55 protein-coding genes and 3 pseudogenes (1 of these 58 running past the window's edge) are annotated in these 57164 nt (G+C 69.1%); 45 read left to right on the forward strand and 13 right to left on the reverse strand.

Annotated elements, in window-relative coordinates; translation table 11 throughout:
- From ACWD01_RS29005 to ACWD01_RS29015, 3 genes are all read left to right on the forward strand, one after another.
- A partial coding sequence (locus tag ACWD01_RS29005) for a DNRLRE domain-containing protein (protein WP_451165795.1) occupies positions 1-6405 on the forward strand: 6405 nt, incomplete at its 5' end.
- Entirely contained in the window at positions 6405-6908 is a 504-nt protein-coding gene (locus tag ACWD01_RS29010) for a hypothetical protein (RefSeq protein WP_451165797.1), read from the forward strand. The genes ACWD01_RS29005 and ACWD01_RS29010, both read left to right, overlap by 1 nt.
- Before the next feature lie 22 nt (positions 6909-6930).
- Entirely contained in the window at positions 6931-7752 is an 822-nt protein-coding gene (locus ACWD01_RS29015) for a hypothetical protein (RefSeq protein ID WP_451165799.1), read from the forward strand.
- Between the two features lie 51 nt (positions 7753-7803).
- Here ACWD01_RS29015 and ACWD01_RS29020 read toward each other — a convergent pair whose 3' ends face one another.
- Entirely contained in the window at positions 7804-8922 is a 1119-nt protein-coding gene (locus ACWD01_RS29020; RefSeq protein ID WP_451165800.1) for an ISAs1 family transposase, read from the reverse strand.
- 206 nt (positions 8923-9128) lie between these two features.
- Between ACWD01_RS29020 and ACWD01_RS29025 the strand changes: the two genes are divergently transcribed.
- The 12 genes and pseudogenes from ACWD01_RS29025 (at position 9129) to ACWD01_RS29080 (ending at position 18436) form a co-directional block, all read left to right on the forward strand.
- Positions 9129-10286 carry a polymorphic toxin-type HINT domain-containing protein gene (locus tag ACWD01_RS29025; protein WP_451165802.1) on the forward strand — a complete coding sequence of 386 codons (1158 nt, stop codon included), beginning with the start codon at positions 9129-9131 and terminating at the stop codon, positions 10284-10286.
- A complete protein-coding gene (locus tag ACWD01_RS29030) occupies positions 10283-10711 on the forward strand; it encodes an Imm1 family immunity protein (RefSeq protein ID WP_451165804.1) in 429 nt (142 codons plus the stop codon). The genes ACWD01_RS29025 and ACWD01_RS29030 overlap by 4 nt, the downstream gene beginning before the upstream one ends.
- 145 nt (positions 10712-10856) lie before the next feature.
- Complete coding sequence (locus ACWD01_RS29035; RefSeq protein WP_451165913.1) at positions 10857-11192, forward strand: nitronate monooxygenase; 336 nt, start codon at positions 10857-10859, stop codon at positions 11190-11192.
- Positions 11075-11932: pseudogene (locus ACWD01_RS29040) on the forward strand (RHS repeat-associated core domain-containing protein); the annotation flags it as partial. The gene ACWD01_RS29035 and the pseudogene ACWD01_RS29040, both read left to right, overlap by 118 nt.
- Positions 11933-12706: 774 nt before the next feature.
- The gene (locus ACWD01_RS29045; protein ID WP_451165915.1) at positions 12707-13138 is read left to right on the forward strand and encodes a sigma factor; all 432 of its coding nucleotides are present in this window, start codon (positions 12707-12709) and stop codon (positions 13136-13138) included.
- 118 nt (positions 13139-13256) lie between these two features.
- A complete protein-coding gene (locus ACWD01_RS29050; protein WP_451165805.1) occupies positions 13257-13835 on the forward strand; it encodes a hypothetical protein in 579 nt (192 codons plus the stop codon).
- A gap of 294 nt (positions 13836-14129) precedes the next feature.
- A complete protein-coding gene (locus ACWD01_RS29055) occupies positions 14130-14630 on the forward strand; it encodes a hypothetical protein (RefSeq protein ID WP_451165806.1) in 501 nt (166 codons plus the stop codon).
- A gap of 525 nt (positions 14631-15155) precedes the next feature.
- Positions 15156-15974 carry a hypothetical protein gene (locus ACWD01_RS29060; RefSeq protein WP_451165808.1) on the forward strand — a complete coding sequence of 273 codons (819 nt, stop codon included), beginning with the start codon at positions 15156-15158 and terminating at the stop codon, positions 15972-15974.
- 38 nt (positions 15975-16012) lie between these two features.
- Positions 16013-16669 carry an SMI1/KNR4 family protein gene (locus tag ACWD01_RS29065; RefSeq protein WP_451165810.1) on the forward strand — a complete coding sequence of 219 codons (657 nt, stop codon included), beginning with the start codon at positions 16013-16015 and terminating at the stop codon, positions 16667-16669.
- A 157-nt stretch (positions 16670-16826) separates the two neighbouring features.
- Complete coding sequence (locus ACWD01_RS29070; protein ID WP_451165812.1) at positions 16827-17324, forward strand: Imm21 family immunity protein; 498 nt, start codon at positions 16827-16829, stop codon at positions 17322-17324.
- Between the two features lie 134 nt (positions 17325-17458).
- The gene (locus ACWD01_RS29075) at positions 17459-17827 is read left to right on the forward strand and encodes a hypothetical protein (RefSeq protein ID WP_451165813.1); all 369 of its coding nucleotides are present in this window, start codon (positions 17459-17461) and stop codon (positions 17825-17827) included.
- Between the two features lie 87 nt (positions 17828-17914).
- Positions 17915-18436 carry an SMI1/KNR4 family protein gene (locus ACWD01_RS29080; protein ID WP_451165815.1) on the forward strand — a complete coding sequence of 174 codons (522 nt, stop codon included), beginning with the start codon at positions 17915-17917 and terminating at the stop codon, positions 18434-18436.
- Positions 18437-18491: 55 nt separating this feature from the next.
- On the opposite strand, the pseudogene ACWD01_RS29085 reads toward ACWD01_RS29080, so the two are convergent.
- Positions 18492-18629, reverse strand: a pseudogene (locus tag ACWD01_RS29085) (IS5/IS1182 family transposase); the annotation flags it as partial.
- Positions 18630-18852: 223 nt separating this feature from the next.
- Positions 18853-19038, reverse strand: a complete 186-nt coding sequence (locus ACWD01_RS29090) for a hypothetical protein (RefSeq protein WP_210992464.1) — start codon at positions 19036-19038, stop codon at positions 18853-18855.
- Between the two features lie 319 nt (positions 19039-19357).
- Between ACWD01_RS29090 and ACWD01_RS29095 the strand changes: the two are divergent.
- The 6 genes and pseudogenes from ACWD01_RS29095 to ACWD01_RS29120 all read left to right on the forward strand — a co-directional run bounded on the left by ACWD01_RS29095 (position 19358) and on the right by ACWD01_RS29120 (position 24091).
- Positions 19358-20120, forward strand: a pseudogene (locus tag ACWD01_RS29095) (IS5 family transposase).
- Between the two features lie 102 nt (positions 20121-20222).
- Positions 20223-21332: a hypothetical protein gene (locus tag ACWD01_RS29100; protein WP_451165817.1), complete on the forward strand. Its 1110-nt coding sequence runs from the start codon at positions 20223-20225 to the stop codon at positions 21330-21332.
- Between the two features lie 69 nt (positions 21333-21401).
- Positions 21402-21917, forward strand: a complete 516-nt coding sequence (locus ACWD01_RS29105) for an SMI1/KNR4 family protein (protein ID WP_451165819.1) — start codon at positions 21402-21404, stop codon at positions 21915-21917.
- Positions 21918-22040: 123 nt separating this feature from the next.
- Positions 22041-22508, forward strand: coding sequence for a hypothetical protein (locus tag ACWD01_RS29110; protein ID WP_451165821.1), 468 nt, complete (start codon positions 22041-22043; stop codon positions 22506-22508).
- A 429-nt stretch (positions 22509-22937) separates the two neighbouring features.
- Positions 22938-23144: an FAD-dependent monooxygenase gene (locus ACWD01_RS29115; RefSeq protein ID WP_451165917.1), complete on the forward strand. Its 207-nt coding sequence runs from the start codon at positions 22938-22940 to the stop codon at positions 23142-23144.
- 74 nt (positions 23145-23218) lie between these two features.
- Positions 23219-24091 (forward strand): NAD(P)H-binding protein, encoded by an 873-nt coding sequence (locus tag ACWD01_RS29120; protein ID WP_451165823.1) that lies wholly within the window; start codon positions 23219-23221, stop codon positions 24089-24091.
- A 168-nt stretch (positions 24092-24259) separates the two neighbouring features.
- Here the strand turns inward: ACWD01_RS29120 and ACWD01_RS29125 are convergent, their stop codons facing one another.
- Entirely contained in the window at positions 24260-24709 is a 450-nt protein-coding gene (locus ACWD01_RS29125; protein WP_451165825.1) for a hypothetical protein, read from the reverse strand.
- 269 nt (positions 24710-24978) lie between these two features.
- Complete coding sequence (locus ACWD01_RS29130) at positions 24979-25329, reverse strand: hypothetical protein (protein WP_451165827.1); 351 nt, start codon at positions 25327-25329, stop codon at positions 24979-24981.
- 95 nt (positions 25330-25424) lie between these two features.
- Here ACWD01_RS29130 and ACWD01_RS29135 point away from each other — a divergent pair, with 95 nt between their 5' ends.
- The gene (locus ACWD01_RS29135; protein ID WP_451165828.1) at positions 25425-26162 is read left to right on the forward strand and encodes a VOC family protein; all 738 of its coding nucleotides are present in this window, start codon (positions 25425-25427) and stop codon (positions 26160-26162) included.
- A gap of 658 nt (positions 26163-26820) precedes the next feature.
- Here the strand turns inward: ACWD01_RS29135 and ACWD01_RS29140 are convergent.
- A complete protein-coding gene (locus ACWD01_RS29140) occupies positions 26821-27114 on the reverse strand; it encodes a DUF397 domain-containing protein (RefSeq protein ID WP_451165829.1) in 294 nt (97 codons plus the stop codon).
- Complete coding sequence (locus ACWD01_RS29145; RefSeq protein WP_451165831.1) at positions 27095-27949, reverse strand: helix-turn-helix domain-containing protein; 855 nt, start codon at positions 27947-27949, stop codon at positions 27095-27097. Before ACWD01_RS29145 ends, ACWD01_RS29140 begins: the two co-directional genes overlap by 20 nt.
- Positions 27950-28155: 206 nt before the next feature.
- Between ACWD01_RS29145 and ACWD01_RS29150 the strand changes: the two genes are divergently transcribed.
- The 5 genes from ACWD01_RS29150 (at position 28156) to ACWD01_RS29170 (ending at position 31701) form a co-directional block, all read left to right on the forward strand.
- Positions 28156-28383, forward strand: a complete 228-nt coding sequence (locus ACWD01_RS29150) for a hypothetical protein (RefSeq protein ID WP_451165918.1) — start codon at positions 28156-28158, stop codon at positions 28381-28383.
- Positions 28380-28838, forward strand: coding sequence for an ATP-binding protein (locus tag ACWD01_RS29155; RefSeq protein ID WP_451165833.1), 459 nt, complete (start codon positions 28380-28382; stop codon positions 28836-28838). The genes ACWD01_RS29150 and ACWD01_RS29155 overlap by 4 nt, the downstream gene beginning before the upstream one ends.
- A gap of 29 nt (positions 28839-28867) precedes the next feature.
- Complete coding sequence (locus ACWD01_RS29160; protein ID WP_451165835.1) at positions 28868-29824, forward strand: hypothetical protein; 957 nt, start codon at positions 28868-28870, stop codon at positions 29822-29824.
- Positions 29825-29924: 100 nt separating this feature from the next.
- The gene (locus tag ACWD01_RS29165; RefSeq protein ID WP_451165837.1) at positions 29925-30809 is read left to right on the forward strand and encodes a hypothetical protein; all 885 of its coding nucleotides are present in this window, start codon (positions 29925-29927) and stop codon (positions 30807-30809) included.
- A 1-nt stretch (position 30810) separates the two neighbouring features.
- Positions 30811-31701 (forward strand): hypothetical protein, encoded by an 891-nt coding sequence (locus ACWD01_RS29170; protein ID WP_451165839.1) that lies wholly within the window; start codon positions 30811-30813, stop codon positions 31699-31701.
- Positions 31702-31798: 97 nt separating this feature from the next.
- Here ACWD01_RS29170 and ACWD01_RS29175 read toward each other — a convergent pair whose 3' ends face one another.
- Positions 31799-31936: a hypothetical protein gene (locus ACWD01_RS29175; RefSeq protein ID WP_451165840.1), complete on the reverse strand. Its 138-nt coding sequence runs from the start codon at positions 31934-31936 to the stop codon at positions 31799-31801.
- A gap of 148 nt (positions 31937-32084) precedes the next feature.
- Between ACWD01_RS29175 and ACWD01_RS29180 the strand changes: the two genes are divergently transcribed.
- Positions 32085-32432 (forward strand): DoxX family protein, encoded by a 348-nt coding sequence (locus tag ACWD01_RS29180; RefSeq protein ID WP_451165842.1) that lies wholly within the window; start codon positions 32085-32087, stop codon positions 32430-32432.
- 34 nt (positions 32433-32466) lie between these two features.
- Here the strand turns inward: ACWD01_RS29180 and ACWD01_RS29185 are convergent, their stop codons facing one another.
- A complete protein-coding gene (locus ACWD01_RS29185) occupies positions 32467-32970 on the reverse strand; it encodes a DUF1877 family protein (RefSeq protein WP_451165843.1) in 504 nt (167 codons plus the stop codon).
- 158 nt (positions 32971-33128) lie between these two features.
- On the opposite strand from ACWD01_RS29185, the gene ACWD01_RS29190 reads away from it, so the two are divergent.
- The 3 genes from ACWD01_RS29190 (at position 33129) to ACWD01_RS29200 (ending at position 36277) form a co-directional block, all read left to right on the forward strand.
- Entirely contained in the window at positions 33129-34085 is a 957-nt protein-coding gene (locus tag ACWD01_RS29190) for a L,D-transpeptidase family protein (protein WP_451165845.1), read from the forward strand.
- A gap of 357 nt (positions 34086-34442) precedes the next feature.
- Entirely contained in the window at positions 34443-35174 is a 732-nt protein-coding gene (locus ACWD01_RS29195; RefSeq protein ID WP_451165846.1) for an RNA polymerase sigma factor, read from the forward strand.
- The gene (locus ACWD01_RS29200) at positions 35174-36277 is read left to right on the forward strand and encodes a hypothetical protein (protein ID WP_451165848.1); all 1104 of its coding nucleotides are present in this window, start codon (positions 35174-35176) and stop codon (positions 36275-36277) included. The genes ACWD01_RS29195 and ACWD01_RS29200 overlap by 1 nt, the downstream gene beginning before the upstream one ends.
- A gap of 199 nt (positions 36278-36476) precedes the next feature.
- Here the strand turns inward: ACWD01_RS29200 and ACWD01_RS29205 are convergent, their stop codons facing one another.
- Positions 36477-37379, reverse strand: a complete 903-nt coding sequence (locus ACWD01_RS29205) for a L,D-transpeptidase family protein (RefSeq protein WP_451165850.1) — start codon at positions 37377-37379, stop codon at positions 36477-36479.
- A 254-nt stretch (positions 37380-37633) separates the two neighbouring features.
- On the opposite strand from ACWD01_RS29205, the gene ACWD01_RS29210 reads away from it, so the two are divergent.
- Complete coding sequence (locus tag ACWD01_RS29210; RefSeq protein ID WP_451165851.1) at positions 37634-39214, forward strand: acyl-CoA mutase large subunit family protein; 1581 nt, start codon at positions 37634-37636, stop codon at positions 39212-39214.
- Between the two features lie 59 nt (positions 39215-39273).
- Entirely contained in the window at positions 39274-39927 is a 654-nt protein-coding gene (gene leuE / locus ACWD01_RS29215) for a leucine efflux protein LeuE (RefSeq protein ID WP_451165853.1), read from the forward strand.
- Between the two features lie 260 nt (positions 39928-40187).
- Here leuE and ACWD01_RS29220 read toward each other — a convergent pair whose 3' ends face one another.
- Positions 40188-41525, reverse strand: coding sequence for a polysialyltransferase family glycosyltransferase (locus ACWD01_RS29220; protein ID WP_451165855.1), 1338 nt, complete (start codon positions 41523-41525; stop codon positions 40188-40190).
- Complete coding sequence (locus ACWD01_RS29225) at positions 41525-42508, reverse strand: glycosyltransferase family 2 protein (RefSeq protein ID WP_451165857.1); 984 nt, start codon at positions 42506-42508, stop codon at positions 41525-41527. The genes ACWD01_RS29220 and ACWD01_RS29225 overlap by 1 nt, the downstream gene beginning before the upstream one ends.
- Positions 42509-42694: 186 nt before the next feature.
- On the opposite strand from ACWD01_RS29225, the gene ACWD01_RS29230 reads away from it, so the two are divergent.
- The 12 genes from ACWD01_RS29230 to ACWD01_RS29285 all read left to right on the forward strand — a co-directional run bounded on the left by ACWD01_RS29230 (position 42695) and on the right by ACWD01_RS29285 (position 57070).
- Positions 42695-44011 carry a DUF6716 putative glycosyltransferase gene (locus ACWD01_RS29230; RefSeq protein WP_451165859.1) on the forward strand — a complete coding sequence of 439 codons (1317 nt, stop codon included), beginning with the start codon at positions 42695-42697 and terminating at the stop codon, positions 44009-44011.
- Between the two features lie 47 nt (positions 44012-44058).
- Positions 44059-45342: a cytidylyltransferase domain-containing protein gene (locus tag ACWD01_RS29235; RefSeq protein WP_451165860.1), complete on the forward strand. Its 1284-nt coding sequence runs from the start codon at positions 44059-44061 to the stop codon at positions 45340-45342.
- A gap of 12 nt (positions 45343-45354) precedes the next feature.
- A complete protein-coding gene (locus ACWD01_RS29240) occupies positions 45355-46278 on the forward strand; it encodes an N-acetylneuraminate synthase family protein (RefSeq protein ID WP_451165862.1) in 924 nt (307 codons plus the stop codon).
- Between the two features lie 383 nt (positions 46279-46661).
- Positions 46662-47696 (forward strand): hypothetical protein, encoded by a 1035-nt coding sequence (locus tag ACWD01_RS29245; protein WP_451165864.1) that lies wholly within the window; start codon positions 46662-46664, stop codon positions 47694-47696.
- Between the two features lie 206 nt (positions 47697-47902).
- Entirely contained in the window at positions 47903-49138 is a 1236-nt protein-coding gene (locus ACWD01_RS29250; protein WP_451165920.1) for an amidohydrolase, read from the forward strand.
- Positions 49139-49711: 573 nt separating this feature from the next.
- Entirely contained in the window at positions 49712-50764 is a 1053-nt protein-coding gene (locus tag ACWD01_RS29255) for a BMP family lipoprotein (RefSeq protein WP_451165865.1), read from the forward strand.
- A 240-nt stretch (positions 50765-51004) separates the two neighbouring features.
- Positions 51005-52534 carry an ABC transporter ATP-binding protein gene (locus tag ACWD01_RS29260; protein WP_451165921.1) on the forward strand — a complete coding sequence of 510 codons (1530 nt, stop codon included), beginning with the start codon at positions 51005-51007 and terminating at the stop codon, positions 52532-52534.
- Positions 52531-53640: an ABC transporter permease gene (locus ACWD01_RS29265; protein ID WP_451165867.1), complete on the forward strand. Its 1110-nt coding sequence runs from the start codon at positions 52531-52533 to the stop codon at positions 53638-53640. The genes ACWD01_RS29260 and ACWD01_RS29265 overlap by 4 nt, the downstream gene beginning before the upstream one ends.
- Positions 53637-54905, forward strand: a complete 1269-nt coding sequence (locus ACWD01_RS29270) for an ABC transporter permease (RefSeq protein WP_451165868.1) — start codon at positions 53637-53639, stop codon at positions 54903-54905. Before ACWD01_RS29265 ends, ACWD01_RS29270 begins: the two co-directional genes overlap by 4 nt.
- Positions 54902-55300: a cytidine deaminase gene (locus tag ACWD01_RS29275; RefSeq protein ID WP_451165870.1), complete on the forward strand. Its 399-nt coding sequence runs from the start codon at positions 54902-54904 to the stop codon at positions 55298-55300. The genes ACWD01_RS29270 and ACWD01_RS29275 overlap by 4 nt, the downstream gene beginning before the upstream one ends.
- A 97-nt stretch (positions 55301-55397) precedes the next feature.
- Positions 55398-56675: a thymidine phosphorylase gene (locus tag ACWD01_RS29280; protein WP_451165871.1), complete on the forward strand. Its 1278-nt coding sequence runs from the start codon at positions 55398-55400 to the stop codon at positions 56673-56675.
- A gap of 110 nt (positions 56676-56785) precedes the next feature.
- On the forward strand, positions 56786-57070 hold the full coding sequence (locus ACWD01_RS29285; RefSeq protein WP_451165873.1) for an STAS domain-containing protein: 285 nt from the start codon (positions 56786-56788) through the stop codon (positions 57068-57070).
- Positions 57071-57079: 9 nt separating this feature from the next.
- Here ACWD01_RS29285 and ACWD01_RS29290 read toward each other — a convergent pair whose 3' ends face one another.
- Positions 57080-57164: the final stretch of a sigma-70 family RNA polymerase sigma factor gene (locus ACWD01_RS29290; RefSeq protein WP_451165875.1), read on the reverse strand. The gene runs 947 nt beyond the window's last position; only the last 85 of its 1032 coding nucleotides appear in the window; its start codon lies beyond the right edge, outside the window; its stop codon occupies positions 57080-57082.

Genomic DNA, 57164 nt, shown 5'->3' on the forward strand with positions numbered 1-57164 from the left:
GCGGACGAGTCGTCCACCGGCCCGCTCGGCGGCCCCCGCTACGAGGCCGGTGACGGCTACTACGGCGGCGAGACCTCGAGCATCCCGCGCCTGACCGTGACCTGGGGCCGCGTCGGCACCGCGCTCGACTCGCCGACCGTGGTGCACTCCACCGGTCCCGAGCTGCACTGGCCGGCGTACAAGAACACCGGCGGCGACGCGGGCGCGGACATCGTCGAGTACCAGCTGCACCGCTCCACGCGCCAGGACTTCACGCCCTCCGCGGCGACCCTGATCGCGCCGATCGACAAGAGCGCCACCGCGTACACCGACACCACCGCGGTCCCGACGCCCGACTCCTCGTCCAGCGAGATCGGGAAGTCGTACTACTACCAGATCGCGGTCAAGACCGAGGACGGCGACCTGCTCGGGTCCCCGACCCGGGTCGTGGGCATCCCCAAGGCCGGCCGGACGACGAAGATCATCCAGGGCAGCCAGGGCGGCGTCACCGACACCACCCTCTCCTCCGCCCAGCCGACCACCAACCAGGACACCATCCAGTCCTGGGGCGTCGGCCAGAAGTGGCTGAGCGTCGGCAACAACTCCGGCACCTACGGCAAGACCCGCGCCGTGCTGAAGTTCCCCACCAGCGACATCCCGGCCACCGCCACGGTGCTCAACAACCGGATGTACATGTGGGGCGCCGAGACCACCACGGACAGCAGCGGAGCGATCTACGAACTCCACCCGCTGACTCGGGACTTCTCCGAAACCCAGGCCACCTGGAACAACGCCACCTCCACCACCGCCTGGACCAGCGCCGGCGGTGACATGTCCGCCACCGTCTCCGACACCGTGGCCAACATGTCCGACGTCGGCCGCCACTGGTGGGACGCCACCAGCCTGATGCAGAGCTGGGTGAAGACCCCGGCCGGCAACAAGGGCGTCGCGGTCAAGCTGAAGGACGAGTCCTCCACCGGACCGCAGGAACGCTCCCTGTTCCTGTCGGCGGAGGCGGCCGACCCGCAGCTGCGCCCGTACATGCAGGTCATCTACGTCGACTCGACCACCCAGTCGACGTACTACGCCCCGACCACCCCGTCCCGGATGACCCCGAACACCACCTACACGGTGGACTTCACGGTCACCAACACCACGTCCTCGGCGTGGGCGGCGGGCGAGCGCGAGCTGTCCTACACCTGGAAGCTCCCCGACGGCACGGACGTGACCACCGGGGGCAACCAGCTGAAGACGGCGATCCCGGCCCTGCTGCCGGGCAAGTCGGCCACGATCCAGGCCAAGGTCGCCACCCCGATCAACTCCGACTCGGGCAACAAGCGGGGCGAGTACGTGCTCGGCTGGGACGTCCGCAAGGTCTCGGACGGCAGCTGGCTGTCGGCGGGTACGGGCGGCATCCCGGCGCTGAAGCAGAACGTGGCGGTCGAGGACCCGACGTCGAACCAGCTCGGACTGGAGAAGTTCTACTCCTACACCGGCAAGAACACCGGCGCCGGCTCCACCGTGATGAACAACCTGGCGGCGGGCAACAGCGTCTGGTCGTACAACGCGTTCACCAACCCGGGCCGGGGCCTGAGCACCTTCGCCCGGTTCGCGTACAACTCGCTGGACACGTCCGACACCGTCGCCGGTCACGGCTGGTCGTTCCAGGCCGCGGGGCCGGTCCGGCTCGGCGCGCCGCTGGACTTCCACCCCAACCCGAACCCGACGGAGATTCGTCTCCCGGACGGTGACGGCACCACGCACGTCTTCAGCAAGCAGCCCGACGGCTCGTGGAAGGCCCCGGCGGGTGTCCACTACAAGGTCACGATGAAGTCGGGCCTGGACTGCAAGCCCTCCAAGGACCCGGTCCCGGACGCCTGGACGCTCACCCGCCCCGACGGGACTCGCTTCCTGTTCGGCTGCGACGGCTACATGACCTCCACGGTCGACAAGAACGGCAACACGCAGACGTTCACCTACGAGGAGCGCAAGTCCAACAACAAGCCGACCAAGTTCCTCAAGTACATCACCGACCCGGCCGCTCGGCAGTCGCTGACCGTCACCTACTTCAACAAGGGTGACGCGTCCTACGACTACATCGACGCAACCGGCGCCAAGGTCACCGGCACCAACCTGACCAACTCCAAGATCTACGACCACGTGAAGTCCATGACGGACATCTCCGGTCGCAAGATCTCGTTCTACTACACCGACAAGGGCCTGCTCGGGCAGTTCACCGACGGTGACGGCTCCGCGCAGCCCAAGGTATTCAAGTTCACCTACGACGCCACGCAGGGCAACAAGAACGTCAAGCTGGTCAAGGCCACCGACCCGCGCGGCAACGCCACCAACATGGCGTACTACGCGCCGCAGGCCGGTGACGATCCGAAGTACCACTGGTGGACCAAGACGATCACCGACCGTCTCAATGGGAACACCGGTTTCGCCTATGCGGTGAACGCGGGCAACACCAAGTTCGTCGACACCACGGTGACGGACGCGGAGGCGCACACCACCAAATACGTGACGGACGACTTCGCCCGCCCTGTCCAGACGACCAATGCCAAGTCCCAGACCATCAAGATGAGCTGGGACGCGGACAACAACGTCACGTACCTGGAGGAGGCCAACGGAGCTAAGAGCGCGTACTGCTACGACCAGAAGACGGGCTACCCGCTGTGGTCGCGTGACGCCGAGAACAACAAGGCAGGGGTCCCGCCGTCCTCGGACTGCGCCCCTGGCACCTACCCGGCCAACGCGCAGAAGTACGAGTACCAGACCCGTCTGGACGGGTACTCCGCCGACCTGTTCACCAAGACCTCTCCCGAGGGTCGCAAGTGGCAGTTCGGCTACGACTCCTTCGGAAACCTCAAGACCGTCACCGACCCCAAGGGCGTCGCTACCGCCACGGTCGACGACTACACCAGCAAGTACGAGTACGACGGCTACGGTCAGCTGACCAAGGCGACCGACGCCAACGGCAACCCGACGACCAACAGCAACTTCGGTCCGACCGGGTACCCGGCGACCATCACCGACGCACTGCAGAAGTCGACGTCGTACCTGTACGACGAGCGCGGCCAGGTCACCCAGGTCACGGACGCGCTGGGCAAGAAGACCACGCAGACGTACGACACGTACGGCCGTCCGCTGGTGAGCAAGGTGCCGAAGGACCAGGCGGCGGGCGTCTACATCACCACCCCGGCACCGGTCTACGACGCCAACGACAACATCACGGAGTCGACGTCACCGACGAACGCGGTGTCTAAGGCGGCGTACGACCCGATGGACCAGGTGACGTCGGCGACCGCGCCGGCGAACAACCTGACCGCAGAGCGCAAGACGGCCTACACCTACGACAAGGTCGGCAACCTCAGGACGACGACCGAGCCGAAGGGCGTGGCGACCACTGCGGACGCCACGGACTACGTCACCACCAACAACTACGACGCGATCTACCAGCTCGTGTCGGTGGTGAACGCCAAGGCCGACAAGGTCTCCTACGAGTACGACAACGGCGGCAATGTCGTCACGGTGATCGACCCGAAGAAGAACGCGACGGCCGACACCACCGACTACACCGGCAAGACGGAGTACGACTTCGACCACCGGCCGGTCAAGCAGATCGACGCGGCCGGCAAGTTCACCACCACGCAGTATGACAAGGACTCGATCGTCGTCGCGACGATCGACCAGGAGGGGAACAAGACCCAGATAGTCCCCGACGAGCGGGGCATGACCTTCGAGGTCAAGGTGCCGTACGACGGCACCACGGTGCGTACCACCCGCTTCCAGTACGACCAGGTGGGCAACACCATCAAGGTCGAGACGCCGCGGGGCACCGCCACCACCGGCACGGACGTGGACTTCGCGGCCCGTACCGAGTACGACAAGCTCAACCGGCCGGTCAAGCAGTTCCAGCCGTACGACCCGGCGGACTCCGAGCACAACAAGGCGGATGTCTACACCGAAACGGTGTACGACGAGGTAGGCCGGGTGAAGAAGACGTCGCTGCCGCCGGCGGGTGATCCGGCGCGCATCGACACCGACTACACCTACTTCGACAACGGCTGGATCAAGTCCTCCACCGACGCGTGGAACATCAAGACGGCCTACGACTACAACAACGTCGGTCAGCAGGAGAAGCGGACGCTGACCGGTGACAACGGCACGTCCACGCGGACCATGGGCTGGTCGCACTACCCCGACGGCTCTCTGAAGGGCCGAACAGACGCCGCCGGAGACCCCTCCGCGGACAGGTCGTACGCCTACGACTACGACCTCAACGGCAACATGCTCAAGATCGGTGAAACGGTCGGCAGCACCACGAGCACGCCGTACACCATGACCTACACCGGTCTGAACCAGGTGGACAAGGTCACGGAGTCGCTCACCGGCCAGACGCCGCAGACCACCTCCTACACCTACGACGCCAGCGGCCAGCTGGACACCGTCAGCCATCCCCAGCAGAACTCGAAGTACGAGTACGACCTGCGCAACCTGCTCAAGAAGGTCACGGCCAGCCAGGTACCGACCGACCCTCAGCCGGACATCACGCAGTTCACGTACACGGATCGCGGTCAGCGCGCCACGCTCACCAAGGGCAACGGCAACACCGTCGATTACACCTACTACGCGAACAGCGCCGTCAAGACCAGCACCGAGAAGAACCTCTCAGGCGCACTGGTCTCGTCGCACGGCTACGAGTACGACGCCAACGGCAGCAAGAGCAAGGACACGGCGTCGCTGCTGAGCGGTGACGGCGACGGGCTCCGGAACTCCGTGACCAACTACACCTACGACCCGGTCGACCGGATCAAGGAGTTGGACAAGACCGGCAACAAGCCGCGGACGGAGCAGTACTGGCACGACGACAACTCCAACGTCACCAAGCAGTTCTTCCTCCAGAAGTCGGATCTGACCGAGTTCTACTACAACAAGAACCGGCTGAGCTCCTCCTCGAACCTGGTCGACTCCTCGGCCATCTACGACTACGACACCTTCGGCCGGATGAAGTCCGTCACCGAAAACGGTGGCGCGGCCGTCGAGACGAACACCTTCGACGGCTTCGACCGGCTCATCGGCACGGTCCGCAAGGCGGGCGACAAGACCAACACGACCGACTACCGCTACGACGCACTCGACCGCACGGTCGAGAAGCGGATCAACAACGCCGTCACCTACGAGTACAACTACCTGGGCCTCGACAGTGAGGTATTGAGCGAGGAGCTCGACGGAACCCTTGCCAGGACCTACCAGTTCGGCCTGGGAGGCGAACGCCTCTCCCAGCTGAACCACTTGAACGGCGAGAGCGGCTACTACGGCTACAACAGCCACGGCGACGTCGAGACGTTCACCTCGTACACCAACACTCCCACGTCCACCTACGCCTACACCGCATATGGCCAGGACGTCAGGGACGAATGGACCGGCCTGGACAGCATTACGGCGCCGGACGACGAGGGGACCAACCCCTACCGCTTCAACGGCAAGCGCTGGAACGCCCAGTCGGAGACGTACGACATGGGCTTCCGGCACTACAGCCCGGAGCACAACCGGTTCATCAGCCGCGACTCGTACGCCGGCGCCGCGGCCGACATGAGCCTGGGTGCCGGGGCCGCCAACAGCAACCGTTACGGCTTCGCCGGCGGCAACCCGGTCAACAACGTCGACCGGGACGGGCACGAGTCCTGCGACGCCGGCTGCCAGGCACGCAGCCAGTACCGCATGGACGGCGCCCCGGTCATCCCCGACCCGGAGAAGCTCGAGTTCAACGTCCAGTACCACGACGGCTCCACGGGCCTCGAGAACTGGGTTGACCCTTGGGACTTCGTCAAGGAACTGTCCGGGTTCGCTGATGTCGAGGGGTGCACGAGCTCCCCGTCGGCGTGGCAGTGCACGATGGCTGCAGCGGCGGTGTTCCCTGGTGCGGGGAAGCTGCTGAAGGGTGCCAAGTACTTTGACGAGCTGGCCGAAGCGACCCCGGTTTTCAAGGGCTTGTACCCGATTTCTGCCAAGCAGATGAAGGCCAACGTCGGATTCCGGTACCAGAAGTACGTCACCGGTACAGACGTGGAGCAGTGGTGGCAGCACAACGGAAGGCTGGTCAAGGTAGACGGTGGTCCGGACCAGTACGGATTCATCACCGAAGCGAAGTTTGCCGGGCCCTCGACTCCTGGAGGATTCAACGGCAGCATCTACAATCCACTGCATGCGAACACGGTCTTCAAGGAAAGCACCGCGATTGATCAGGCGCAGCGCCTCTTGGGGTTGAACAATGCCCTGGGTGGCAAGGGCGTCCGGTATGCAGTTTCGAGCGAAGGTGGTGCCGCCTTCTATCGAGCGGTCTTCCGGGAGTGGTTCCCGGCGGAGTTGGAAACCGGTGCACTTGCGGTCTACCATGTTCCTTTCGGAGGGAGAAGTTGATGCTTGATGTCGATTTGGATCATGCTCTCCAGCTCGTTGAGCTGGCTGCGCGGTTCGAATCTCCGTGGGATGCGGAGCGGGTTTCCTCTGAACTCGTTCAGTCTGGCTGGGAACCTGCCGGCTCGGTATCCCTGCCGTACCCGAAGCGTTTGACGCGGAAGGGCCTCCGTTTGGGCATCGAAGACTATGATGACCTGACGGTGCTCGGCGTCACACTGCAGGAGTGGCCGGTCGATTGGGACTCCCCCGAATACGTCAGCGACGTCACTGGGGACTATGAGGAAAAGAGCCGTGATTGCCGCGAGCTGGCAGACCGGCTTACTTCTCTCATGGGCGCGAAGTTCTCGGTGGAGTCAGAAGGTCTGATCCTCGACAGCGATTACTTCGCATTCGTTTGGGTCGGCTGTTGGAGGGTCGCCGAAATGCACGTGATCCTGGGTCTCGAGCATTTCGATCCCGATGACACCCCCATCAGGGTTTCGCTGTACCTCTGCCGCGACTAGGCCTCTGGCCGCGGTGAAATAGATGCAGGCGGTACTGCCGGGCGTTGGCCCGGCAGTACCGCCTGTTGCATTCCTGAAGCGCAAGGACATCATCGTCGCGACCAATAGCCCGTGCGGAAGTGACGGCCGTCCACCACACAACGATGGGCTATCGGTGACTGAATTGGTGAATCAGCCAGACTGGGCGGATGACGAAACGCTGTCAGCCCAGATCCGCGCCATGACTCGGCAGCAGCGTCACCAGGCCGCGTACCTGGCCCTGCGCAGATTGCAGGCGCCGTTGCTCGACATCGCGATGCCCGTAGAGTGGGGAGTAGATTCCGCATCTCTCACTTCCGTGCTCCGCGAGGGAGCCACGCGACTGGATGGCGAGGTCAATGAGGACCTTGGGCATGCAATCGCAGAGCTCTGTTCCGCACCCTTGTTTGAGTCCGAGATCGAGCCTGAATTCGTCGAGAGCTTCCAGTTGGAGGCCATCAACGGCTGGCTCATGCTCGGGGAATCCTTGGGGGAGATGAGCGAGGTTCAAACCGATAGGGCCATCAGCCTTGCACGAGAGATGGCCGTATACCTCGACTCATACATGGATGACTCTCTCACCGTGGTCGAGGGGGATGAGCTTCGTCAGCGCTACCTTGCTCGCGTCGCAGACAACCTTCGCGTCTATGGGATGGGCTATTTCGGCACGAGGAACCTTGAGATCGAGGGTGCCTGCCATGCGGCCATCATTGCTGTTTCAGCAAGCGAGGATCTGCTCGGTTCTGCGGTTGGTCACCAGCTGGAGGCTACCTGCGACGAATACAGCAGCCAGATCTCGTCAGCCCTGAGGGCGTTCACTCAGTGAGATCCCGCGAATGAAATCAACTGAGGTCCCATCGATCAGATCGATGGGACCTCAGTGCTTTGGCCTCAATCCTTGACCCTGCTGCTCAATTCCGTGCAGCACCAGCACCTGGTGCGGGGCAGGGTCCCGGTGCGGACCTTGGAGTCGTCCTCGCGAAAGGTACCGGTCCCGTACGTGGTGCAGGAGGTTCTCGATGCCCCAGTGGCCTCTGATCCAGGCGGCGAGCTCGGCTGGGGTGGCGTCGAAGACGTCCAGGCTGGTGATCAGGTAGACGCGCTCGATCGTCAGCTTCCCGGTGCCGAGATCGCGGCGCCATCGCACGACTTGGACCGCCTGGCGGGCGCCGGGGTAGTCAATGCGGCGGAACGCGGCGACCTTGAGTCGGCGGATCTCATCACGGTGGTGAGCCCGGTCGCGGGTGTGGTGATCCAGCGGGATCTCGGCCCAGGGTAGCTTCCTGACCTGCGCATACAGGCTGGGGTGGTTCTTCTTGACGATGGCCAGGTAGTGGGCGCCGCGCTCGCGGAGGTAGGCGCCGTGGCCGTGCTGGGTGTGCAGTGCGTCGCCGGTCAGCACGGCGCTCTCCAAATCGATGGTGTTCAACAGGGGCTGAAAGGCGGGTATTTCGTTGCTCTTGGAGGCGATCTGCCGCTGGGCCAGGACTACGCCGTGGTGGTCCATCGCGGCCAGCAGCTGGATCGCGGTCGTGGTCTGGGTGCGCGAGCCTCGTACGGTTTTGCCGTCGACGGCGATAGCTCGCAGGGCCGGCCGTTTCGGGGGTGGTTCGGGTGGCGCCGGTGGTGGGGTTCTGGCCTGCAGGTATGCGCCGATGGCCGCGTCCAGCGCATCGCCGTCGACGCGTTGGAGCAGACGGCGGACGGTGGCGGCGTGTGGCACCGCCCGGAGGCCGGTGAGCGGGTCGGCCGGAAAGCCGAGGAGTCCCAGGACGTGCTGCGGCGCATCTGTGATCCATTCACTGATCGCGATGAGCGAGCGGGCACCGGTCAGGACCGCCGCCGCGGCCGCGCATAGCATCGCGTCCGGCGGATACCGTCGCCCCTTTCGTCCGCGAGGATCGGGCACCAGTACCAGGAAACGACGCAGGTCAGCGGCGTCCTCCGCGGCGGTCCGGGCATTCGGAAGGGCCAGTTGCTCCAGCCCTGCGGGCATGGGCGATGATGTTCGGGCAGGCACGGTCTCGCTCGGTTCTCATGGGTCTCGACAACCACATGATCACCGGCGCCGTGCCTGCTCTGCTCCCCGGGCTCTTCTCATCCCAAGCCGGGACATGACGTCACGTCACACCCGAGACCGACGAACCGGACCGACCGCCTTCACGCAATGACCCTGGCCACGCGGCCCCCGACGTGGCGGGCATGGTCCCGGTCATCGGCGAGGTCGCGGACGTCGCGAACGGTGTCTGGTACGCCGCCGAGGGCAACTACGCGGACGCGGCGCTGTCGATGGCGGCGGCGATCCCTGGCGTGGGCGCGGCAGCCACGGCAGCGAAGTGGGCGAAGAAGGGCGCGAAGGCCGCGGACGCGGTGAAGGGCGGCACCAAGAACGCCCCTAAGGCCAAGCCCAAGACGTCCAAGCCGAAGCCGAAGAAGACCGCGGACCAGCCTGCCCCCAAGAAGCAGGGCGGCAGTTGCAAGGTCAAGCCGAAGAAGAACAGCTTCGTCCCTGGCACCAAGGTGCTGATGGCCGACGGGTCCACGAAGAACATCGAGGACCTGAAGGAGGGCGAGTACGTCCTGGCCTCCGACCCGGAGACCGGGAACCTGCAGGCCCGCCAGATCACCGACACCCGTGACCACAGCGGTGTCAAGCACCTGATCACCCTCACCGTCGACCCCGACGGCAAGGACGGCGACGCCAAGCCCGAGACCATCACCGCCACCGACGAGCACCCGTTCTGGCTGCCCGACTTCGGCAAGTGGGTCAACGCGGATCATCTCGAGCCCGGTATGTGGCTCCAGACGTCTGCGGGCACCTGGGTCCAGATCACCGCGATCGACGAAGCCCACCGGACCCAGCGCGTCCACAACCTGACGGTTGACGGCCAGCACACGTACTTCGTGGTGGTCGGCTCGGCTGCGGTACTCGTCCACAACTTCGATCCCGAGTGTGAGCTGGCGAAGCTCCCTTCTCGGCCGGGTGGCAGCGGGCCGACGCGGGGGCGTAGTTCGCTCAGCGACGAAACCATAGTCAGCGGCCAGAGCAGCGATGCCCTGACCAGGGCGGCGAAGCGTTCCATCAGCGACCGGCTCAGGGAGCTGGGCAAGTGGGGCAACAGCACTTGGGGGGACGCCGACCACGTCGAGATGAAGGTGGTCCACATGATGGGGCAGCGAAATGTTGATCACGCGGAGTTGGTGATCAACAATCAATCGGGGCCCTGCATGAAGGCGGCACCTGCCCTTTCCTGCATGAATACGCTGGACTCGCTGCTGGGCAGCAAGACGCTGCGGGTGCACTGGCGGGACGAAATGACAGGTGAGATGACAAGCAAACTGTTCGGAGGCCTTGTATGACGACCAAGGGGCTCGAGGTGGCATTTCAGCCCGAGCACACCAGGACTCCCGCTCTACTCACCAGTGCAGATGACGTGGATTCATTCATCGATTCCCTGCTGAATGAGCGGCATGACCGGAATTGTGCCGTGGTCTATTCACTCGATCGCCCTCCGCTGCCATCGGGGTACCGAGATCACGAGTTGGCGGTCGGGCTCGACAAGGTTGCCCAGGTGGGCGTCCTGGCCCTCGCGGAGGACGGCAACTTCGCGTCGAAGGGTTCAATGGACCGCGGAGTGGTCGAGTACATGCTCCTCGGTCACTCGAGGGAGTTCATGGCCGGCTCGGAAATTCCCATCGAACTTGTCCGCCAGGCGGTCAAGGAATTTCTGGGCAACGGCGGTCGGATTCCAACCTGCATCGAATGGCAGGAGGAGGAATTCTGAGCGCCCGGTAGCAACAGTCGGGTGACTCCCGGCCCGGCGTAGCGAACGGCAAGAGCCGTCCCGGCGCCTCCGTGCGGGTGGGCCTCAGCGAGGATGTCCTCGACGAGGCCCACCCGTGTTCTGGGTTGTGGTGACCCCGGCGAGGGTGTTCCTCTTGCCGACGGGGCGCCTTTCCCCGGCGCTCCCCGAATCCGGCGGGTTCTGCGGCGACGTCTGCACGATGGCGCTGGTGCCGCAGGTCGTCGACGCCGTCCGGCCGCTGCCGGTCCTCGCCTCCGGCGGCATCGCCGACGGCCGGGGCATCGCCGCGGCACCGGCCCTGGGCGCGGAGGGCGTGAACATCGGCACCCGGTTCCTGGCCGACGCACCGGCACCGGGGCGGGGACGGGTACCTACGTCCACGACGACAACGCCAACGTCATCAGCCAGACGGTCAAGGGCACCAGCACCACGTACGACTACGACCGCAACCGGCTGCTGACCGCGACCACGTCGGGCGTCACCGCCAGCCACAACTACGATTCGTTCGGCCGCCAGGAGTCGGTGACCAGCGGCGGTCAGGTCATCTCGCGGAGCGTGTACGACGGCTTCGACCACGTCGTGGAATCCCAGAAGCGGGACGAGACGGGCGTGATGAAGTCGACGACGTACACCTTCGACCCGCTGGACCGCCCCGCGTTGAAGACGGCGGACGGCAAGACCACCGACTTCACCTACCTCGGCTTCTCCGGCGAGGTACTGAGTGAAGAGGTCGCGGGCGCGCTGACCAAGTCCTTCCAGTACAGCCCGTGGGGCCACCGCCTCTCCCAGGTCAAGTACAACACCGACGGCACGACGGAGGACGGCTACTACGGTTACAACAGCCACACCGACGTCGAGACGCTCACTGACGCCAATGGCGACACGAAGGCGACATACGGCTACACGGCCTACGGCTCGGACGACGAGGCCGAGTTCACCGGCATCGACAAGCCGGATGCGGCCGATCCCACAAAGGAGGCCTACAACCCCTATCGTTACAACGCCAAGCGGTGGGACGCCCAGTCGGGGACGTACGACATGGGCTTCCGCGACTACAACCCCGGCCTGAACCGCTTCACCACCCGGGACATGTACAACGGCGCCCTCGCCGACATGAGGCTCGGCAGCGACGCCTACACCGGAAACCGCTACGCCTTCACCAGCGGCAACCCCATCAGCCGGGTCGATATCGACGGACACTTCTGGGATTGCGACTGGTGCTCGGACGCGCTGGACTGGGCGGACCACAACTCCGACGCCCTGTGGGACGCCGCTGGCAGTGCGGCCGAAATGGCCGGCGGAGTCGGCAGCATGTTCGGCGGAGCCGCCCTGGTGGTCGGCTCCGTGGGCGGATGCGTGGCGGGAGCCGTTCCCACCCTCGGCACGGTCTGCATCGCCAGCGCGGCCGGCGTGGTCGGCGGCGCCGAGCTCATCACCGCGGGCAGAACATTGCAGCTCAGGGCTCCAGCGAGGTGGAAGACGGGGGTGAGCACATCGTCGCCGGATCCCCGGAGCCTCACCGTCACCGACCTCACCCACGTCACCGGATGCTGGCGGGACAACCGATGCCGCCGCCTCCCCGGCGCACGCGGCACCGGCCACGACTGGACCATCTACCAGGCCACCGCCACCGGCGACCTCACCCCGAGCGCCCGCGAGACGAGGAACGTCCGCTGGATCACTCCCGACGCCCTACAGGAGTTGGCAGACCGGACGGTCGCCTACGCCCAGGGACGCATCACAGACGCCGAGTTCGAGGCTGCGCCCGGCATCGAGCCGGTGTGGATGCAGTGGCTCGCCAACATCGCCGCGATCCACATCAGCCCCGACGACCTGCTTCGGGTGGACCAGCTCACCAGATGATCGCCGCCCCGTCCTCCTGACCCACTGCGGCCGCCCCCACTCTCTGGGCGCGGCGGCCGCCACTCCTCCCAGGACCAGCCACATGCCGACTACCCCGTCCCTCAAGGGCGGATACGGCGACCAGCCCACCACCGACGAGGCCCCCTCGCCGAGTACGACGCCTGGCTGCACTACCGCGCCCACCAGATGCTCCCCTCCAATGATCCTTGCCACGACGACCTCGTCCGGGAGGGCCGGGGCGCCATCTGGCAGGCGCACGGCCGCTACCAGCCCGGCAGAGGAGCCCTCCCGTCCTGGCTCACCCGGCACACCACCTGGCACATGACCGAGACCCTCACGCGCCGCCGCCGTACCGGCACCCCCACCCGCCGAGACGGCCGGCACACCGTCGACGACATACCCACCACCTCCCTCGACTCCGGCGACGACACCCCCGGAGACGAGACCGCCGGCGGAATCAGCCCTGCCAGCGCCGACATGGCACCGTGCACCACAACGACCGCAAGGTCTGCGGCGGACGACGCTCTGTCAATGGGGTCATGAGATTGCGCGTACCTCGTTCGGTTGTGGCAGTCCCCGAGAAACGACCAGAACACGGGCCGTCAGGTGCCGACGGGATCGATGGAATGACGGCCTCGAGGAAGCAGAAGGAGCCACCGCGATGACTGATCCGGAGGCGCTTCGGAGGCTCATGCCGCCGAAGGCCGCACCCGACACCTCCGTCGACTGGCCCCTCATGAGCCAGTCGTGGGGCACGGAGTTCCCACCCGACTACCGCACCTTCATGGAGGTGTGGGGACCCGGGGCGATCGACAACTTCTTCCAGGTCCAGGTGCCCGAACCCAAGGCGGAGGAGCTGACGTCGCCGTACGGCGGCATGCTCGTGGAGACGCTCACCGCCGAGGACGCCTGGGCGAATCTTCCGAAGGAGCCCGAACTCGAAGGGACGCAGCCTCGGCTGATCGCCTGGGGTTCGGATGCCGCCGCGGACATCCTGTGCTGGGACGCCTCCGGCGACGACCCTGCCTCCTGGCCGGTTCTCGTATACAACCGGGGCAAGGGCGTCTGGCGCCGCTACGACTGCGGGATGGTCGAGTTCCTCGTTCGCGTCCTGCGGGCGGAGTTCCCGGCATGTCCACTGAGCGACCTCGCGCTCTGGGGGAGGCATCCCGCGCTCTTCCTGAGCGAGAGCGAGGAGGAGCGTCTGCTGGAGCAGGGGCTCGACCCCTGGGCGGCGTGACCGATCCCGCCCCCACCGGACCGACCGGCTGACCGGCAGGTCGGGCCACACCGCCGGGCACCTCACAGGGTGCCCGGCGGTTTCCGTGCGAGGGGCAGATCGGGGATCGCAGCAGAAGCAAGCCGGCGGGGCTGTTGGACCTCGACTCCGGACTCGGTGGCGAGGGTGTGAGGTGCGCCGTGTCCAATGCCGGGGGAGCAGCCTTCTTCCGCGCTGTGCTTCGAGAATGGTTCCCGAAGCAGATGGCGAGCGGCAGGCTTGCCGTCTACCACGTGGATGGATCGGGGTTGTGACATGCGCCTGGCAGCAGACACCATTGCGGCAGTGGCGGCGGGACATCTGCCTGCAGATCTGAATGGCCTCAATGCGCAGATGCAGGCCCTGGGATGGTCGCCGGCGGGTTCCATCGGTCCTCCCTACTGCAGGCAATGGAGGGCAGGAGCGCTTCGGGTCGACCTGGCGAGTGAAGGCGAGTACTGGTATCTGGACATCGCCTTCCGTGAATTGGACCCCTCGGGGATCGAGGAGCGAGGTTCCGAAGCGCTCGAGGAGGAAGCCGAAAGGCAGATTCCGGTCTATGAAGGACTTCTCAGGGAGTTGATCGACCATCTCTCAGGGAGGGTGCGGATGGAGGACGTGAAGACGCCCCTGTTCGAGGATGTTGATTTCCTCGTGTCATCCGAATGGAACATCTCAGGACATCCGTTCGTCATGGGCGTTCTGGCGACGGACATCGACATCCCGATACTTGTCATGGCGCGGGTGGGGGTTCAAGCCGTAGTCGATGGCCAATAGGTCCGGCAAGGCGGATACTGGGCGCCCTGCCCGATCTTTCGGGCTTGCCCGAGAACCTGCGAGGGCTGAACCTCCGTCGGCCGGATCATCATGAGCCGGTCGTGGGGAACGGAGTTCCCTCCGACTGCCAGGCTGGCCTTCATGGAGGTGTGGGCACGCAGGACTCGCCCGGCGGACGTCGATGAAAAGGGGCGGAGCGGGGGGTGTTTCCAGGGTCGGGTTGCCCCTGAATGTCCGGTGGGTTGACGTGGCGTCACTCCACTGGCCAATAATCCGCTGCCGCTTCTGTGGGCCGGGACTTGGTCTGCTCGCGAGGGGTGCCGTCATGCTCCAGGCCGTGGACCAGGGAGAGAGAACATGCGTCATCTCGGCGCCGTCCGACTGCTCGGCCTCGAACCCCCGGCTCCCCCGCCGGAGGGCGGCGGGCACGGGCAAGTGGTTCCCGAGGACTTCGAACTGCTGGTCCAGGCGGTGCCGCAGGGCGTGATCGCGGGCTCCGTGGTCCCTGTGCGGTCTCATGTCCCCGTGCGTTCGCTGGAGGAATTCACGGAGGACTCCGCTCCGCGCATCGCAGCCATGGAGGGGTCCCTGCGCACCCGCGAACAGAGCCTTCCGCTACCCTTCTTCCCGCAGCCCGGCGGCATGGTCCCGTGGGGCCGCACCGCCCGTAACGGTGTGCTGATGTGGGACACCACCGCCCCGGACACCGCGAACTGGACGACCGTCCTCACCGAGTCCGATTTCCAGGTGTGGGTGGAACTTCCCTTCTGCGCATCGGACTTCATTACGCAGACCATTCTCGGGCGCGCCGAAGGAGTGCCCGCTTTCGAGACTCATGAGCAGTTCGAATCCGGCACGTTCTGGAATGTCTACGATGACATCCGCGATACGGCCATGGTCCTTGCGAAGCCGGACATCGGAGCGGTGGAACACATCCTCACGATGGTGCGCAGTGTCGGCGTTCCGGGAATCCAGCCGTATGCGGAAGAGCTGCTGGACCGGGCCGTGAGCGAGTCGTTCGACAAGCTCCCGGAGGACTATCTGGCCGTCATGAAGGAATTTCCCGGCGGGGTCGTCGCGGGAGTGCGGGTGTTTCCCGTCGCGCGAGCCGGCGCGGCGAGCCAGGCGGGCCCTGCCCTGCGCTGGCTCAGCGAGGACCGGCTGTTCCTGCAGTGGGGAGAGGTGGAGGGCCGAGCGGCCGGTTGGCTCACTGCCAACGGTGGTCCTCAGGACTGGCGCGTCGCCTATATCGAACCGGACGGCTCCGCGCTCACCTGCCTCGAGGACCAGACCTTTTCCATGTTCCTGCAACGCCGACTGCGGGGCGACAACTCACTGTTCTGATCCGGGCAGCCTCAGGTGTTTCTGACAGGCAACCGTTCGTGCAGCGACGGGTACGGGCCACGTCGGCCAGGTCGACGACGTACGAGTACGACGCGTTCGACCGCACGGCGCAGGAGGCCACGTCGAGGGCGGGCGGGAGAACGACGCTGAAAGGTCGCGGTGTGTGGGTGCAGCGGTTGATCGAGCTGACTGGCTGGGAGCCGCGAGGGATTTCTGTCGACTGGGCGGCGATGGAGGATGAGTTGAAGTTCCCGCTGCCGGCGGACTACAAAGAGCTGTTCGAGGCATTCGGCGGCGGACTGTTCTCTGATTCGGTCTTCTTCCTCGCGCGTGACGAGGGTGTCTCCTTCGACTTCCTCGCGCAGTGGCGAGTGTCCCTCTCGGTCGATCGGGACGACAGGTACGGTGATGTTTCCGCCGTGGACCCCTACTCGGTTTACGCCCCGGGAGGCAAAGGTCTGGTCGGGTGGGGCTCCACGGAATGGGCCGATGAGTACTGCTGGCTGATCGATGCCCAGCGGCCCGGCGAGTGTCCAGTCCTCGCTCGATCCGACGGCGGCGAGTGGCGCCGCTACGACATGTCCACGTCGGAGTTCCTGTACCGAGTTCTCACGGATCCGCAGTTTCAGTCTTTCGGGATCGCGAAGTACGGCCTCGGTGCGACGTTCACGCCTGGCTCTGGCGGCGACACCTGATGTGCTGCCGACGCCGACGTGGGGCGGATCACGGCGTCGCTGTGGGTGGGTCAGTTGCCGCAGAATAGGGGGGTAGACATCCTGCTGAAGGAGGACAAATTTTGATTTGTTGTTCTGGGACTACTCATGGGCTGCTGGATGAAGGGCATAGGCGCGAATGAACCTGAAATGGGTCGAGTCGGAGGGTGGGCCGATGATTGTCGTGGAGGAGTTTCTGAGGCGTCTCTGGGGCGGCTACACCAACTCCGACTACGAGAACGCTTGTGAGGTCGAAGGGTACGCCGGGCTGGTCGCATTGGCTGAGTCGTCGGCTCTGGGGTCGGCAGTGGCGATCAACGACATCCCCGCCCCGACCGCTTTCATGGAGGAGTTCCGTGTCCTTGTCCAATGGATTTCTTCCTCCAGTGATGCTCGACTCGTCGAGGTCGTGCGCGGAGGTATCGAGTCTGTGGAAACGTGGGCGGACGGGCCCGTCGTGCAAGTGAATGGCCCGCTCGCCGTCTTCGACGCTGCTCTGCCCGGAACGGAAGCCCGTGCCGACGAACTCCTCCTGGTGGAAATCGAGCCTGCGGTCTATCGGCTGCGGACCGCGGACATCGAGTCGGACACGGGCACGTGCGCCCGGGTCCACAAGTTCGATCGGTTGATCCGGTAAACGCCGGCAGCTGCGTACGGCCGGCCGATGTCAGCATGCCCGTGGTAGCAACACCATGACGTCTGCGGTCCCGACCCTATTGTCGGCACGTCCGGCTGTGGTGCAAGCTCATTCATTCGCGAGGAAGTGATTCAGTGAAACTGGATGTCGAAATATGGGGTCCAACGCACAGCAAGAGGTCGATCGAAAGAGGCGAGGTTTGGGAGGTGTTTCAGAACCTCCCGGAAGGTGCGTCGGCCATCTTCACGTGGAACGACTGTGAGGAGGAGTGCCTCATTGTTGCAATCGAGCCTGATTTCTCCGTTGTGACCATGGGGCGGGATGCGTCCTTCTGGAACCTCAAGATCTCCGACGATACGGAACCGGTCGAGATCCGGATGGGGGCCGACGAGTTCACCTGGAGTCGTGGGTGCTTGTTGCCGCGGAACATGGCGGTGGAGGTCATGCTCAAGTTGGAGGATTTCGATTCACTGTTCCGGGACTACTCATGGGTCGATGCGTGAGTGACCCTGTGTGAAGGGTTCTCGTTGCGACAGGACTATATTTTGCCGCGGGGCCGCGTCGATCGACATGCCAGGAGGAGCCAAGTAGTGGCGACACTTTCAGAGATCAAAGCCCTGCTGGGTGAACCCCGGTTCAACTGGTCGGATCCGGCGCCATGGATCGGACTGGAGCGGGAACTCGGTATCGAGTTTCCTGCGGACTTCCGTGAGATCGTGGACGCCTACGGTTCGATCGAGATCAACGGACAGTTGTATCTGGAGCACCCTGCCGGCCACCTTCTGCACAGTCTGGGAGGAGCCATCAGGGAGGATCTCGAGTTCTGGCGCGAGGAGGACATGGCGGAGTTCCTTCCCAGTCCGGTAGGCGCGGACCCCGGTGAGTTGATGCCGGTGGCGTCGGCCATGACCGGGGAATGGATATTCCTTCGCGTTCCTGATGAACCCTCGTCGCCCTGGCGCGTCGTGGTCCAGGAGTTCGACAGTCCGGCGTGGACTCTCTACGAGATGACGTTCGGCGAGTGGTTGCTGGCCTATCTCAAGGGCAGGGACGTGACGTTGTGTTCTCGCAACTTCGCGCCCGACCGCCCGTTCTACACGTTTCTGTCCTGAGCATGCGTGCGTTCGTGGACGCGATGGTGGTCGCGTCAGTGAGCCTTTTCCATCCTCAGCTTGAGCTGGCCAGATGGAGGGTGAGGACTGCTTGGACGAGGCTGGTGATTCGGGTCGTCGAGCAGCGGAGCCTGCGGAGGATCCGCCAGGACTTGAGGGTGGCGATGCGTTCGACCAGGGCCCGGACCTCCGCTAATCCCGTTCGTCGTCCGGCACACCTCGCGCCTGCCTCTCCCTCCCATGAAATGCCGTCCGACATGGGAGGCGGCGGTCAGCCATGGACGCGATCAGTTGAGCAGGAAGGTTGCAGACCGGCTCTCGACGGCACCCGGATGAGCCGGGCGGACGGACCTGCCGTTGCCCCGCGAGCAGGGCGCCGTAGTAGAAGCTGTGTGCCCTGCGAGGCGCCAGGCCAATCACCTGCCTTTTTTGTTGAACCATCCGAGCGACTGGACGACGGACGCGCCGATAACGAGGATGCCGAGAGGAACGACCGTGAACCAGGTGGCATCGGCTTTCATGGCCGCGAGCAGGGCGATGGCGCCGAGGGCCAGCGCCAGGAGCACGAGCATGCCCAGAAGGACTCGAATCTTGGAAACCAACGGAGGACTCTCCAATGTTCAGGCGGGCTCTATTGACCAGACAGCGTTCGCTACCCGTTGGACAGCTGGCGACGGTTGCCCAGTAGGGAGTCAGCAAGGCCGGCGTGACACCACGGCTCCGTCAGGAAGCTCATGGAGTGATTCTCCCAACGCTGCCTTCCCGAGGCGTCAGTAGAAATACGTAATCGAAGACGTAGGTCACCGGTCGGACCTGGGCGGCCAATCTCACCTGTTGGATGGCCAGTTGGCCTGACGGACGGGTGAAGCCCCTGGTAGATAGGTTTTCGACCAAGAGAACCGTCTCCATCAGAGGCTTCGTATGCTTGTCTACCCGTCCGGCGTCGACGTTTCCAGCTCTGCCCTGCGCTTCCTCACGGCCCGCCTGAGAGAACACCGTCGTGTTCTCGGCACCCGATGGCGGCGCCTGAGCGCGGGTCGCCAGGCCCACTCACCCTCGTCCACCTCCGCAACGGCCAGCCGTATGCCCAGCTCGCGGCTGGTTTCGGGATCGGCACCACCACCGTCTACCGCTACGTCACCGAGGCCGTCGGCTCCTGGCTGCCCTCGCCCCCATGCTCGCCGAAGCCATGCGGGCCGCGTCGATGAAGGCGTATTTGATCCTGGACGGGACGCTTCTGCCGATCGACCGGATCGCCGCCTACCGTCCCTTCTACTCGGGCAAACACAAGAAGCACGGCATGAACGTGCAGGTCATAGCCGACCCAAAGGGGCGTCTGCTGTGGGCTTCACCGGCCCTGGCCGGTGCCGTCCATGACATCCGGGCGGCCCGCGAGCACGGCATCATCGACGCTCTCGCCGAGGCCGGCATCACCTGCTGGGCGGACAAGGGCTACCAAGGCGCAGGCGGCACGGTCCGCCTCCCCTACCGCGGCCGGTGGGACCGCCTCTCCGTCGGTCAGCAGGCCGTCAACCGATCCCACGCAAAGGTCCGGGCCCTGGTCGAACAGGCCATCGCCACCCTCAAGTCCTGGCGGATCCTCCGCAGGCTCCGCTGCTCGACGACCCGAATCACCAGCCTCGTCCAAGCAGTCCTCCCCCTCCATCTGGCCAGCTCAAGCTGAGGATGGAAAAGGCTCAGTGGCCGCGGCCCTCGTGCTGGCGCCGCGTACCGTGGCGCGACGTCCGGGCCCGGCGCCGGCGGGGGCCGTTCGGTTCCGCCGGGTGTGCTGCTGGCACTGGTGACCGGGCTGGTCTACGTGAACCAGGTGCTGTTCACCGTGTACGTGCTCCAGGTCCAGGACGGCGACGCGTCGTTCGTCGCACGGTATCTCCCGGTCGGCTGGTTCGACCTGGCGACGGCGAACCCGGCTCTGCGCGGCCTGGCGGAGGTCTTCCCCTCGCCCGAGTTCCTCGCGCCGAGTGTGCTGCGGGTCCAGGCGTTCCTGGAACTCCCCTTTGTGCTCCTGGCGTTCGCGACGGTGGTGCGATGGCTGGACGCGGACCTGTACCGGCGGATCGCGCGTTCCGCGCTGCTGCCGTCGGCGGCCGCGTCGTACACGGTCGTGTTCTGCCTGGTCGAATGGGACCTGCGTAACCCGTACACCGTCGACGACATCGTGATCCGCACGGCCTCGGCGGTACTCACACGGTGGCTGCTCGCTCGGGTCGCGGCGCGTGACACGGGGACGACCCGGGTGGCGGCCTCGGTACCCGGGCTGCTGGTCTTCATCGGCTCGCTCGGGGCGCTGGGCGGCCTGGTGCTCGTCGTGTACGACACCGCGCTGCTCTACAACCTGGGCCGGCTCGACGACCGCCTGCCGCTCGCCCTTGCGGCGGCGGGCGTCCTGGTCTGCCTGCGGACGGCCGCGTCCCGCCTGCCGACCCGGTCCGGGCCGGTGGCGCCGGCGCTGTCGTCCGTGGTGCATGCACTGCGTCGCTGGCTGACCCTGTTCTTCGTCCCGGCCCTGGCGGTGCGCTACGGGCTGCTGTTCGGCACGCCGCGACTCGGCTTGGCGGCAGGCGGCTTGAGCGCCTTGGTCGTGTGCGCGCAGGCGTGGCGCGACGTGTCGGCCGAGACGTTCCGGCCCGGCCCGCGGGCGGCCCTCCGACTGGCCGGCGTACTGTGCTGCGCGGTCCTCGCCGGAACCGCCGGCGCGGCCCTCGCCCTCCGGGCGATCCCTCGGTCGTACGAGGAGGTCGCCCTGCTGTCGGCCGTGGCGGGGTTCCTGGTGACGAGTGTCGTGGCCTGCGGACTCCTCGACACCTTGCTGGCGCGCAGCAGTTGCGCAACCCCCGCGACGGAACGTTCTTCCACGTGCGTATCACGGCGGTAGCGGAACACGCGGCCCCCAGGCCATTGTTGATCACCCGGCCGGTCGCGGTACGCACCCCAGGAGAGATGCATGGCCAACCTCGAGGACATCAAGGCGCTGCTCGGTGAGCCGGGGCCCGGGATGGCCCACCCGGAGTCCTGGTCCAGGCTGGAGGACGAATTGGGCGTCGAGTTCCCCCGTGACTTTCGGGAGTTCTGCGACGCCTATGGTCCTCTGCAGATCAACCAACAGGTCTACACCGCTCATCCGGGCGCGGCGAAGGCGAACCTCGGGCGGCTGATCAGGTCCGACCTCGAGGCGTGGTCGCACGCGCCCGCCGATGTGGTGAGCCGGGCAACCGGCACGGGTCCCGGGGAAGCCTTTCCCTGGGGGACCGCCGCATCGGGGCAGACCATGTTCTTCCGGGTTCCCGAGAAGGCGACCGAGCCGTGGTCCGTCCTCGTCTACTCCAGCGACGACGGGGAGTTCGACGAGTTCGCGATGTCGTTCAGCGAGTGGATGGTGGCGTATCTGCGAGGGGAGGAGGTAGGCGTCTGCTCACGCTGCTTCGCTCCCGACGCCCCCTTCTTCCAGCCCGTAGTCTGACCCGCGTCCGCCGCGTCGCGCCGCCGTTCGCCCCGGTGGACGTGCTGCGTTGCTCGTGCGCGGCAGCGGGACAGCGGGGCGCGCGCAAGGGAGCGCTGTTGTCGAGCGAAGAATCGAGGGGCAGTGGACATCGTCAAGAGGTCGGACATACCCGGGCTGCTTCTCGAGATCGTGCCGGAATCCCGGGCGCCGATGGAGAACCAGTTGGGCATTCCGGTCGGCAAGGCACTCCCGGGAGAGCCGCCTTTCTACGACCTCTACGACTTCTTGAGAGAGGTCCTTTGGTGCGGCGTGATGTTTCCCGGGCTGCGGCAGAAGGTGCCGGACCAGGATCTCCTACGGCGCTGCTTCCTGTTCGTGGAGTTGTTGATCACCAGTCCGGTTCAATCGATCAGCGACGCCGGATACTTTCAGGCCGTCGAGCCGTTGTTCAGCGGCGAGGGTCTCATCGTTGCTGCGTTTCCCCTGATGGGCCCGAAAACGCTGGACGTTGCCCGGGAGACCCTGGATCCTGACTGGATCTCCGCCTCCGCCCGTGAGGAGCTTGCGGGCTTCCTGCGCCGGCCGGCGCGAGACACTCAGGAGACGTGAGACGTTGTCGACAGGGCGTATCTGCATCGACTGGCGTCTGGTGTGTTTCGCCGCCATGTTCGCCGTGGCGGCGCCGGGGCAGGCGGTCGTGGCCGATGTCCCGGTCGTGGTGCGGACCATGTTCGCCGTCGTCGGCATGGCCCGTGCCCGTACCTGTCCTGGCAAACACCGAAGTACAGCGGTGACCGACGGTCTCGCCCGGACGATCGGACCTCTCGTCAGCGCGAACGCCCCTGCCGCGACTCACGTAAGGCGCCTGGCCAGGCCGTTTAGGGCGAAATGATCTCATTGTAAAGAACCGTCCGGCCGGTGTATTTTTCCTTCCGCGTAAATGAGCGAGCTGGACGGTGCCTGACCGAGCGCAGGCCGTCCAAGGGGGGAATCGCCGTGCAGGCGCAGGAGCACGAACAGGTGCGGCCACAGGTGGTGGTGGCCGGGGGCGGGCCGGTGGGGATGTTCCTCGCCTCCGAGCCGGCGGGGTACGGGGTGCGCACCCTGGTCGTCGAAGCGGAGAACGCCGTGTCGGAGTGGCCCAGGGCGCCGCTCGCCGCTCGGCAGTCAGGGCCCGCGGTTCGGTGGAGATCGTCTCGCTCCTTGGACGGGAAGCGGAAGTACAGGGCTCTTTGCGGCCGGTGACGCCGGGTGCGGCCCTCGTCCTGGCGGATTCGCTATCTGTGCACGAAACGCTCACGGTGAGAAGGGGACGTCACATGATTCTGGTGACCGGTGCCACGGGGACGGTGGGGCGGGAGGTCGTCCGGGGAATTCCCGGAGGTCAGCGCGTACGGATCATGACCCGCGATCCCGCGCGGGTGACGGGTGCGGACCGGACGGCCGCGGGCGGTACGGCGGAGGTGGTCGCCGGGGACTACCGCGATCCCGGCTCCCTGGAGCGTGCGTTGGCGGGGGTGCGGACGGCGTTCCTCGTCACGACGCGCGTCGGCGGTGACGACGACGCCCGGTTCCTGCGCGCGGCAGGCGCGGTCGGCGTACGGCGCGTGGTGAAGGTCTCCGCGGCGGCCGTGCTCGATCCGGACGCCGACGACGCCATCACCCGGTGGCAACGCGCCGCCGAGGAGCAGCTGCGATCGTCGGGTGTGGGGTGGACGCTGCTCCGGCCGCGCTCGTTCATGTCCAACGCCTTGTCCTGGGCGGGATCCGTCCGCTCCGAACGGGTCGTACGGACGCTGTACGGGACGTCGGCCAACGCGTGCGTGGACCCTCGGGACATCGCGGAGGTCGCCGTGCGGGCCCTGACCGAGGACCGGCACGCGGGAAGGGTGTACACCTTGACCGGGCCGGAGGCGATCAGCGCGGTCGAGCAGACCGAGCTGCTCGGCGAGACGTTGGGAATTCCGCTCCGCCTGGAGGAACTGACTCGGGATCAGGCGCGCGCGGAGTGGGGTCGGCGCTATCCGGATGAGGTCGTCGAGGCGCTGCTGCGGAGTGCGGACCGGCAGCGTGCGGGGGCCAAGGCCCAGGTCGAGGAGACGGTTCGGGCGGTGACGGGGCGGCCGGCGGGGAGCTTCGGGGCGTGGGCGCGGGACCATCGGGCGGCGTTCGGGCCGGTCGTGTCCGCGTAGGGGGCGGGTGCGCACGCCCGCGCGCACGCGGGTTGGTTTCGCCGCCATGTTCGCCGTGGCGGCGCCAGGCGTTCCCGGCCGGTGGCCGGCGATCCTGCCCCTGGCTGACGGGTACGGCGAGGCCCGGCCGCATTCGGATGCGGCCGGGCCGGGGGGAACGGTGGCTGGTCAGGCTTCGGGGCAGAGGGTCTTGCGCAGCCCGATGTTGAGGTGACGTGCGTCGTCCTCGGTCGGCATGACGCCGTCGTAGGAGAACAGTTCCATTGCGCTGCTGACCGTGTCCGGGACACCGCCGTCGAGGTTCACACACTGGTGGCGCGCCTTTTCGATGGCCTTGTCCTCGTCCTGGACGAGCTTGGGGTTGACGTCTCTGATGGCCGCGATGACCGCGGTTCTCTTGTCGCCGGTGGGTGCGGGCGGGGCGACCTTCTCGGCCTCGGAGGAGTCACCGCCGGCCTCGGTGGCCGGAGCCGTCGGTTCGCTGCTCGTGGCCGCAGGCGCGCTGCTCTTGGCGGCGTCGGCCTTGCTGTCGGCGTCCTTGTCGCTGCCGCTGCTGCAGCCGACGAGGCTGACGGCGAGTGCGGCGGCGACGGCCGCGGTGGTGATACGGATACGCATGATTCCCCCCTGGATGTTGTACGTCTGTGAGACATCATGCGTAGGCGAGGTACTGGGGAACAGGGCGGTCACACGCCTGTGACATGACAAAGCCACGGCCGGGACGTCGCCCCGGCCCTCGCGGCACAAGATCGCCACAAACCGGACATCCGGACGTCCAGAGGGAGAACGCCTCGACCCCGGTGCCCACAGTCGCGGCGGCCCGGCGCCGACGGCGGCTTCTGGTGCCGCATCAGGCGACGTTCGCCCTGTGACGCCCGCTGGTTCCGCTACCGACGGGCGGTCTCCTGTACGCCGAGCAGCAACCCGCCCTCCATTACGGCAGTCACCACCCGCACGTCAACGACGGAGCCGTCCACGATGTGGCGCTCCAGGAACCGGTGCACCTGGGGGGTGATGCTGGTGACTTCCTCGATCTCGATCGACAAGCCAGGCCGGCTGCCGCCCGCACCACGCAGGGATTCTCGCAGCGTCTCAAGGCCGAGAATCGCTCCATCTGTCGTCACAAGCGCGAAGGACTCGTGGTGTGCGCCCAGGAACGCGTCGAGGCTTTCGGCCTCTCCGTCCCTCAGCCACGCAGCCAACTGGTCATGGTGGCCGGCCAGGAAGTTTCCGTTCATCCTCCGACTGTGGCAGTTGATGCCTGCCGACCGACGGCTGGGAGGCGATATCGAACCAGGGCGAACGATGTCTGATGCGTCACTACGATCTACGCATGGCAACGAGACTCGTGCAGATCAACATGAAGGCCCAGGACGACTCCGTGCTCGGTCGGTTCTGGGCGGAGGCCCTCGGCTGGGGTGTCGACAGCGAGGCGCCCAGTGTCACCAACCTCGAGCCCGTGGGCTTCGCCTACCCCGACCCCGTGGCCGTCTGCATCGACATCGTCGCCCGCCCGGAACCGAAAGAGGTGAAGAACCGGGTGCACCTTGACCTGGCCACCACCTCGACCGCCCATCAGAAGGAGCTGGTCGCGCGCCTGACGGATCTCGGTGCGACGCTCGCCGACGTGGGGCAGGGCGATGTCCCCTGGACGGTCATGGCCGACCCGGAGGGCAACGAGTTCTGCGTCCTGGAGCCCCGTCCGGTCTACCAGGACACCGGGCCGATCGCCGCGGTGGTGGTCGACTGCGCCGACCCGCGGGCGATGGCCCGGTTCTGGGACGAGGCGATGGACTGGACGCTGCACGAGGTCGCCGACGACCACGCGACCATGCGCTCCGCCCAGGGCGTCGGCCCGTACCTGGAGTTCGTCCGCACCCCCGACACCAAGAGCGGGTGGAACCGCGTCCACCTCGACGTCGCCCCCTACCCCGGTGACGACCTGGCCGCACAGGAAGCCCGACTGCGCGCCCTGGGCGCCACCGACCCCGGCATCGACCAGTCCGCGATCCCGTGGACGATTCTGGCCGACCCGGAAGGCAACGAGTTCTGCCTCCTCACCCCTCGCTGACATCGAGCCACGGCTCCGGCCGTGCACGGCTCGGGCGCCTGCGCGGACCCGACCCGTCCCGACCGGTTGCGTGACGGGGCAGGTCGGCCAGGGCAGTTGGAGCGTGCCCGTGCAGGGGACGCTGCCCACACCGGGCCCGCGACGAGCGTTGGGCTCCCGTCAACCCGGTACGGGCCCGTGGCTCATCCGCAGTCGCCGGGCGTGCAGCACGCTGCGGGCTCATGAGACCCCGCAACCGCATACTCGCGCCGGCTGCCGCCACCGCCACCGCCACGACCGCGACCACCTCCGCCGACGAGAGCGCGGTGCGGAAGGACGGCATCGGACTCACGTTCCTCGGCCGCTACTCCAGCGGCTCGTTCGACGAGAGCGCCGCGGAGATCACCGCGTACGACGCCGGCAGCCGCCGGTTGTTCACGGTCAACGCCAAGACCGGCACCGTCGACATCCTCGATCTCAGCGACCCGGCCCGGCCCCGCAAGACCGGCGAGCTGGCGACGCGAGGGGCTCAGCTTCATCCCGGCGGCGGACAGCCCGAACGGCAGGCCGCTGCTCGTCGTCGGCCACGAGGTGTCGGGCACGACGGCCGTCTACCAGGTGGGCCAGACCCTGAGACGGGCCCGCCCGGCGTCGAGAAGTACGACGCCGGGCGGCCGCGTCACGCGGTGGCGGCCGCCGGCTTGAGGGACGTGACGAACGACGTCCACGCCGGGGCCGCGACCGTCAGCACCGGGCCGCTCGGAACCTTGGAGTCGCGGACGGGTACGACGCCGGTGTGGGCGTCGCACACCTCGACGCAGTCACCGCCGTCGCCGTTGCTGTACGTGCTCTTGCGCCACGCGGCCGCGCCCGGGAAGGCTTCGGCGACCTCCACGCAGTTTCCGCCCGTGCCGTTGCTGTAGCTGCTCTTGCGCCAGACGGCCGTGCTCAAGTCAATCCCGTTGCTTGCCATTTCGGTCATCCTCAGCAGCTTGCTCGATCAGGGCGAGGGACGCCTCCGGCGGCAGTGCGGCGGCCCTGAGCCGATCGTATGCCTTGCGGTACTGCTTCACGGGGGCCGGATCGTCAATGGTGTCCCCGCTGTACTGGGACTCCAAATAGACCATCGGCGGGGCATCGGGGAAGGTCATGACCTTGGCCATGCCCATCATGAGTGGATGCGCCCCGCAGTTCCACGGAAGGATCTGTGGAACGATCCTGCGGCGTCGCGCCAACGCCGCGATGTGCTCCAGTTGTTCGGCCGCCAGTTCCGGCGGCAGAATCGGCTGACGCAACAGCCACTCAGGCAGGATCGCCCAGTACTCCGGGATCTTGTGGTTGTCGTCGAAGAGGTGGGCCCGTGACATCCGGGCGGTGACCTTCTCCTCCACCTCGTCGTCCGGCGCCAGCGGGTGCGCCGACCGCACCACCGCCCGCGCGTACGCGTCCGTCTGTAGAAGCCCCGGGACCAGGGTCGGGCACCACTCCTCGATGGTCTCCGCGTGCTTCTCCGCCTCCAGCGCGCGCTCGAAGTAACTGGCGTGGCCTCGCCGTTTCGCCCTGCGTACGTCCTCGCAGCGCCGCCCGAAGAAGCCGTCCGTGCCGAGCACACGGTCCACGTGCTCGGCCAGATCCGCGGGCATCCGGCGTGTGCCGCGTTCGATCTCGCTGAGGTGGCTGGGGCCGTAGAAGCTGCCCTCGACCAGTTGCGTGAGCGTCAGCCCGGCCTCCTCCCGTTTCCACCGCAACTCGCTGCCGTAGAAGGTCGGTACGCCCGCCGACCCGTCGATGTCCTTGCGCTGCCCCATCGCCCCACCGTCCTTGGTGCCGTGCTGTGCCGTTACCGCCCGCTTCCCGCCGTTTCCCCGGCCCGTACCAACTCCACGTGGCATACGTGCAGTTCAGGGCCGGGAAGCCGAACCTCTTTCACGCTACGCGGCTCGGCGGCAGGGTGTGAGCAGTTCGTCACACAGCGCACTGGAAGGTGTGAACCCCCATGCAGGACATGCAGGACATGCAGGACCCACAGGGCCCGCAGGACCACCACGGCTCGTCGGCCGACGACTGCGCCGAGGAGCTGCGGGCGGCGCTCGCCGCCCACGGCATCACGCTGCCGTCGCTCGGCGTCGACCTGCCGACCTTCGCCGCCCGCTACCCGACCCGGCCGTTGATCGCGCTGGGCAACTGCAACGTCCTGACCGCGCGGGCCCTGACCGCCGCGCTGCGCAAGGGGGCGGCGTGACGCGACCACCGCTGACGCTGGAGCTGCTCGCGACCCCGGCGGCCGTACCGGAGCTGCGCCGCGCGCTGCGTGACCACGGCGTGGACCTCCAGCTCTGCGCCACCGAACTCGTCACGAACGTGATCCGCCACCTCGGCGAGGGCGTCCCCGTCACCGTCCGCGTGTCCTGCGCCGACGGCCGTACGCGCCTGGAGGTCACCGACCCCGACCCGCGTGCCCTGCCCGTCCTGTGCGAGTCGGCCACCGCCGCCGACGAGTCCGGCCGGGGCCTGGCGCTGCTCGACGCGCTGACCCTGCGCTGGGGCGTGGGCCAGGGCCCGAGTACCAAGACGGTGTGGTGTGAGCTGGCGGCCCGGCCGTCGGAAAGGGACGCCGTCGTGGTCCGGTATCCGGGTGGGGATCAGGTCGGCGCTGTTCGTCACGGGCGACCTCATGACGCGACCGCGGGCGGTTGATGTCGGTGGCGTCCGTTTCAATTCCGGTCATGGACGAACGTGAAGAACTCCGCCTGGAAGAACTCCTTTCGGCGGTCCACCGGCTGGCCGCCCCCGGCACGGGCGACCTGGTGTGCGCGGCACCCGGGCATCCGGCAGGGCACGTATGCCTGGCACCGTCGGCGGAGATCGGCCTGCCCGCGCTCCAGGAGGCGCTCGACGGGCGGTACGGGCAGCCGCGCAACCTCGCCATGGGCGGGTACGCCGACCCGACCGTGACCGGGCGGACCGGGCTCCCGCTTCTGGCGCCGTTCGGCGAGCGGATCGTCGAGATGCGCGGATGGGCTTTCGCGGACCGGTGGATCGGCTGCGGTACGGCGCGCGACGGCGACGGCGACGGCGACGGCGACGGCGTCCGGCTCGTGGCGCTCGTCGCGGAACGGGAGGACCCGGCCGCGGACATGGCGGAGGCGACGTCCTGGGTGGACGGGGTCGTCGCGGTCACGGGATGGGACACGACTCGCGTGCGCGCGGTCGACTGGGTGGCGGTCGAGACCCGGCTCGGGACCGCGCTGCCGAGCGACTACAAGCGGCTCGCCGAGCTCTTCGGGGCGGGCGCCTTCGACGGCTACCTCCAACTCCAGGTACCTGATGCGGTCTCCGAGAGCGAGGACATCGTCCGGCACACGGTCTGGCTCGGCGAGTGGGCCAGGACGCACGGCAGCGAACTGTGGACGCCGTACGAGGTGTATCCGGCGCCGGGCGGGCTGCTGAAGTGGGCGAGCTCCGAGCAGGCGGACGAGTTCTACTGGCTCACCGAGGACCCCGACCCCGACAGGTGGCCCGTCCTCGTGACCGAGGACATCCCCGACTCGTGGGTCCGGTTCGACGGCACGACCGCCGAGTTCGTCCACCGGATGCTCACCGAACGGGAGCACCCTTTCTCGACGGCCCGCTACTTCGACACCCACTGGTTCCAGAGCCATGGGAGCGAGGACCGGCCGTGACACCCCTGAGGGGCGCGTGCCGGGAATGTCCGCCGGGGTGATCACGGGCCGGGCGCTGTTGTACAGTCCGCGCCCCGTCGTGACGTAAGGAAAAGGCCCCATGCGAACTCGCCCCAGACGCACCGCCGTGCTCGTCCTCCCGCTCGCGCTCACGCTGGCCGCGTGCGGCGCGGAGGCGGACGAACCGGCCGGGCCCGCGAGCCCGGCCGCGGCGGCGACGCCCTCCGCGACGCCCGAGCCGACCAAGGCTCCCGAGTCCGCGGAGGACTTCCTCGACCTCGCGCAGAAGGCGATGGCGGAGGAGTCCGCGTGGACCTTCTCCGTGCGGGGCGAGGAGGGCCTGACGCTCCAGGGGCAGCGGAGCGCCGCGACGTACGCGGGCACGGTCCGGCGCGGCACGGGGTCGGTGACGCTGCACTCGCAGGGCGTCAGTACCAGCAGCAAGGGCAAGAAGAAGACGGAGGAGCTCTACGTCATCGGCGACGACGGGTATCTGAAGGAGGGCGACGCGGCCTGGAAGGCCGTGTCCCCGGCCGACCCCGAGATGCGGAACAAGGCCGAGGACCCGATCGGGGTCGTCGACGAGTTCCGGATCTACGCGCAGACGCCGGGCGGCGACGTGAAGGTGACCGAGGCGGAGGCGGACAGCGGCGGCACGGTCGAACTCCGCGTCGTGAGCGGCAAGCAGAAGCTGAGCGCTGTCCAGGACCGGGCGTGGGCGAAGAAGGCCAAGCGCGAGTTCGACTCGACGGCCGTGCAGCTCCGCAAGGCCGGCATCCCGGTGGACGACGCCCAGTTGACGCTCGCCGCCCTGGAAGAGGTGCTGGTCCTGGACGCGAAGACGTACCGGATCAAGAGCCACCGCCTCGAATTCGGCTTCCTGATCCCGTACAACGGCCAGGACATCAGCTTCGAGCAGCAGGTCGGCGAGAAGAACGAGGGCCCGTACACCGGAAGGATCGAACTCCCGGCGGGCGTGCGCTGACATGGAGATCGTCCCCCTCGTCGGCATGTCCGGTGCGGCCTTCGGGCAGCCGCGCCGGTCGGTGCGGGCCGCGCACGGCGAGCCCGACTCCGCGTTCAGGCGGGGCGCGGAAGCAGAGCTGTCGGACATGTACGCCGCCGGCGAGTCGTACGTCTTCTACGAGTACGACGACGCCGACCGGCTGCACGCGATCGAGATCGCCTCGCCCGGCCCCGTCACCCTGCACGGCACAGGGCTCCTCGGGCGGCCAGAGGAGGAGGTCGTCGGCGACCTGCGCGAGGCCGGGCACGAGGTGGTGGCCCTGGAGGAGCCGGGGAGCACTGGATGGTCGCTGCCCGCCCTGGGTGTCACGCTCGGCGGGAGCGCACAGGACGTGGACGGGTTCGAGAGCGTGCGGTGCCGTGGCGTGGCCACGGGACGCGACGTCTTCGAGTTCTTCGAAGGGCCCGAGGGCCTGGCCGGCCGCGCGGAACTGGCGGTGGTCCCGCACAGGAGCATCGGTCCGGTGCGGCTCGGCGCGGCCCGCGGCGACATGCGGCGGCTGCTGGGCCCGGGCATCGGCTCCGTCCCCGAGTTCGGCCCTGCCGGGCAGGACACTTTCTTCTGCGGTGTGGTGCTCGGCTACGACGCGGCAGGGACCGTCGTCCGTATCGCCGTCACGGGGCGGGTGCCGGCGTCCGTGAGCCACGCCGGCGTGCCCCTGCTCGGGCGCCCTCGAAGGGACGTACGGGCACATGCCATGGCGCGAGGCGTGCAGGTGCTCGACCGCGAAGCGGAACTGGTCTTCCCTGATGCGGGAGTCGGCGTCCTGACCGCTCGCGACAGCGACGACCTGGCCACGGCAGCGGTCGTACTACCGGCCCGAGGGCTCGCTGCCACCGGTCGACAGTGAGGCCGCGGTGGGTCCGCGGTGCCGTGGCGGGTCAGCGGTGAGGTCTCGGCGGGCCCGGCTCCCGCCGCGTTGACGCGAGCGGTCGCGGCTCAGCCGTTCAGCCAGTCGCCGTCCAGCGCGGCCCGCAGGCCGTCGAGCGCCTCCTTTGTGCGGGCACGGACATGGAGCCAGTCGCCGCCCGCCGGTCCTCGACGCCCGCCGCCAGCGAACGGACCATGTCGAACTCGTGTGTCATACGGCGACCGTAACGGCCGCCACTGACACCCGAGCCGACCAGGCGGGACATCCGGGGGAACGCTCCGGACGGGGCTGTCACGTTTCCGCGCCGCCGCGGGTCATACGGGGGACGGAGCAAATGACCCCGCCCGATGGGAGCACCTCTCATGTCCACCGCCTACGTCGTCGTCACCCTCATCGCCGCCGCCATGGCCGGCTTCTCCGCCGTCTCGGTCTTCCTGCGCGCGCAGTGGGTCGTGCAGCCGATGGCCGACTACGGGGTGCCCATGTCCTGGCTCCCCTGGCTCGGCACGGCGAAGGCCGCGGGCGCGGCCGGCCTGGTGGTCGGCCTGTTCGTCCCGGTCATCGGCGTCGCGGCCGGCATCGGCCTGGTCCTGTACTTCACCGGGGCCGTGGTCACCGTGATCCGGGCCCGCTGGTACGCCCACATCCCGTTCCCGCTGCTGTACGCGGCCCCGGTCGTCGCGGCCCTGGTCCTGACGGCCACCGACTGAACCCCCTGCCCGGCCGGTTCGCGCCGCCCCCGGCTCAGTACCAGAAAGCCTTCACCACGGCCTGGCCGGACCCGGCGGCGCGTGCGTAGAGGTTCCGTAGGCCGACGTACAACCGGCCGTAGTACTGCCGGATGTCCGCGGCGTCATGGCCGGGCCCCCAGTTGGAGAGCTTCGGGCCGGCGGTCTTCCAGAGCGTGTCGAACGGCACGGCCGTGAGGAAGGCGGCCGCCCTCGCGGTCCCGGCCGGGTCCAGCACGGCGAACGGAGCCTCCTTGCTCGACGGGTCCTGGAAGACGCGGCCGCCGAAGACTGGCAGTTCCCACCCGCCGTCCTGTCCCTCGGGGAGTGCCGAGCCCGCCTCGCAGAGTTCGTTCACCTTGCTGAAGGTCTTCTCGATGGAGTACGCGACGCCCGAGGCGTGCTCGGCTCGCGCGACGTCCCAGTCCCAGGCCGCGTCCATGAAGTCGATCAGCCGGGCATGGTCGAACCCCTCGATCTCGGACGGCCGCACGGCGCGCAGGTGCATATGGAAGCTCACGACCGGAGACCGTAGCGAGCACGACTGACATCGCGTTCACGCTCGCGCCCGGAATGTCCTTCGCCTGGATTTCGGTCACCGGCGCGATGTATAACCGGCCCGCCTCGAAGCGCGGCCCTGTCTCGCCGCGCCGTTCCGACGAGCCCAAGGATCTTCCTGTGCTGCGCTCCTCCCGTAAGTTCCCGTCCGTGCTGGCCGTGGTCGGTGCGATGACGCTCGTGTCGGCCTGTGGAAGCGGCGGTGAGGAACCGGCCGGTGCCGCCGCGGCCGTCTCGCCCGGAGCGGAGGGGGCCGGGGACGCGGCCGGCTCGTCCGCGTCGCCGAGCGCCTCGGCCTCCCCGTCCGCCTCCGCGTCGGCCTCGCCCTCCCCGTCCGCCTCGGCGTCAGCGTCCGCGTCGGCCTCCGCCTCCGCGAAGGCGTCCGGCGGGGCGTCCCCCAAGGCGGCCGCCACCGGCTCGGGGCAGGGCGGCGGCAGCGGCAGCGGGGGCGGCGGCTCCGAGCCGACCAGCGCGCCCGCCGCGCCCGACTTCCCCGTGCCCGTCGAGGTCGGCAACGCCACCCAGATCATCACGGTCAAGGCCAGCGGCTCGTACGCGACCGTCACCGCCTGGCAGAAGGGCTCGGCCGGCTGGAAGGCGCAGTTCTCCTCGAGCGCCGGCCGGGTCGGCTCGAACGGCGTCGTCCCCGGTTCGACGCGCAAGCAGAGCACGTACACCACGCCGTCCGGCACGTACACGATCACCGAGGGCTTCGGCGTGGAGTCCAGCGGCACCGCCGTGCCGTACACGAAGGTCAACGACAGCCACTGGTGGGTCCAGGACCCCGAGTCGAAGTTCTACAACCAGATGCACACCGAGGAGGGCGCGGACTTCCCGCTCACCGAGTCCGGCGAGCGCGGCAGCGAGCACCTGATCAACTACCCGACGCAGTACGCCAAGGCGCTCGTCATCAACTTCAACCGCTGGCCCGCCGTGCCCGGTCGCGGCGCCGGGATCTTCCTGCACGTCAACGGCAGCGGCGCGACCGCCGGCTGCGTCTCCGTGCCGCGCGCGACGATGGAGCGCTTCATGGGCTGGGTCCGGCCCTCCGCGAACCCGCGCATCGCGATCGGCTGACGCTCCGGCGCGCGATTCGGGCCCGGTTCTGCGGAGGCGTACCTCTCAGGAGGTGCGCCTCCGACCGGTGCCCGCGTACGGGGCAGCAGGGCCGCACGGGCCCGGACATGAAGGACGACCGGGGCCGCCACCCCCCACAGGAGAGGCCCCGGTCGTCGTTCGTACGGGGTCGCAGTGGCACCCCGTACTACCCTCAGCGCCGAGAGTACTGTTTCTGTCACACCCCGCTGGGCCCCGAAGTTGTTGCATGTTGTACTAGGCGTGGACGCGGGACCGTAAGACCACGTAGCGTGCTGCTTCGCGCAGCGTGGCGCGGCAGTGGTGACCAGCTGCGGATCAGAACGACAGGTTGAGGTAGTGCTGGGGGACGACGCGGAGCTGACCGCCGCTGTGCTCGCGGCTCAGGACGGGGACGAGAACGCCTTCCGGACTGTGTACCGCGCCGTGCATCCGCGGCTGATCGGCTATGTGCGCACGCTGGTCGGTGAGGCCGACGCCGAGGACGTCACCTCGGAGGCGTGGCTCCAGATCGCCCGCGATCTCGACCGGTTCAGCGGGGACGCCGACCGGTTCCGCGGCTGGGCCGCCCGGATCGCCCGCAACCGCGCGCTGGACCACATCCGGATGCGCGGCCGCCGGCCGGCCGTCGGCGGTGACGAGACGGAGCTGACCGGCAGGGCCGCCGACTCAGACACGGTCGACGAGGCCATGGAGTCCATCTCCACCAGCAGCACCATGGCGCTCATCGCCCAACTGCCGCAGGATCAGGCGGAGGCCGTCGTGCTGCGGGTCGTGGTCGGCCTCGACGCGAAGAGCGCGGCGCAGACGCTCGGCAAGCGGCCCGGGGCCGTGCGCACCGCGGCGCACCGTGGCTTGAAACGACTGGCGGAACTGCTGGGCGCGGAGGGCGTGATCGCCCTCGACGGAGGCGGCGGAGGCGGCCTCGATTCCGTGGACCGGGCCAGGGAGGGCCCGGCGGAGGCCGCCCCGGAACTAGGCGGACTGCCCTCCCAGCGCGACTCGCGCCCCGGTGCGGCGACACCCGCCGGTGTGACGCAATCACGTCTGCGGACGCAGAAGGACATGTGATGGCCGACGAGCGGTACGAGTGGCTTGACAGGGACGCGGCGGAGCGACTGCTGCGCGGTGTGCCTGTCGATGCCGTGGGCGAACCTGCCCGCACGGACGCCGCTCGGCTCGCCGCCGCCCTGGAGCGCGCGGCGGATCCCGGCTACCGGTACGACGACGGTGAACTGCCCGGCGAGGCGGCCGCGATGGCCGCGTACCGCAAGGCCAGGGCCGACGCGGCGGTGTCCGGCGTCGCCGCCGGTTCCTCGGCCGGCGTCACGGACGTCGCCTCGATCGGGACCGTACGGGTCGCCGGAGCCGCCCGCCCCGCCCGCTCAGGGGCCCTGGGCCGGCTGCGCCGGGGCCCGGGCCTCGCGCGTCCCTTCCGGTTCGGCATCGCGACCGCGCTCGCGGGCTGCGCCATCGGCGGCGTGGCCGTCGCGGCCGGCACCGGCGTCCTCCCCTCCTTCGGCGACGAACGCCCGATGCCCGCGTCCTCCGTGTCCGCCGCGGCGACGCCCGGTCCGGTCACGCCACCGACACAGGGCGGAGCCGGCACCGGCGGGCCCTCGGGTTCCCCTGACGCGACGGGCACACCGCCGGTCGCGCCGCCCGCCCCCGACACCAGTACGAGCCCGCCCCCCGGCGCTACGGGCGGGTCCACCGCCGGTCTGCCCGCCGAGGACGGCGGCACGACGGCGGGCTCCGGTGACTCCGCAGGATCCGCCGGGACCGGCGAGGCGTACCGCAAGACCGTCGAGGCCTGCCGTGACTACCGCAGCGGCCGGATCGCCCCGGACACCAAGCGCCGGCTGGAAGAGGCCGCCAAGGGCCCCGCACGCGTGGAGCGGTTCTGCGACGAGCTGCTGGACGGCGGCTCCGGTGACTCGGGCGGCGTGGGCGGCACCGGCTCCGGAGGCTCGGACGGCCCGGGCGGCACAGGTTCCGGAGGCAGGAACTCGGGCGGCGGTGACGGCGACGGCGGCAGTGACAGCGGCGGCGACGCGGACAGCAACGAACTCCAGCGGTCCCCCGAGAACCCGTCCGTCTCCTGGACCCTCACCCCCGAGCCGACGGCGGCCGTGCCGCAGCCGACCCCGACTCTCTCCGTACAGCCCTCCTGACCTGCTTTTTCGCGGTCCGGGACGCAGGGTGTGACGTTTTTTCGAAGCACGGCGCAGTAGATAGTGAGCCGACTGGTCATCGGCGGCGCAACGAGCCGGGGTTCCCCCCGTACCTACGGCTCAGCGCAAATGGCGCGGGCGGGACACGTTCCCCCGGTCCCGCCCGCGCCCTCTCTCTTCTCCCGGCATCCGCCGCCCGTCACCAGTAGACGACGACCTTGTCGCCGGTCCGGACCTGGTCGAACAGCGCCGCGATCGCGCCCTTGTCCCTGACGTTGACGCAGCCGTGCGAGGCCCCGTTGTAGCCGCGGGCGGCGAAGTCGGACGAGTAGTGCACCGCCTGGCCGCCGCTGAAGAACATCGCGTACGGCATCGGCGTGTCGTAGATCGTCGAGACGTGGTCACGGGACTTCCAGCCCACGTTGAACACGCCCTCGCGGGTCGGGGTGTACTGCGAGCCGAAGCGGACGTCCATCGTCGACAGCACCTTGCCGTCGATCATCCACGACAGCGTGCGCGTGGTCTTGCTGATGCACATCACCCGGCCGTTCATGCAGCGCGGGTCCAGCTTCGCCTTCGGCTTGTTGACGTCCTTGCCGTCCAGCTCGGCGCGCGTCGGCTTCGTCGTCATGCCGAGCAGCCGCTGCCAGGTGACGGTGTCCGTGCTGCCCGTCACGGGCAGGCCGCGCTTGCCCTGGAAGCCCTTGACGGAGGTGGTGGTGATCGGTCCGTACGTGGCGGTCGGCTTGTCGTCGAACCAGCCGATCTGGGCCAGCCGGGCCTGCAGTTCGCGCACCTGCTCGCCCTTGGCGCCCGGGGCCATCAGCACCTTCGGCGCGGGCGCCTGAGTGGACGGCGACGGCGAGGGCGTCTTCGACGGCTCGGCCGACTCCGACTCCGACGCGGACGGCGTCGGTGTCGGCGTCGGTGACTGCGGCGCGGACGGTGTCGGCGGCGCCGAGGACGTCGGCGCCGCGCTCGGCGTGCTGCCGGCGGCCGGCCCGTCCGTGGCGGCCTCCGCCTTGCAGCCGGCCGTCACCGTCGCCACGAGCATCGCGGCCACCGCGGCCGTCGTTCTCGTCCTGGCGTTCTTCCTTGGCATGTCGCCCCCCACGGGTCTGTCGTGTACTGGTGAGACAGATTCCCGTCCGGCCTGGTTGCGCAATCGCGCGCATCATGGGGGTAACAGTTGGGGGACGGGCGTGACACAGGCCGCCTCGGCGGCTGCGGCGACCGGTGTGCGGCGGCCTGTGAGCAAGGTCCCAGCGCGTGGCACTCCATCGGCCGGGCGCCCGCCGATACAGTCCGTCGCAGCAGTTGTTACCTGTCAGTAGGCCCAGCGGGAGGCACAGTCACATGGCGCGCGAGTCCGAGTCGGGACTGCCCATCGAGCCGGTGTACGGACCGGCGGATCTGGAGGGCTGGGACCCGGCGCAGAAGCTGGGCGAGCCCGGTGAGTACCCCTTCACCCGCGGCGTGTACCCGTCGATGTACACCGGCCGGCCCTGGACGATGCGCCAGTACGCCGGCTTCGGCACGGCCGTCGAGTCCAACGCCCGCTACCAGCAGCTCATCGCCAACGGCACGATGGGCCTGTCCGTCGCCTTCGACCTGCCGACCCAGATGGGCCACGACTCCGACGCCCCCATCGCGCACGGCGAGGTCGGCAAGGTCGGCGTCGCCATCGACTCGATCGACGACATGCGGGTGCTGTTCGGCGGGATCCCGCTGGACAAGGTCTCCACGTCCATGACGATCAACGCGCCCGCCGCGCTGCTGCTCCTCCTCTACCAACTCGTCGGTGAGGAGCAGGGCGTACCCGCGGACAAGCTCACCGGCACCATCCAGAACGACGTGCTCAAGGAGTACATCGCCCGCGGCACGTACATCTTCCCGCCCAAGCCGTCGCTGCGGCTGATCGCGGACATCTTCAAGTACTGCAAGGCCGAGATCCCGAAGTGGAACACGATCTCGATCTCCGGCTACCACATGGCGGAGGCCGGAGCCTCGCCCGCGCAGGAGATCGCCTTCACCCTCGCCGACGGCATCGAGTACGTCCGCACCGCCGTCGCCGCCGGGATGGACGTCGACGACTTCGCGCCCCGGCTGTCCTTCTTCTTCGTCTCCCGGACGACCATCCTCGAGGAGGTCGCCAAGTTCCGCGCCGCCCGCCGCATCTGGGCGCGGGTGATGAAGGAGGAGTTCGGCGCGAAGAACCCGAAGTCCCTGATGCTGCGCTTCCACACGCAGACCGCGGGCGTGCAGCTCACCGCCCAGCAGCCCGAGGTCAACCTGGTGCGGGTCGCCGTGCAGGGCCTCGCGGCGGTGCTCGGCGGCACGCAGTCGCTGCACACCAACTCCTTCGACGAGGCCATCGCCCTGCCGACGGACAAGTCCGCCCGCCTGGCGCTGCGCACGCAGCAGGTACTGGCGTACGAGACGGACGTCACCGCGACCGTCGACCCCTTCGCGGGCTCGTACGTCGTGGAGAAGATGACCGACGACGTCGAAGCGGCGGCCCTCGCGCTGATGGAACGCGTCGAGGACCTCGGCGGCGCGGTCAACGCCATCGAGCACGGCTTCCAGAAGAGCGAGATCGAGCGCAGCGCCTACCGCATCGCGCAGGAGACCGACGCGGGCGAGCGCGTCGTCGTCGGTGTCAACCGCTACACGCTCGACACGGAGGAGCCGTACGAGCCGCTGCGCGTCGACCCCGCGATCGAGGCGCAGCAGGCCGAGCGCCTGGCGAAGCTGCGCGCCGAACGCGACCAGGCCGCGGTGGACGCGGCGCTCGCCGAGCTCAAGAAGGCGGCGGAGGGCACGGACAACGTGCTCTACCCGATGAAGGACGCGCTGAAGGCGCGCGCCACGGTCGGCGAGGTGTGCAACGCGCTGCGCGAGGTGTGGGGGATGTACGTCCCGACCGACGCGTTCTGAGTCTGACGCGTTCTGAGACGTATGGGCGGAGTGTCGTACCCGTGTGCGACACTCCGCCCATGCTGGGTGTCATCGATCTGCCGACCTACGTCGCCGGCCTCGTCCTGATCGTTCTGCTGCCGGGTCCGAACTCGCTGTACGTGCTGTCCGTGGCCGCCCGCCGGGGTGTGCGGACGGGCTACCGGGCCGCCGCGGGCGTGTGGTGCGGCGACACCGTCCTCATGGTCCTCTCCGCCGCGGGCGTGGCCTCGCTGCTCCAGGCGAACGCGCTGCTGTTCGGCATCGTGAAGTACGCGGGCGCCGGCTATCTGACCTGGCTGGCGGTCGGGATGCTGCGCGCCGCGTGGGGGATGTGGCGCACGCGGCGGGAGCGGGTGGCGGAGGCGGTCGGAGACGCGGCGGCGTCCTCGGAGGAGCGGCCGTTCCGGCGGGCGTTCGTGATCAGCCTGCTCAACCCGAAGGCGATCCTGTTCTTCATCGCCTTCTTCGTCCAGTTCGTCGACCCGGCGTACGCGTACCCCGCCCTGTCGTTCACGGTCCTCGGCTCCCTGGCCCAGCTCGCGAGCTTCCTGTACCTGACCCTCCTGATCTTCACAGGCACCCACCTGGCGGCCGCGTTCCGCCGCCGCAGGCGGCTGTCGGCGGGCGCGACGTCGGCGGCGGGAGCGCTGTTCCTGGGCTTCGCGGTGAAGCTCTCGCTGAGCGGCACGTAAGGCGCCGGGGTCGGCCGGTCTTGTCGGGGCTCCGCCCTGAGGCCCGCGCCTCAATCGCCGGCGGGGCTTGAACTTGTCGGGTCCGCGCCTCAAACGCCGGCGAGGCGGGGAGTGCCCGGCCGGCGTTCGAGGCCACCACGCGGAGCGCGGTACCGGGCGTCAGGGCGGAGCCCGGCCCGCCGCCCGGAGGGCGGTGCGGGGCCTGCTCCGGTTACGGGAAGGAGCAGGGATGGGGAACAGCCCCGCGCAGCAGCGCACCGTCAGCCGCGGGTCGTCACCCGGCCCAGCGCTCGCTTCAGGCGGCGCCCACGCCGTACTACCCGCCGCGCCACCCGCCCCCGCGGCACCGGGACGCCGCCCGGCAGACCCAGGACCGTCAGGCGGCGGCGCTTGAAGTAGCGCGTGGTGTGGTCGTTCAGGCCGGTGCGGAGGAAGCTTTCGGCAGCCGGACGCAGGTCCGGACGGAGTTGCGCCTGCATCGCGAAGCCCACCGCGGACAGCAGCCCGGCGAGCTCCTCCCCGGCGTCGGCCGACGGCGTGCCGGACTCACCCGCCGCCAGGTCCGGCAGCAGCGCGTCGGCGATCGTCAGCGGCACGCGGTTGCTGTTCTGGTACGGCGTGAGCCGGTCCAGCAGTGGCTCCGTGCCGATCCGGGCGACCGGAATGCCGTAGGAGACCCCCGCCGTGAACAGCGCCGTGGAGAAGCAGCCCACCACCAGCGCCGGGTGCAGCTGCTTGAACAGCACCTCGGCGAGCAGCGGCCGGTCCAGGACGGTCAGTTCGACGCCGAGGGACTCGGCCCGATGCTCCAGGGTCCGCGTCCAGGCGGCCGGCGCCGTGGGATGCGGCTTGAAGACGATGCGGCGGTGACCGAGGCCGGCCGCGCCCACCAGCATGCGGACGTGCAGGTCCTCCTCCTCCGCCGGCGTCAGGATGTCCAGCGCCGCGAGGTACTGGCCCAGCAGCAGTGCCGGGCCCTCGGCGACGTCCCCGCAGGCGTCCGGCACGGCGTCGGAGAGTTCGCCGACGACCTTGACGAAGGCCTCCATCGGCACCAGCTCCGCCTCGACCCCGAACTCGCCCAGCAGCAACGGCTTCAGACCCGGCACCAGGTCCAGGTGCAGCAGCCTCCGCACCCGTTCCCCGACCAGCGGGTCGATCTTGTTGCGGGTGGGGCCGTAGCTCATCAGCCCGTCCGCGTAGACGTCGAGCGCCGCGTCCGGGAAGAGCTGGGCGACCGCCAGCGCGGGGTTGACCTGGATGGACTCGACGGCCAGCTCGATCCGGTCGTCGCCCAGGTCCCACAGCCGGCGCAGATGCCGTTCCCACAGTGGCACGTCGTTGCCGCGAGGGGCCCAGCCGCCGGGGTGGAAGGGGGAGATGGCCTCGTTCCAGGAGAGCAGGCCGTCGAAGCGGTCGCGCAGCCGCTCGAAGCCGGCCATCTCGTTGAGGGCCGGTGTGGTCTCGGGGGTCGCCGCGTTGTTGGAGACGAGCAGCAGCCGGCGGTCGGCGTCGGCGAAGGCGCCGCTGTCGATCGCCGCGGCCAGCGTGGCGGCGCCGAAGAGGGAGGAGGCGAAGAAGATCTGTGTCGTGGCCATCAGGCTGCCGCCTCCGCCGTGAGGGCCGCGGGACGCCGGCGGACCCTGCGCAGCCGTGAGGCGCGTTCGGAGTCCATGGAGTCGAGCGCTTCCTTCACCACGTCCTGCGGCATGCGCCTCAGTGCGGCCGCGCTCATCGCGCGCAATTTCCGTGCCACGGCCGGCTCGTACCTTTCGACGGACCCCAGATGGTGGGAAATGACGGCGCAATAGGTGCGGACCGCCTTCGGCAACAGCCGGTCCGCTTCCGGGTCCTTCGCCGTCTCCTCGATCACCTGGTCGAATGCCTTGATGAAATCGAGCTGTCTGATGTCGCCGATCTGAGTGAGCGACGACGCGATGCCGCGACGGTAGAAAATACCCAAATGGCTGATCACGGCGAAGGAATCCGCCTCGCGGTGCAGCCGCCATATCCACGGCCGGTCCTCCGCGGTGCGCAGCCCGGGCGTGAAATGCAGCAGCCCGCGGTCCACGAGCCGCCGGTGGTACATCCCGGCCCAGGCGTACGGGTAGTCGACCGCGGTGGAGCGGTCGGCGGGCAGGATCGCGTCACGCGGCCGCAGTACCTCGCCGCGCCGGCCGACCGGCGCCCGGTGGACCGAGCGGGACCGGCCGGTGCACTGCACATGGTCGGTGCGGACGAAGTCGCACCCCAAGTCCTCCATGGCGGCCAGCAGATGCGCGAAGTGCCCGGGCGCCAGCCAGTCGTCGCCGTCGAGGAAAGTGAGGTACTCGCCGCTCGCGGCGTCCAGACCGGTGTTGCGGGCCGTGGCCAGACCGCCGTTCCGCTCGTGTCTGATCAGAACCGCGCCCGGGAGCTCACGTTCCGCACGTTGCAGGATCTCTGGCGTCCCGTCGGTCGAACAGTCGTCGACGAGCACGAACTCGAAGTCCTCCCGGGCGTTGGCCCTGAGGCTTCGCAGTGTGTCTGGGGCGTATGTCTGCACGTTGTAGAACGGCACGATGACGGAGAGCTTGACCACCCGCCCGACGTTAGGGGGGACCTCGTCATTTACGTCGACGCTTACAAAGATGTCAGATGAACGCCGGGCGACGAGTCCGTTAACCCATTCGTTTCCCGAGCCCATCTCCGTCCGTAGACCCGCTGTTAACCCATTGTTGCAGTTGAGTTGGGCCGTGCCACGAAATGGCTTCCTAACGTCCTCGACGTGCCAACAAGTACCAGCGAGGCCGTACGGGTCGCCGTACTCGCCGACTCCGACACCCGGTGGAAATGGGGCGCGCTCACCGCGCGCCGCATCGCACCGAGCACCTCCGTAGAGCTGAGCGGCTTCCTGCTGCGCGGCCGGGCCACACCCACGGCCCGTCAGCTCGCGGAAGTCGGCGTGCGCGCCGACGACTTGCGCGAGGTGACGGGGAACGAGTTCCTGCGCGCGATGAAAGAGGGGGCGTACGACGTCGTCGTCCTCGCCCTCGTCGGCGGCGGCGTCCAGGCCATGCTGCACGGGCTGGCCGCCCTCGGCCTCGAGCGCCGGCCCGTCGTCGTCACCGGCTACGTCGGCGTCGTCTACGAGAAGCTGTCCGACGGGCTCCTGCTGCGCCACGGCGCCGACGTCGTCCTCGCCAACTCCCGCCACGACGCGGAGCGTTTCCGCGCCGTGTACGAGGGGGTGGGCGCCGACGCCTCCTGCGTCACCGAGGCCGCGCTGCCCTTCCTCGGCGGCGCCCCGTACCAGGCGAAGGAAGGCCGCGACACCGTCGTCTTCGCCGTCCAGCCGTCCGTGCCCGAGTCCCGCGCCGACCGTACGTACCTGCTGCGCAGGCTCGTCGAGCACGCCCGGCTGCACCCGGACCGGGAAGTGCTGCTGAAGCTCCGCTCCAGGCCGGGCGAGCACACCACCCACCTCGAAGAACTCCCGTACCAGAAGCTCGCGGAGAAGCTGCCCGGCGGACTGCCGCCCAACTTCCGCCTGGTGTACGGGCACATGGGCGAGGTGCTGGACCGCACCGACCTGCTGGTCACCGTGTCGTCCACGGCCGCGCTCGAAGCGCTGCACCGCCGCATTCCGACCGCCGTGCTCACCGACCTCGGCGTGCGCGAGGCCCTCGGCAACCACCACTTCCTCGGCTCCGGCCTGCTCGCCTCCTGGGACCAGCTCGACGGCGGCCACCGCCCCGTCCCCGACGCCCACTGGCTCTCCCGCCAGGGCGTCGCGGCCGACGGTGCGTACGACAGTGCCTTTGACGAGGCCCGCAAGCGGGTGGCCGAACTGCTGCTGGTCCCCGCGCTGCCCGCGCCCGCGCCGTACTACACGCCGACCACCGCGCCCGGCTACCTGCCGGCCCTGCTCGCCCGCCACCACCTCGCCCCGGACGGCACACCGCTGGCCGGCGCCGCGCCGAAGGCCGAGGTCACCGGCGTACGGCGAGTGGTGCGTGACGCCGTACGCGAAGTGGCGCGCGGCGCGTACCGCCACGGCGTGCAGCGCGTCGCGCCCGTGATCCGCCGGATGGGCGAACTGTGACCCCCGGCATCCCCGTTCAGCACAGCCAAGAGCGTCTGGAGCCACCGATGACCGTTCTCGCCGTGATCCCCGCCCGAGGCGGATCCAAGGGCGTCCCGGCCAAGAACCTGGCCGCGGTCGGCGGCGTACCGCTCGTCGCGCGGGCCGTCCGCGCCTGCCTCGACGCCCCGCTCGTCACCCATGTCGCGGTCTCCACCGACGACCCGCAGATCGCGGCCGTCGCCCGCGGCGCCGGAGCCGAGGTCGTCCTGCGGCCCGAGTCCATCGCCGGGGACACCGCCACCAGCGAGTCGGCCGTCCTGCACGCGATGGACACCCACGAGGCCGAGCACGGCACGCCCGTCGACGTCGTCCTCCTCGTCCAGTGCACCAGCCCCTTCATCTCCCGGGAGGACATCGAGGGCGTCGCCCGCGCCGTCGTCCTGGACGGCGCCGACAGCGCCGTGACCGTCGCGCCCTTCCACGGCTTCGTCTGGCGCGAGGCCGACGAGCCGGCGGGCGCCCCGGAGGAGAGCGCGGAGCGCGCCGTCGGCGGGGCCGCCGTCCTCGTCGACACCGCCACGCAGACGGCCACCGGCACCGGCTACGGCGTCAACCACGACGCGTCGTTCCGGCCCCGCCGCCAGGACCGCCCGCAGGACTACCTGGAGACCGGCGCCGCGTACGCCATGTCGGCGCCCGGATTCCGCGAGGCCGGGCACCGGTTCTTCGGCCGCACCGCGCTGGTACGGACCGACCCGGCGCGCGTCCTCGAGGTCGACGACCCGCACGACCTGGCCCGCGCCCGCGCGCTCGCGCCGCTGCTCGACACCACCGTGCTCCCCGGCCGCGCCGACGTCGACGCCGTGGTCCTCGACTTCGACGGGACGCAGACCGACGACCGGGTCCTCATCGACGCCGACGGACGCGAGATCGTCGCCGTCCACCGCGGCGACGGCCTGGGCGTCGCCCACCTGCGCAAGGCCGGCCTGGAACTGCTGATCCTCTCCACCGAGCAGAACCCGGTCGTCGCCGCCCGCGCCCACAAGCTCAGGATCCCCGTCCTCCACGGCATCGACCGCAAGGACCTCGCGCTCAAGCAGTGGTGCGAGGAGCGGGGCCTCGCCCCCGAACGGGTGCTCTACGTCGGCAACGACGTCAACGACCTTCCGTGCTTCCACCTCGTCGGCTGGCCCGTGGCCGTCGCGAGTGCGCACGACTCCGTACGCGCCGCGGCCCGTGCCGTCACCGCCACGCCCGGCGGCGAGGGCGCGGTCCGCGAGATCGCCTCATGGCTCCTCGGCCCGACGCTCAACACCCCTGAATCCACCCCCATGTCCCCCAAGAAGTAAGGAACCACCTCCATGAGCACGTCCCGCCTGCGCACCCTCGGCAACAAGACCGCCGGCCCCGGCCACCCGGTCTACGTCACCGGTGAGATCGGCATCAACCACAACGGTGACCTGGAGAACGCCTTCGCCCTGATCGACGCCGCCGCCGAAGCGGGCTGCGACGCCGTCAAGTTCCAGAAGCGCACCCCGGAGATCTGCACCCCGCGCGACCAGTGGGACATCGAGCGCGACACCCCCTGGGGCCGGATGACGTACATCGACTACCGCCACCGCGTCGAGTTCGGCGAGGACGAGTACCGCCGGATCGACGAGCACTGCAAGAAGCGCGGCATCGACTGGTTCGCCTCCCCGTGGGACACCGAGGCCGTCGCCTTCCTGGAGAAGTTCGACGTCCCCGCCCACAAGGTGGCCTCCGCGTCCCTCACCGACGACGAGCTGCTGCGCGCCCTGCGCGCCACCGGCAAGACGGTCATTCTCTCCACCGGCATGTCGACCCCGAAGCAGATCCGGCACGCGGTCGAGGTCCTCGGCAGCGACAACATCCTGCTCTGCCACGCCACCTCGACGTACCCGGCCAGGGCCGAGGAGCTCAACCTGCGGGTCATCGACACCCTGAAGGAGGAGTACCCGAACGTCCCGATCGGCTACTCCGGCCACGAGACCGGTCTGCAGACCACCCTCGCCGCCGTCGCCCTCGGCGCCGCGTTCGTCGAGCGCCACATCACCCTCGACCGCGCGATGTGGGGCTCCGACCAGGCCGCCTCCGTCGAGCCGCAGGGCCTCACCCGCCTGGTGCGTGACATCCGCACCATCGAGGAGGCGCTCGGCGACGGCGTCAAGAAGGTCTACGACTCTGAGCTCGCCCCCATGAAGAAGCTGCGCCGCGTCGCGGGCGTCGTGGCCGAGGCGGGCGACCGTGAGCCGGCCACGGTCTGACGACCGCGGAGGTGCGCCCGGCGCACCCGCCGCCGGGCCCGGGGGCCTCGCCCCCGGCCCACTGCGCCGCGGTCTCCGGTGTTGCCGTCGGTCAGCGCGGCGAGCGGGGGAGCAGCGCGCAGCGCGGTACGGGGTCCGGCGGCGGCTCCGGTTCGGGAACCGGGCGGGGGCCGGGCGGGGAATCCGGCCTGCCGCAGGCGCGGTCCGCGTCGCACGACCGGGCCGCGGGCACGCCCGGCCCGGCCGGTGACCCGCCCGGCCCGGGAGCGCGGCCCGGACACGACCGCGGCACGGCGCAGCCGGCCGCAATCAACCATCGCCCTGCGGGGCGGCCAGCCACGGACCCGGCCGCAGGCCGGCCCGGCATCACGAGGTGACAACCAGTGAATCTCGCGTTCGTCGAGAGTCCGGTCCAGCTCCTGAACGTCCTGGAGTGGGCCCATGCCGCGCCGACCGCACCCGGGCCCGACGGCCTCACCGTGGTCGTGCTGTCGCCCACCGACCCCATGTCGCGCGGCCAGCTGCGCCGGATGGCGGAGCTGGCCCGTGACGCCGGGTGCACCGTCCGCTGGCAGGAGGCGCGCGGCGGCGCGGGCGCCCCGCTGCGCACCGTGCGCGAGCTCGGCCCTGTACTGCGCCGCGCCGAGCGCATCGTCATCGGTGACCCGTTCTCCCGTTACGTGCAGCTGCTGCTGACCCTGGTCGGCAGGAAGGACGTGACCGTCGTCGACGACGGCACCGCGACCATGGAGTTCGTCGCCCAGGTCGCCCGCGGCGAGCAACTGGTGCGCTGGCACCGGCGGGGCGGCCGCCGGGGGCCGCGCGAGCTGGTGCTAGCGCCCGTGACGTTCCTGGCACGGCGGCGGCTGAGCCCGTCGAAGGACCGGTCGGTCGAGGTTTTCACCTCGATGCCGGTCGAACCGCAGGCCGGGATCACCGTCACCCGCAACGACTTCGCCTGGACGCGGGCCCGGTTCGGCCCGCCGAAGATCACCCGTGGCGCGGACCTGGTCGGCACCTCCCTGGTGGAGACCGGCGTCGTCGACCTCGGCCCGTACCTGGAGGCGGTGGCCGCCCTCGCCCGTACGCACGGCGCGACCCGCTACTTCGCCCACCGCAGGGAGAGCTCCGACAAGCTCCACCGGCTCGCCGTGGAGACCGGCCTCGAAGTGGTCCGCCCCGAACTGCCGCTCGAGCTGATCGCCCGGCGCGGCCCGATCGGAGCAACGGTGCTGAGCTTTCCCTCCACCGTCGTCCACACCCTCCCGCTCGCCCTGGCGGACACGGGCATCAAGGTCGCGGTCTGCGACATCGCACCCGAATGGCTCAGGGAGAACGCCTCACCGCGCGCCCAGGGCTTCCTGGCGGGGGTCACGGGCACGGCCCGCGATGTGCAGCGGCTGCCCGCGCCGGCTTGAAGAGCCGGGAAGCGGCGGCCGTGACCGGGCGGGCACCGCCCGGAACGGGAAGATCGACTCAAGAGCGAGCTGGGTGAGTGTACCCACCGTCAAATGCGACCAATCGCCATGCGCCCCAAAAAGTGTCCCCTGAGAGGCTGATGTTTTGTTGATCGCCCGGTAGTTGAGGCACGAAGGGGCATACCCTTCACTGGGTGAACCAGTTGATGTCCCGCGAGTCAGAAGATGTCGAACAGCCCGGCGCAGTCGCACTGCCCGGCACGCTGCCGGAGTCGCTGCGTGCCGAACTGATCGCGTTCCGGCGCGACTTGCACATGCACCCCGAGCTCGGCAACCAGGAGTTCCGCACCACCGCCGCGATCAAGGCGCGCCTCGAGCAGGCCGGGCTCCAGCCCCGCGTCCTCGCCGCCGGCACCGGCCTGATCTGCGACATCGGTAAGCCGGCTCCGGGCGCCGTACGGCCCTTCTTCGCGATCCGCGCCGACATCGACGCGTTGCCCATCCCCGACACCAAGACCGGCGTCCCCTACCGCTCCACCGTGCCCGACCGCGCCCACGCCTGCGGCCACGACGTGCACACCACCGTCGCGCTCGGCGCGGGGCTCGTCCTCGCCGACCTCGACCGGCAGGGGCTCCTGCCGCAGCCGGTCCGGCTGATCTTCCAGCCCGCGGAGGAAGTGCTGCCGGGCGGTGCGGCCGACGCGATCGAGTCCGGCGTACTCGAAGGCGTCAACAAGATCATCGCGGTGCACTGCGACCCCAAGGTCGACGCGGGCCTCATCGGGCTGCGGCCCGGCCCCATCACCTCCGCCTGCGACCGCCTCGAAGTCACCCTCGACGGCCCCGGCGGCCACACCGCCCGACCGCACCTGACCACCGACCTGGTCACCGCGGCGGCGAAGATCGTCACCGAGGTCCCCGCGCTCCTCGCCCGCCGCGTCGACGCGCGGTCCGGCCTCGCGGTCACCTGGGGGCGCATCGAGGCCGGCCACACCTGCAACGTCATCCCGCAGCACGCGGAGCTCTCCGGCACCGTCCGCTGCCTCGACCTGCCCGGATGGCGCGACGCGCCGGACCTCGTGCACGCGGCGATCGACGAGATCGCGACGCTGCACCGGGCCAAGTCCGAGATCAGCTACATCCGCGGCGTCCCGCCGGTCGTCAACGACCCCGCGGTCACCGACCTGCTGCGCGACGCGCAGACGGCGCGGCGCGGATCGTATGCGATCGAGGACACCGAGCAGAGCCTGGGCGGCGAGGACTTCTCCTGGTACCTGGAGCACGTCCCGGGCGCGATGGCCCGCCTGGGCGTCCGCGTCCCGGGCGACACGGTCCGCAGGGACCTGCACCGGGGCGACTTCGACGTGGACGAGTCCTCGATCACGACGGGCGTGGAACTCTTCACGGCGGCGGCCCTCCTGGACCCCCGCCTCCCGCTCTGACGCGTCCGGGTCGGTGGGTGCGCGTTCCCGGGGCGGGCGCGCCGGGTCGTCGGGCGCGGCGTGCCCCGGGGTGGGCCTGCCCCGGTCCCAGGGCATGGCGTCGCCCGGGGCCGGGGCGTGGCCGCGCCGGTGGTGGGTGCGGGGGTCGGGGCCTCCGGAGGGGGGATCCCGGACATGCCCCCGGAGCGGTACCCGGACGCCGAACGCACAGGAGCGGGCCGGGACCAGGCACGTAACCCGGACCCACCGGGCCCCGCCCGGACACGCGGCACCCGGACGCCGAACGACCCGGACCCGGTCAGGACTGGGCACTGACCCGGACGCCACCCGGGCCGCACCCGGAGGCCGAACGACCGGGGGCGTAATCCGGACAGGGCGGGCCCCGTGAGGGCGACACGCCGAGGTGTGGCCCGGTCGGGCGGGGCGTAACGTGGTTGCCGCCCGCCCAAGGGCTTCGCGACGATCCGATAACGACTGATGAACGGGTCTTTAACTGACATCTACGCGCGTTACGATCGCCGCGAACCCAGCGCCGGAAGTGGCGCTTTCGGTCAGGTTTAAAGGAGCCCCCCAGTGCGCCGGATCACCAGGATCGCCACCGTGGGCATCGCGTCCGCGGCTCTCGCACTGTCTGCCACCGCGTGTGGCGGCAACAAGTCGTCCGAGTCGGGTGGCTCGGACGACAAGGGCGGCAAGGCCGCCATCGCGTACGACATCGGTGGCCGCGGCGACCAGTCGTTCAACGACGCCGCCTTCGCGGGCCTGGAAAAGGCCGAGAAGGAACTCGACATCGAGGGCAACGACGCCGAGCCCAGCGAGGGGGAGGGTGACCCGGACAAGATCCAGCGCCTGACCGCGCTGGCCCGCGCCGGCAACAACCCGGTGATCGGTGTCGGCTTCGCCTACGCGCCCGCCATCGCGGAGGTCGCCCCGAACTTCCCGAAGACGACCTTCGGTCTCATCGACGACACCTCGAAGACCGGCCCGAACATCGCCAACCTGGTGTTCAACGAGGAGCAGGGCTCCTACCTGGCCGGTGTCGCCGCCGCCAAGGTGACGAAGACGAACACCGTCGGCTTCATCGGCGGCGTCGAGACCCCGCTGATCAAGAAGTTCGAGGCGGGCTTCGTCCAGGGCGTCAAGGACACCAAGCAGGGTGTCAACGTCAAGGTCCAGTACCTGACGCAGCCGCCGGACTTCGGTGGCTTCTCGAAGCCGGACCTCGGCAAGGCCGCCGCGCAGGGCCAGCTCGACGCGGGCGCGGACGTGATCTACGCGGCCGCCGGTCTCGCGGGCTCCGGTTCGATCGAGGCGACCGCCAAGGCCGGCAAGTGGGCCATCGGCGTCGACTCGGACCAGTACAACCAGAAGGGTCTGGCCGCCTACAAGGACCAGATCCTGACCTCGGTCACCAAGAACGTCTCCGGTGCCGTGTTCAACCTGATCAAGTCGGTCCAGGACGGCAAGCCGCAGAACGGTGAGGTCCGCTACGGCCTCGAGGACGACGGTGTCGCCCTGTCCAAGTCCAACCCGGCCTTCACCAAGATGACGGACGTCATCGAGGCGGTCGACAAGGCCAAGGCCGACATCATCGCCGGCAAGATCGAGGTCAAGACCGCTCCGTAACCGAGCGGCCGGTACCGCAGGTCCGCGGGCCCGGGGCGTCAGCCCCCACGGCCCGCGGACCGGTTTCCGGCCCCCGGGTTTTGGTTTTCGGGAGCGCTACGCGCGTAGAGGGCGTTCCGGCGCGATAACTTCGCCACGCCCCCATGACCACCACAGCCCGCCCCTTCCGCCTGCCCTCCCGCTCCTTTCCGCCAAGGAGAGTGCGTCATCAACGCGTCCAGCCCTCCTGCCGCCGTAGAACTGCGCGGCATCACCAAGCGCTTCCCCGGCGTCGTCGCCAACCACGACATCGACATCACGATCCACCAGGGCACCGTGCACGCCCTGGTGGGTGAGAACGGTGCCGGCAAGTCGACCCTGATGAAGATCCTTTACGGCATGCAGAAGCCGGACGAGGGAACCATCACCGTCGGCGGCGACCAGGTCACCTTCTCGAGCCCCGCCGACGCCATCGCGCGCGGCATCGGCATGGTGCACCAGCACTTCATGCTGGCCGACAACCTCACCGTCCTGGAGAACGTCGTTCTCGGCGGCGAGAAGCTGTACGGCATCGGCGCCAAGGCCCGGAAGAAGATCCAGGAGATCTCCGACGCGTACGGCCTCGGCGTGCGCCCGGACGTCCTCGTCGAGCAGCTCGGTGTCGCCGACCGCCAGCGTGTCGAGATCCTGAAGGTCCTCTACCGCGGCGCCCGCACCCTGATCCTCGACGAGCCGACCGCCGTGCTCGTCCCGCAGGAGGTCGACGCCCTCTTCGCCAACCTGCGCGAGCTCAAGGCCGAGGGCCTGACCGTCATCTTCATCTCGCACAAGCTGGGCGAGGTGCTGTCGGTCGCCGACGAGATCACGGTCATCCGCCGCGGCACGACCGTCGGCACCGCCGACCCGCGCAGCACCACGACCAAGCAGCTCGCCGAGCTGATGGTCGGCACCGAGCTGCCGTCGCCGGAGACCCGCGAGTCGACGGTCACCGATGTGGAGATGCTCAAGGTCGACGACCTGCGGCTCACGGCCACCGACCCGGAGGGCGTGGTGCGCGAGGTCCTCGACCGGATCGGCTTCACCATCCACAAGGGTGAGGTCATGGGTATCGCCGGTGTCGAGGGCAACGGCCAGACCGAGCTCATCGAGGCCCTTATCGGCCTGCGCGACCCGGACGCCGGCGTCATCACGCTCGACGGCACCGACATCTCCCACGCGGCCACCCGCAAGCGCCGCGAGGCCGGCGTCGGCTACATCCCGGAGGACCGGCACCGGCACGGCCTGCTGCTGGAGTCCCCGCTGTGGGAGAACCGCATCCTCGGCCATGTGACGGAGCCGCCCAACAGCAAGAAGGGCCTGCTCGACCTCAAGGCCGCCCGCCAGGACACCGAGCGCATCGTGCGCGAGTACGACGTCCGCACGCCCGGCATCGAGGTCACCGCCGCCTCGCTGTCCGGCGGCAACCAGCAGAAGCTGATCGTCGGCCGCGAGATGAGCCACACGCCCAAGCTGCTGATCGCCGCACACCCCACCCGCGGTGTCGACGTCGGCGCGCAGGCGCAGATCTGGGACCAGATCCGGGAGGCACGCCGCGAGGGCCTCGCGGTGCTGCTGATCTCCGCCGACCTGGACGAGCTCATCGGGCTCTCCGACACCCTGCGGGTGATGTACCGGGGCCGGCTGGTCGCGGACGCCGACCCCGCCACGATCACCCCCGAGGAACTGGGCACGGCCATGACCGGCGCCGCGTCCGGCCACCTCGAGCACCACGAGAACGGTGAGAGCCGATGAAGAAGTTCGACAAGGACCGGCTGATCCTGGGCCTCGCGGGCCCGGCGCTCGCCCTGGTCGTGGCCTTCCTGCTCACCTCCGTGGTGCTGGTCGTCTCCGACCTCAGCCCCGTCGAGCCGTACCGGCTGATGGTCGAGCAGATCGAGTTCACGGACGTCCAGGTCCTGATCCTCAACCAGACCGGCATCTACTATCTGGCAGCCCTGGCCGTCGCCATCGGCTTCCGGATGAACCTCTTCAACATCGGCGTCGACGGCCAGTACCGCCTCGCGGTCATGCTGGCCGCCGTCGTCGGCGCCACGGTGGAGCTGCCCGGCCCGCTGCACATCCTGCTGATCGTGCTCGTCGCCATGGCCGTCGGCGCCTTCTGGGCGGGCATCGCGGGCATCCTCAAGAGCACCCGCGGGGTGAGCGAGGTCGTCTCCACGATCATGCTCAACGCCATCGCGACCAGCCTGATCGCCTGGATGATCCTGCCGGCGAACCTGGGCGTGCGGCCGGAGGGGTCCAACGACCTGAACACCGGCATCATCGCCGAGTCCGGTTGGTTCCCGGGTCTGCAGCTGGAAGGCGGCACGATCTACGGCTTCACCTTCGTCGCGTTCGCGCTCGGCATCGTCTACTGGTTCGTGCTGAACCGCACCCGGTTCGGCTTCGACCTGCGCGCCACCGGCGCCAGCGAGTCCGCCGCCCAGGCGAGCGGCGTCGACGCCAAGCGGATGGTCCTCACGGCCATGCTCATCTCCGGCGCCATGGCCGGTCTCGCCGGTATGCCGATGCTGCTCGGCCAGACCCACACGTACAGCCTGAGCTTCCCGGTCGGTGTCGGCTTCACCGCCATCGGTATCGCCCTGCTCGGCCGCAACAACCCGATCGGCATCCTCTTCGCCTCGCTGCTCTTCGCCTTCCTGGACAAGACGGCGGAAGGCATCGGCCTGGAGGGTTACCCGAAGGAGATCGCGGTGATCATGCAGGGCCTGATCGTGATCGCGGTCGTCGTGTCCTACGAACTGGTCCGTCAGTACGGGCTCCGCCGTCAGCAGCAGAAGGTCGGCGAGGAGCTCGCCGCGCAGGCCCGCAAGAACAAGGAGGTCGCAGCGGCATGAGCGAGTCGACGAGCACCGTCTCCGTGGCCAGTACCGCGCCCAAGAAGGGCGGCGGCCGCCGCAAGCTGTCCCTGCCCGTCATCCTGCTGATCATCGCGGGCGGACTGGCCCTGTTCTCTCTGGTGCGGGTCATCAGCGGCGCGAACGACCTCACCTCCGTCGGCCAGGTCTCCGGTGCGCTCCAGCTCGCCGTGCCGATCGGGCTCGCCGGTCTCGGCGGCCTGTGGGCCGAGCGGGCCGGCGTCATCAACATCGGTCTCGAGGGCATGATGATCCTCGGCACCTGGTTCGGCGCCTGGGCGGGCTACCAGTGGGGCCCGTGGACCGGTGTGCTGCTCGGCATCGTCGGCGGTGCGCTCGGCGGTCTGCTGCACGCGGTGATGACGGTGACCTTCAAGGTCAATCACATCGTCTCCGGTGTCGCCATCACCATCCTGGCCACCGGTCTCACCCGGTACATGTCCAACTTCACCTTCGCGGAGACCGAGGGCGGCTCCTCCAAGCAGTCCCCGCGCATCGACGCCATCGACCGCATCACGATCCCGGGGGTCTCCGACGGGCTGGGCGATCTCCAGGCGAAGCACTGGTTCTTCGTCTCCGACCTGGCCGGCGTCCTCGGCGGCCTGGTGACCAACCTGTCGCTGCTGACCGTCGTCGCGCTGCTGCTCGTGCCGGGCAGCTGGTGGGTGCTGTGGCGTACGGGCTTCGGCCTGCGGCTGCGCTCCTGCGGTGAGAACCCGGTCGCCGCCGAGTCGCTCGGCGTCAACGTCTACAAGTACAAGTACATCGCCGTGATCGTCTCCGGCGGCCTGGCCGGCCTCGGCGGCGCCTTCCTCGCGATCATCACCGGCATCTACCAGGAGGGCCAGACCGGCGGCCGCGGCTACATCGGTCTCGCCGCCATGATCTTCGGCAACTGGATGCCGGGCGGCATGGCGCTGGGCGCGGGCCTGTTCGGCTTCACCGACAGCCTCAAGCTGCGCGGCGGAGCGGTGAACGTCCACGCGATGCTGCTGCTGCTCGCCATCCTGCTGCTGATCGCGGTGGTCTGGATGCTGTACCGGAAGAAGTACGTGCAGGCCGTGATCTCGGCGGCGTTCTCCGCGCTGCTGTTCACCTGGTACGCGCTCACCGACGAGCTGCCCAGCCAGTTCGTCGACGCCGCGCCGTACGTCGCCACCCTGCTGGTGCTCGCGGTGTCCGCACAGCGGCTCCGTATGCCGAAGGCCAACGGCCGGCCGTACTTCAGGGGCCAGGGCAAATGACGGCGGACGACGGCTTCGACTGGGACGCCCTGCGGGCACGGGCGCGTGCGGCGATGTCGCACGCGTACGCCCCCTACTCGGGCTTCCCGGTCGGCGTCGCCGCCCTCGTCGACGACGGCCGTACGGTCACCGGCTGCAATGTCGAGAACGCCTCGTACGGGCTCGGCCTGTGCGCCGAGTGCGGCCTCGTCTCGCAGTTGCAGGCCACCGGCGGCGGCCGGCTGACCCACTTCACCTGCGTCGACGGCCGGGGCGAGCTGCTGGTGCCGTGCGGCCGCTGCCGGCAGCTGCTGTACGAGTTCGGCGGGCCCGGACTGCTGCTGGACACCCCGGGCGGCATCCTGCCGCTCTCGGAGATGCTGCCGCAGGCCTTCGGGCCCGGCCATCTCGACTGAAACACCCCGCGGCCCTTCCGCTCCCGGCGGGAGGGCCGCTCCCCTACCCTCTTTCTATGCGCGTAGAGCGCCGCCCGGAACAACCTGGAGGAATGCCATGGACGTCATCTCCGTCATCCGCACCAAGCGGGACCGCGGCGAGCTGAGCCCGGAGCAGATCGACTGGGTGATCGACGCCTACACCCGTGGCGAGGTCGCCGACGAGCAGATGTCGGCGCTGGCCATGGCCATCCTCATCAACGGCATGAACCGCACCGAGATCGCCCGCTGGACCGCCGCGATGATCGCCTCCGGCGAGCGGATGAACTTCGACGCGCTCTCCCGCCCCACCGCCGACAAGCACTCCACCGGCGGCGTCGGCGACAAGATCACGCTGCCGCTCGCGCCGCTGGTCGCCGCCTGCGGCGCGGCCGTGCCGCAGCTCAGCGGCCGCGGTCTCGGCCACACCGGCGGCACGCTCGACAAGCTGGAGTCGATCCCCGGCTGGCGCGCGCTGCTCTCCAACGAGGAGATGCTGCACGTCCTCGACAGCACCGGCGCGGTCATCTGCGCGGCCGGCGACGGTCTCGCCCCCGCCGACAAGAAGCTCTACGCCCTGCGGGACGTCACCGGCACCGTCGAGGCCATCCCGCTGATCGCCTCCTCGATCATGTCGAAGAAGATCGCCGAGGGCACCGGCTCGCTCGTCCTCGACGTCAAGGTCGGCACCGGCGCCTTCATGAAGACCATCGAGGACGCCCGCGAACTGGCCTCCACCATGGTCGCGCTGGGCACCGACAGCGGCGTGAAGACGGTCGCGTTGCTCACCGACATGTCCACCCCGCTCGGCCTGACCGCGGGCAACGCGCTCGAGGTCCGTGAGTCCGTCGAGGTCCTGGCGGGCGGCGGCCCGGCGGACGTCGTCGAGCTGACCCTCGCACTCGCCCGCGAGATGCTGGACGCCGCCGGCATCAAGGACGCCGACCCGGCGAAGGCCCTCGCCGACGGCTCCGCGATGGACGTGTGGCGCCGCATGATCGCCGCGCAGGGCGGCGACCCGGACGCCACGCTGCCCGTCGCCCGCGAGCGGCACGTCGTCACCGCCCCGTCCTCGGGCGTCCTGACCCGTCTCGACGCCTACGACGTCGGTATCGCCGCCTGGCGCCTCGGGGCCGGCCGCGCCCGCAAGGAGGACCCGGTCCAGGCGGGCGCGGGCGTCGAGATGCACGCCAAGCCCGGCGACACCGTGACCGCCGGCCAGCCGCTGCTGACCCTCCACACGGACACCCCGGAGAAGTTCGACTACGCCCTGCGGTCCCTGGGCACCGCCTTCGACATCGCGGAGCCGGGCGCGGAGTTCACCGCGAACCCGATCGTGCTGGACCGCATCGCCTGACCTGGTACGCGTGAGCGGGATCCACCGGTCCCGCGCAGGGCTTCGCCGCCGCGATGAGTTCCCGTCGCGGCGGCGGTCATCCCCTCGTGGAAGCCATCCAGCCTGCTGTCATGTGCATCACCGGGAGGATCACCCCCGGCGATGTGCCGCGCCTCTGCGAGGAGCTCCGCCGCCTGCTCCAGGACCACGGCGGAGCGGGCGGTGACCCTCCCGACGAGGTGTTCTGCGACATCGGCGGACTGACCCAGGTGAACCTGGCCGCCGTCGACGCCTTGGCCCGCCTGCACCTCGTCGCGCGCCGGCGGCGCAGCCGGTTCCGGGTGCGGAACGCCGGACCCGAACTGCTCGCCATGCTGGAGCTGGTGGGCCTGCCGGAACTGGCCGACGTGGCCTAGCCCTTGTTCTTACTCCTGGCCCTGGGCCGCCCCCGGCTCAGCCTCCGCCACCGGCTCGCCCTGCTTGTCCAGGCGGGCCGGCAGGTCGAAGAGC

It is taken from the genome of Streptomyces sp. NPDC002835 (genome assembly GCF_053591995.1).

What these genes read in the sequence shown, in the direction of transcription:
- ACWD01_RS29010 (WP_451165797.1), top strand. Translation starts at nt 6,405, where the DNA reads ATGCTTGATGTCGATTTGGATCATGCTCTCCAGCTCGTTGAGCTGGCT.
- ACWD01_RS29015 (WP_451165799.1), top strand. Translation starts at nt 6,931, where the DNA reads ATGCAGGCGGTACTGCCGGGCGTTGGCCCGGCAGTACCGCCTGTTGCA.
- ACWD01_RS29020 (WP_451165800.1), bottom strand. Translation starts at nt 8,922, where the DNA reads ATGCCCGCAGGGCTGGAGCAACTGGCCCTTCCGAATGCCCGGACCGCC.
- ACWD01_RS29025 (WP_451165802.1), top strand. Translation starts at nt 9,129, where the DNA reads ATGGTCCCGGTCATCGGCGAGGTCGCGGACGTCGCGAACGGTGTCTGG.
- ACWD01_RS29030 (WP_451165804.1), top strand. Translation starts at nt 10,283, where the DNA reads ATGACGACCAAGGGGCTCGAGGTGGCATTTCAGCCCGAGCACACCAGG.
- ACWD01_RS29050 (WP_451165805.1), top strand. Translation starts at nt 13,257, where the DNA reads ATGACTGATCCGGAGGCGCTTCGGAGGCTCATGCCGCCGAAGGCCGCA.
- ACWD01_RS29055 (WP_451165806.1), top strand. Translation starts at nt 14,130, where the DNA reads ATGCGCCTGGCAGCAGACACCATTGCGGCAGTGGCGGCGGGACATCTG.
- ACWD01_RS29070 (WP_451165812.1), top strand. Translation starts at nt 16,827, where the DNA reads ATGAACCTGAAATGGGTCGAGTCGGAGGGTGGGCCGATGATTGTCGTG.
- ACWD01_RS29105 (WP_451165819.1), top strand. Translation starts at nt 21,402, where the DNA reads ATGGCCAACCTCGAGGACATCAAGGCGCTGCTCGGTGAGCCGGGGCCC.
- ACWD01_RS29120 (WP_451165823.1), top strand. Translation starts at nt 23,219, where the DNA reads ATGATTCTGGTGACCGGTGCCACGGGGACGGTGGGGCGGGAGGTCGTC.
- ACWD01_RS29125 (WP_451165825.1), bottom strand. Translation starts at nt 24,709, where the DNA reads ATGCGTATCCGTATCACCACCGCGGCCGTCGCCGCCGCACTCGCCGTC.
- ACWD01_RS29130 (WP_451165827.1), bottom strand. Translation starts at nt 25,329, where the DNA reads ATGAACGGAAACTTCCTGGCCGGCCACCATGACCAGTTGGCTGCGTGG.
- ACWD01_RS29135 (WP_451165828.1), top strand. Translation starts at nt 25,425, where the DNA reads ATGGCAACGAGACTCGTGCAGATCAACATGAAGGCCCAGGACGACTCC.
- ACWD01_RS29140 (WP_451165829.1), bottom strand. Translation starts at nt 27,114, where the DNA reads ATGGCAAGCAACGGGATTGACTTGAGCACGGCCGTCTGGCGCAAGAGC.
- ACWD01_RS29145 (WP_451165831.1), bottom strand. Translation starts at nt 27,949, where the DNA reads ATGGGGCAGCGCAAGGACATCGACGGGTCGGCGGGCGTACCGACCTTC.
- ACWD01_RS29150 (WP_451165918.1), top strand. Translation starts at nt 28,156, where the DNA reads ATGCAGGACCCACAGGGCCCGCAGGACCACCACGGCTCGTCGGCCGAC.
- ACWD01_RS29160 (WP_451165835.1), top strand. Translation starts at nt 28,868, where the DNA reads ATGGACGAACGTGAAGAACTCCGCCTGGAAGAACTCCTTTCGGCGGTC.
- ACWD01_RS29165 (WP_451165837.1), top strand. Translation starts at nt 29,925, where the DNA reads ATGCGAACTCGCCCCAGACGCACCGCCGTGCTCGTCCTCCCGCTCGCG.
- ACWD01_RS29170 (WP_451165839.1), top strand. Translation starts at nt 30,811, where the DNA reads ATGGAGATCGTCCCCCTCGTCGGCATGTCCGGTGCGGCCTTCGGGCAG.
- ACWD01_RS29175 (WP_451165840.1), bottom strand. Translation starts at nt 31,936, where the DNA reads ATGACACACGAGTTCGACATGGTCCGTTCGCTGGCGGCGGGCGTCGAG.
- ACWD01_RS29180 (WP_451165842.1), top strand. Translation starts at nt 32,085, where the DNA reads ATGTCCACCGCCTACGTCGTCGTCACCCTCATCGCCGCCGCCATGGCC.
- ACWD01_RS29200 (WP_451165848.1), top strand. Translation starts at nt 35,174, where the DNA reads ATGGCCGACGAGCGGTACGAGTGGCTTGACAGGGACGCGGCGGAGCGA.
- ACWD01_RS29205 (WP_451165850.1), bottom strand. Translation starts at nt 37,379, where the DNA reads ATGCCAAGGAAGAACGCCAGGACGAGAACGACGGCCGCGGTGGCCGCG.
- ACWD01_RS29210 (WP_451165851.1), top strand. Translation starts at nt 37,634, where the DNA reads ATGGCGCGCGAGTCCGAGTCGGGACTGCCCATCGAGCCGGTGTACGGA.
- leuE (WP_451165853.1), top strand. Translation starts at nt 39,274, where the DNA reads ATGCTGGGTGTCATCGATCTGCCGACCTACGTCGCCGGCCTCGTCCTG.
- ACWD01_RS29220 (WP_451165855.1), bottom strand. Translation starts at nt 41,525, where the DNA reads ATGGCCACGACACAGATCTTCTTCGCCTCCTCCCTCTTCGGCGCCGCC.
- ACWD01_RS29235 (WP_451165860.1), top strand. Translation starts at nt 44,059, where the DNA reads ATGACCGTTCTCGCCGTGATCCCCGCCCGAGGCGGATCCAAGGGCGTC.
- ACWD01_RS29240 (WP_451165862.1), top strand. Translation starts at nt 45,355, where the DNA reads ATGAGCACGTCCCGCCTGCGCACCCTCGGCAACAAGACCGCCGGCCCC.
- ACWD01_RS29250 (WP_451165920.1), top strand. Translation starts at nt 47,903, where the DNA reads ATGTCCCGCGAGTCAGAAGATGTCGAACAGCCCGGCGCAGTCGCACTG.
- ACWD01_RS29265 (WP_451165867.1), top strand. Translation starts at nt 52,531, where the DNA reads ATGAAGAAGTTCGACAAGGACCGGCTGATCCTGGGCCTCGCGGGCCCG.
- ACWD01_RS29270 (WP_451165868.1), top strand. Translation starts at nt 53,637, where the DNA reads ATGAGCGAGTCGACGAGCACCGTCTCCGTGGCCAGTACCGCGCCCAAG.
- ACWD01_RS29275 (WP_451165870.1), top strand. Translation starts at nt 54,902, where the DNA reads ATGACGGCGGACGACGGCTTCGACTGGGACGCCCTGCGGGCACGGGCG.
- ACWD01_RS29280 (WP_451165871.1), top strand. Translation starts at nt 55,398, where the DNA reads ATGGACGTCATCTCCGTCATCCGCACCAAGCGGGACCGCGGCGAGCTG.
- ACWD01_RS29285 (WP_451165873.1), top strand. Translation starts at nt 56,786, where the DNA reads ATGTGCATCACCGGGAGGATCACCCCCGGCGATGTGCCGCGCCTCTGC.